This is a genomic window from Vibrio sp. 2033 (assembly GCF_033339735.1).
In genome coordinates this window covers 229,618-287,288 of the sequence record NZ_JAWOVC010000004.1, presented here as the reverse complement: position 1 = coordinate 287,288, position 57,671 = coordinate 229,618, and the positions used below count along the sequence as shown (strand labels likewise).

The following is a 57,671-nucleotide window of genomic DNA, read 5'->3' as shown; positions in this document are numbered from 1 at the left end:
TTCTGTGGCGTTCGAAAATGCCCCTGTCCGGTAATGTGACGATTAGGCATCGGTAAGCGAAGCACGCGACGAGTGAAAGCATAAGGAGTAAAAGAGAGTGGTCGAGACATGTTGGCATCCTTCTTTGCTAATTCAGAGATTGATGTTCAATGACTAAGAAAGAAAGGTGCCAACTTTGTGGTTACGCCATTAACTGGCAATGGCCGCTAAATGGAATTGACGCAATGTGTTGATCTCTTGCTGCCAAATATCTGGATCAATTGTTTCCAAAATCAGAGGGATACCATCAAAACGAGGGTCTTTCGCGATGTACTCAAAGCAATCCCACCCGATCTCTCCTTTACCTAGCGAATGGTGGCGATCTACTTTGCTGGCAAACTCTACTTTTGAATCATTTAGATGCATTGCTCTTAAATAGTGCATACCTACGATACGGTCGAACTCTGCAAAGGTGCGCTCGCAATCTTCTTTTGTACGTAAGTCATAACCAGCCGTAAAGGTATGGCAGGTATCAATACAAACGCCGACACGATCTTTATCTTCCACTTGCTCGATGATTTCAGCAAGGTGCTCAAACTTCCAGCCTAAGTTAGTGCCTTGACCTGCCGTATTCTCGATAACAGCGATCACATTCGGCACCGCTTTATGCGCAAGATTGATCGACTCGGCGATCGTTGCGAGGCACTCCTGTTCAGAGACTTTCTTTAGGTGACTACCCGGGTGGAAGTTAAGCAAAGTCAGCCCTAACTGATTACAACGCTCCATTTCATCAATAAATGCCGCGCGGGATTTATTCAGCTTTTCTTCTTCCGGCGCACCCAAGTTAATCAGATAAGAATCATGGGGAAGAATATGTTCTGCTCCGAAACCCAGCATTTTACAGTTCGCTTTAAACGCACTGATGGTTTTTGCTTCTAAAGGCTTCGCCACCCACTGGCGTTGGTTTTTTGTAAATAGTGCGAATGCATTCGCGCCAATTTCACGAGCTCTCAACGGAGCTTGATCGACCCCACCAGCAGCAGAGACATGTGCACCAATGAGTTTATTCCCAAGCTTGTTTTTCATGTTTGTCATTTAATCACTTTAGACTTTCAGTATTGCTACCTAAATACAGATAGTTGCGTTAACCAGTTTAAACTTTAATCTCAATTTGTAGTAAATTTACAACAAAACTAGTTATTAAATATTTTTTATATTATCAAATAAATTGTAATTAGTTTGTTTTCAAAGGTTTTATTGATTTAACTCAATAAAATTACCTTAATAAAAATAATGTTTTTGGTTGTTTTTTGACTTAAATCAATATTAAAATAGTGGATATTAGCTATATAATACTCAGCTCAACGAAAATTCGAAAATTAACACCAATAATCACCACGTAAGTGGTCTAGGAGATAGTGATGATCCAAGGTATCCAAATTACAAAAGCGGCAAACGACGACCTACTAAACTCTATCTGGCTATTAGATAGCGAAAAAAATGAAGCTCGTTGTGTTGCTGCAACTGCTGGCTACGAAGCAGACCAAGTTATCGCAATCAGCGACCTAGGTGAATACGAAAGCCGTGAAGTTGCAATCGAAACTGCTCCTCGTATCGAAGGCGGCCAACACCTAAACGTGAACGTGCTTAAACGCGAAACACTAGAAGATGCAGTTGCACACCCAGAGAAATACCCACAACTAACTATTCGTGTTTCTGGTTACGCAGTACGTTTTAACTCGCTAACTCCAGAGCAACAACGTGATGTAATCGCTCGTACTTTTACTGAGACTCTATAATCTCTCAGTAAACTAGCTCGCTAGAATTTAAAAAGCTTGGTCAGCAATGACCAAGCTTTTTTTGTTTCAGAATCCTTCTAAACCCTTTCTATAATGGAAAGCAACTCGCCTCTAAGGTGCATTTCTTTGCGAAGGATCTTTCTGAAACGCTTGCGCTAAAGAGGTTGGATCACGCCTATCTCTTTGCAGTGACGCCCCTTCTGCCCACCAAATCAATTGATGCATAGTGCGATTCATATAGTTGTCCCACTGCGTCTGCTCCGACTCATCCTCAGCAACGCCCTGTTCATCAAACACTTCTTGCGCTTTCGGAATGTGGATCATCGCAGAGACAGGTAGACATCCAAGTTCAGATAAGAAGGTACGCATAGAAACGGCAGCTCTAACACCACCCCATTGTCCGGCAGAATAGGTCACGATAGCACTCGGCTTGTAAGAAAACAGCGAACTGCCGAAATGGTTAAGCGTGTTCGCCAGAGCAGGACTCATCGAATGGTTATATTCCGGGCTAACCATCACATACCCATCCGCATGTTTGATTTTGTCTGCCAGCTCACTTAGGTGCTGCGGAACTTTAGAGCGGTGATAAGCAAACTCGGGCTTAAACACATCACCAAAGTCGTAATTCAAAGGGTCGATGATTTCGACCGTATGTTGCGAATGTTGACTCGCGATGAGTTTTTCACACGCTTTACTGACTCGCATTCCTAAACGGGCTGGTCGTGGTGGCGTGCTGTCTCTCACTGAGCCAAGAAAAATCAAAAAATGCATGCTTCTCTTTCCATCTCATTTAGTTAAGTTCGTTTCTCAATCATAAAGAGAGTCAAAACTTACCGACAATAAAAAAGGTGAATGATTACTCATTCACCTCTCGTTATTTCTGTTTTTGATACTTACTATACTTTGAAGCTTACTGCACGCGGCGCAGTACTTGTTTCAATGCGTCAAAGTCTGCGTCGAGCTCTTCCGATAGCAGCTCCATCGCAGCGTGCTTCGCTAGTGGCGCAGGAAGCTCGATATCGGATTCTAGAATATCATCCACGACTTCTTTGAACTTCGCAGGGTGAGCAGTACATAGGAACAGACCGGTTTCACCGTCTTGCAATTGTTCTTCAAGCACTCGGTAAGCAATCGCACCATGCGGTTCGCATAGGTAGCCTAGAGCATGTAAATCTTTCACTGACTGTGCGCTTTGCTCATCAGATACTGCGCCTTTACCTAACGTCTCCAAGCCCCACTCTTTCACGCGGCACAGCTCTTCAATACGAGGCCAGTTGTTTGGTTGGCTCACGTCCATCGCGTTCGATGTTGTTGCGACTGTTGGTTTTGGCTCCCACTTACCTGTTTCTAGGTAGCGAGGAACAGTGTCATTGGCATTCGTTGCAGCGATAAAGCGTTTGATAGGCAAGCCCAGCGCTTTTGCCAGTAGACCAGCAGTTAGGTTACCAAAGTTACCACTTGGTACTGATACCACTAGGTTTTCACGCTCTTGCTTGCTCATTTGCGCAGCGGCTTCAAAGTAGTAACAGATTTGCGCCATCAAACGGCTGATGTTGATTGAGTTTGCAGAGTTCAGACCGATCTCTTCACGCAGTGCAGAATCATCAAAAGCTTGCTTGACCAGTGCCTGACACGCATCGAAGTCTCCATCGATCGCGACAGTATGGATGTTCTTACCAAGCGTACAGAATAGCTTCTCTTGCAGTGGGCTGATCTTACCTTTCGGGTAAAGAATCACAACGTTGATGTCTTCCATACCGTAGAAAGCATGCGCAACGGCTGCGCCAGTATCGCCAGAAGTTGCTGTCAGAATGGTGATCTTGCCACCGTCCGAAACGGCTGCAAGAGATTGCGCCATAAAGCGACCACCAAAGTCTTTAAACGCAAGCGTTGGGCCATGGAACAGCTCCAGTGCGTAAACACCATCTTTTACTTGGTTGATAGGCGCAGGGAATTGGAATGCAGCATCAACAAGAGCATTCACTTGCTCCTCTGTAAGTTCATCTCCAATTAACGCCGATAGAATCTTAGTGCTACGAGAGACAAAGTCTTCTGCAAGCAGCGCATCGATATCTTCAAATTTTGGTAATTCCGATGGGAAAAATAGACCTTGGTTACGGCCTAACCCTTGGCGAACGGCTTGGCCAAAGGAAACTTGTTCATCATTTTCTTTTATATTGTAAAGCTTCATAGCTCACTTCCTGTTACTTTCGAACCCTGCTTATCTAGACGACAAACGTGGACGAATCCTTCTTCGTTTTGTACGTAGTTTTGTTCTAACCAGCGAGCAACTCGCTCAGCGACATCTTTCTCTTTGCAAATACTGAACAGTGTCGGACCACTGCCAGAAATACCGGTTGCCAATGCACCCGCAGACGCTGCGTATTGACGTGCATTCGCAAAACCTGGAAGCAGTTTCTCACGATACGGTTCTGCGATCACGTCTTTGATCATTTTTGCAGCAAGTTCTGGCTGACCAGAATGACACGCATGAATAAAGCCCGCAAGGTGGCGACCATGAGCAATGATATCTTGTCGGCGGTATTGAGATGGTAGGATCTCACGCGCTTCCGCCGTTGATACCTTGATACCCGGATACGCCATCACCCAGTACCAATCATCAAAGCAAGGCACTTCTTGACTGATGATACCCAACTCTTCAAGCATCAGTTGCACACCACCAAGGTAACATGGCGCAACGTTGTCGTAGTGAATACCACCAGAGATCTTGCCTTCCATCTCTCCCATCAGCGCCAATAATTCTGTCTCGTTAAGTGGCTGTCCATGGAATCGGTTCAATGCATCTAATGCAGCGACGATAGAACATGCACTTGAGCCTAAACCAGAGCCAATTGGCATGTTCTTTTCTAGCGTCATCTCAAGTGGTTTTAGCTCAACGCCTTTTTTGTCTAACTCACGAGCAAACACGAGCCAACAGTCGTAGACGATGTTGTCTTTTGGTTCAGTTGGCAATTTCTCAACAAAATCACCCGCCGTTTTAAGGCTGAACGGATCAGCCCCAGATTTCACCAATACACGGTCACCCAATAGTGTGCCATCCACTGGAGACACGGCCGCCCCCAGCACATCAAAGCCAACGCTTACATTACCAATTGATGCTGGGGCATAAACCACTACATCCATATCACTTGAACTCATTATTGTTATACCCCTAGTTTCCAACCTAAAGTACGCATCACGTCAGAAAATACACCCGCAGCCGTTACTTCGGTGCCTGCACCATAGCCACGTAACACTAGTGGGATTGGCTGATAGTAACGGCTGTAAAATGCCAGTGCGTTTTCACCGTCCTTGATTTTATACATTGGATCGTTTTCATCCACCGCTGCGATGCTTACTGTGCACTTGCCCTCATTAATCTCACCAACGTAGCGCAGTACTTTGCCTTCTTCCGCTGCCTTTGCAGATAATTCTTTAAAGTAAGCGTCTGCTTCAGGTAAACGCGCCATAAATTCATCAACGCTACCAGAATCATCAAAACCTGGTGGCAGTGCTTGATCAACCACAACGTCTTCTAGTTCTAGAGACATGCCTGCTTCACGAGCTAGGATCAGAAGCTTACGCGCGACATCCATACCAGAAAGATCATCACGAGGATCCGGTTCAGTAAAACCATTTTCTTTTGCGATATTAGTAGCTTCACTTAGGCTCATACCTTCATCTAACTTACCGAAGATGTATGACAGAGAGCCAGAAAGAATACCGCTAAAGCGCTCTAGCTCATCACCCGCTGAGATTAGGTTTTGCAGGTTTTCGATTACCGGTAGACCCGCCCCCACAGTTGTTTCGTACATCAGCTTGCGACGAGAGCTGCGCGCAACATCGCGAAGCTGATGGTAGTAAGCCATGCTTGCTGTGTTTGCTTTTTTATTTGGTGTAACGACATGGAAACCAGCAGCTAAGAAATCAGCGTATTGGTTCGCGATATCTTCACTTGATGTACAGTCAACCAATACTGGGTTGATGATGTGGTTACGTTGAACCAAAGAAATCAAACGCGCTAGGCTGAACTCTTCTGTCGCTGCCGACATACGATCACGCCAATGCTCGAGTGGCAGACCTTCACTATCAAGTAAAAGACCTTTGCTGTTTGCCAAGCCACACACGCGAATAACGATGCCTTTTTCCGCAAGCTTCGCCTGTTGACGCTCGATCTGATCCACCAGCTCACCACCAACGCCACCAATACCAACCACGAATACGTCTAAGAAGTGCTTAGAGTTGAAGAGGTTTTCGTGACACGCTTTGATTGCTTCAGAGATTTTATCTTCAGGAATCACGGCTGAGATAGCACGCTCAGATGAGCCCTGTGCGATGGCTACAATGTTTACGTTCACTTCAGCAAGAGATGAGAAGAAGCGAGATGCAACACCGCGCGATGTACGCATGCCGTCACCAACCAACGTTATGATTGAAACATTATCAATAAACTCGACCGGCTCTAATAAGCTATCTTTCAGTTCCAACTCAAACGCATCGGCCAGTACTTGTTGCGCTTTTGCTTTATCTTCTGCCTCAATACAGAAGCTAATGCTGTACTCAGAAGAAGACTGAGTAATAAGAACAATAGACACACCAGCGGAAGACATTGCGCCAAATACGCGGCTTGCCATGCCAACCATACCCTTCATACCTGGGCCGGAGACGTTAACCATGGTTAGGTCGTTTAGCGTCGTGATACCTTTGATCGCCAGATTGTCTTCACCAGTGTCTTGCCCAATCAGGGTACCTGCACCTTGTGGGTTAAAGCTGTTTTTGATCAGACATGGGATGTGGAACTGCGCGATAGGAGCAATGGTTTTCGGATGCAAAACGGAAGCACCGAAGTAAGAAAGCTCCATTGCTTCTTGGTAGCTAAGAGATTTAAGCAGGCGAGCATCTTCTACTAAACGAGGGTCACAGTTGTATACACCATCTACGTCTGTCCAGATCTCACAACAATCTGCGCGCAGACACGCTGCAAGAACCGCCGCTGAATAATCAGAGCCATTGCGACCAAGTGTTACCAATTCACCTTTCTCGTTACCTGCGGTAAAGCCTGGCATGATGTTCACATGGCCCAGAGGAAGAGGGTTTTGGCGGAAGTTTTGCGTTGAAACGTCTACATCAACCATGGCTTCAAGGTGATCACCTTTTGCGTATAGGTATTCAACTGGGTCGATAAGATGTGCAGGCTGGCCTTTGGCTTCTAACACTGCTTTCATCAATTGAATCGAAACGCGTTCGCCTTTGCTAATAATACGTGCATTAACATTGTTTGGGCACATGCCAAGAAGATTGATGCCATGAACGAATTGGCGTAATTGAGAGAGAGAAGTTTTCACTTGGTTATCGAAAGCTGAACCATCGATATTGGGTAGTACTGCTTGGACTTGAGTGAAGAGCGTTTTAAACGACTCCTCCAATTCTTTGATTTGTAGTTCTGCTTCACCATTGCGCAATGCGCCTTCAATGACCGAAACCAATTTGTTTGTTGTTTTACCAGGAGCGGAAAGAACAACCGCCACTTCTTCTTGTTGAGCGTTATTGGCAATAATGTCTGCCGCTCTCAAAAAGCGATCTGCATCAGCTAGTGATGATCCGCCAAACTTCAATACTCGCATCCCTTCCTCCGGTATATCTTCTTAAATTTGTCTAAATTCTGGATAAAAAAGCATAAAAAAAGGCCTGTATCTTGTTGGATACAGGCCTTTTTTGTGAATTTCTTTCGCTCAGCAGCCTGCCCCAACATGTGTCGTGTCGGTAATAATAATGGTCGTGGTCATTACTACTAGGCTGTTAGATGGCATAAATAAATATTCAACGTTAATTGTGTTTGCTTAACTCTACGTTTACCGAGTTTCTGATACATAGTCAACAAAAAATTGTTTGTTTTTCCATCTTTCAGAGATTTCTGCTAAGCAATGTCATTGATATTTATAGTTAATTACACATTATTGATCATTTGAAAATCTACAGTTAGTTTTTGTAAAGGACTTAACCATCATCACCAGTTCGGTTTTTTATCTAATAACTAGTCTGATCTTTGCCATAAAACGTACGATCAAATAATTCGAGAGGGTTGTGACACATAACAACAACTTAACTGTGACTTATGTTCATAGGATCGAATTATTTAGAAAATAGGTGAGCTAGCTTTCATATTCTATGCTTTAATAGTGAGAAGCTTTGGGCGCATACTAATAAAAAAGTTGACACAAGGAGTGGTGAACATGAAAAGATGGCTTTTTCTGTTGCTGTTTTTTGTGCCTGGTGTTTGTCTAGCAAACGAGCTTCCGCCGCTTCCAGGTAAAACATCCCCTTCTCCTCATAAACTATTCATTTCCAGCGACAGTTATCAGTCTGACAGTTTTGATGTTTGGAATATCGATACGGGTTACGCTTACGAACTTTTTGATTCGGTAGACGTTTATGTCGGTGCGCGAGTCAATAACTCTCCTACCCAAAATCAAAGTGGTTTTTTGAGTGGGATCAGCTATCACTTTAATGATCGTGTCACGCTGAAAAGTACAGTTCGCTCTTACAAGAACGAAACAGCGGAAGGTATTCGCCAAGACGACAGCAGCCTCGCGGCTGAAGTATCAAGTCGCGTAAAAATTACCGATAAACTGGATCTTCACGCGACTCTTGATTACCAAGATTGGCAACAAGGCTTTGAGGTTGGTTTAGGCTTTCGTTTTTAGAAGTCCAGCTTTTGCTTAGAAATCAATACACCGTTCCAGTCCGCGTAAACGTAGTGCTTAGGTTGAACGATTTGGTTTTGCATCGTTAAGGTTACGTTTACCTCTCCTATCCCGCGTTTCTCTGTTTTAAACGGGTTGGTGCCAAGAGCTTGAACGCCAATGTCCATTTGAGATATTTGTGCTACATCGCGTATTGCACCATAGACAATGATGCCTTCCCACCCATTTTCTATTCCGAGTATCGCTAATTGATCGCCGAGTAATGCTCTCTGACACGATCCATGTCCGTCAACAATCAATACTTTACCCGTTCCATCTTCGCCCAGTACTTCACGCACTTTCGAGTTATCGTGATAGCAGCGCACCGTAACGATTTCACCGTAAAAAGCGCTACGTTGACCAAAGTTCTGCAATGGTAAAGTAAGCAAGCTCACTTGGTCTTCAAATTGGTCACAAATATCGGGTGTAATGTCTCTCATATTTCCTCCGTGAATTTTCTCACCCAAGCGATGCTTCAGTGAGCAGTATCCTTTTCTATACCTTCTATACGAGTCGAGGCTTAATGGAGCCTAACGTATGAAAAACTTTCGGCTGCGAGCACGCAATAAGATAAAGTTGGTCATTAATGACGTAATAAATCGCGTTTTGTTGAAAGTCATTCGCCAATTCAACGGCTACCTCTGGCGACAACTCGACGGCAAAGCTTTCCTCATACCATGTAAAAGCGCTATCACCTACCGTGACAGGCGCGTAATTAACGTGCTGTAGCTGTTTTTCTAACGCGTGATTGTTTATGCTGTTCTCTTCTTTGGACCTCAAGTTACTGTATGGGTTCCAAGCGGTTATCACAGCATAGTTTGAAACACGCCACTCGGCTTCGAATCTGAAAAAAGATTCTGAATAAGCATTCCATAACGATGCGTCTATGTTCGTATTACTTTTTTCTATCATAAGTCTTAAACGATTAATAACAGTTACATTTCATCAATTGATATAAATCAACAAACTGAATGGAATTAACATTTGAGCATTGTTAGCATGCTGTTAACAATATAAAATCCGCTCAATATCTTAGGGTGTTTACGTTTCAGGCCCCACTGAAAGCAGGAAATGAAAGGTAAACAAGCCCTTTAGAATAAACGTCGCCATTGGATACTGGTGAGTTGGCAAAATTCCATGGAGGGCGGATAACTGAAAGAAGTGTTTTTTTGATCAACTTGATTTATTATCAAAATCACATTACCTGTATGTTATATTTTTGCCTAGAATTTATTCTATTAGCACAATTTTGTCACAAATTTAGGTACCGCCAATGCAAACCCCGCAGATTCTTATCGTTGAAGATGAGCAAGTAACTCGTAACACTCTTAAGAGTATTTTTGAAGCAGAGGGATACGCTGTTTTTGAAGCCAGTGACGGTGAAGAGATGCACCAAGTGTTGTCTGATAACTCAGTCAACTTGGTTATTATGGACATTAATCTTCCAGGCAAGAATGGCCTTCTACTAGCGCGTGAATTACGCGAGCAAGCGAACATTGCTTTAATGTTCCTGACAGGCCGTGACAATGAAGTAGACAAGATCCTAGGTCTTGAGATTGGTGCAGATGACTACATCACTAAACCATTCAACCCACGTGAACTAACTATTCGTGCACGTAACCTACTTAGTCGCTCAATGAGCTCTAACGCGGTGCAAGAAGAGAAGCGCTCGGTAGAAAAGTATGAATTCAACGGTTGGGTACTAGACATCAACAGCCGCTCTCTAGTAAGCCCTGCTGGTGATAGCTACAAGCTACCTCGCTCTGAGTTCCGCGCACTACTGCACTTCTGTGAGAACCCGGGTAAGATTCAAACTCGTGCAGATCTTCTTAAGAAGATGACTGGTCGTGAACTTAAGCCACACGACCGTACTGTAGACGTAACGATTCGTCGTATCCGTAAGCACTTTGAGTCTGTTTCAGGTACGCCAGAAATCATCGCCACTATCCACGGCGAAGGTTACCGCTTCTGTGGCGATCTAGAAGACTAGATTTAACCGCTAATATCCGAAGGGCTTGCTCATTGAGCAAGCCCTTTTTGTTTTAGGTCTAACGACTAATGCAACATCATTGCGGTTAATAAACCTTGTTAATCTTCACGTACTTTTCGACTAACCAACGCTGTTTACCCGCATCGTCTAGAAGCACTGCGATATCAACCGATTTTTCTGTGTTCACATCAATGTGAGACGCGAACGCCACCTCCCATCGGCTTTCACTGTGCGTTCGAGTATCTAAAGACGCACTGTCCACCAACCACTCTTTTTGCCCCTGTTTAATAATAAGAGCTTCTGCCGTTAGATTTGCAGGAAGTAACTGATCTCCTTCGAGGTAAAGTGCACCTTGAATACTTTGCTCTTCCACGTCCCCAATATTCGGCATGAGGTTAACCCATAAATTACTTTTGAGCTCAACATTAACCTCATTAATCGTAATCTGACTGTTTTGTTGCCAATTCACATTTGGAACGGAACTACAGCCTGCCATCAATGCCATGACTAACGCCAATGGTGCGATTCTTTTCATGTTATTTCCTTTGTTCCAACCAACTTTTGAGGACTTGAATATCGTTTTGGTATTCATTTTTGATCTCTTCAACCCAGTCTGAAATGTTTTCCCACCATGCAGGCATATCGGGCGATTGTGCTTTTTGCGCCACACTTTGGATACGTTTCAGGCCAATTGAACCTGCAGCACCTTTGATTTTATGCGCTTCAGAAACAATCCCATCTTGATCTTTCGCTGTCATGTTCGAATCTAAGACATCGATATAGTCTGGCATCATATCTTCAAACATTTTTATGCTGTCGTAGACAGGTTTTGCACCAACAATGTCGACGTAAGACTCTAACATATCCATATCGAGCAAATGTGTCTCAATCACAGGAGAAGGCACTGGCTCTTCCACTGTTTCGGGACCGCTCACCACTTCCTTAGGTTGTTCTAACTGGTGAGCGAAGAATTTATCAATCACTGACTGAATAGCATTCACTGCCAGCGGCTTACTGATCGCATCATCCATGCCGTTATCTAAGTATTCACGACGATCTTTCATTACATTAGCAGTTAAGGCGACCAATGGAGGAAGATTGTTATAATGCTTGCGGTAATAATTGGCGACATCAAAGCCCGTCATATCAGGCAGTTGGATATCCAACAACGCTAAGTCGTATTTTTCTGGCACAAAGTTCACTAACGCTTCTTGGCCCGTCATTGCCACGGTGACAGAGTGCCCTAGGCTCTCAAGTAACGATTTAGCCACAGTTACGTTAAGCTCGATGTCTTCGACCATAAATATGTTGAGGCGCACATTGTCGCGTTTCGCATCAATGACTGGCTCAGCTAGTTCAACAATCGGAACGTGGATCGATACAGTAAAAGTGCTACCAAAGCCTTCCTCACTGGTAACCGTAATGTCACCATCCATCATATTGATCAGTTGCTTAGATACCGCCAAACCAATACCTGTACCGACCGCATGCAGGTTGTCCTTGCCTGATTTCACTTGGTAGTACATCGCAAAGATCTTATCTAGCTCTTCGTCTGGAATACCAATACCTGTGTCTTCCACTTCCATAATAATGGTCGCAAAATCGTCTTCGACATCCGCACTCACTGTCATCACAACGCCACCTTCTTTGGTGAACTTCATTGCGTTGCTGACTAGGTTCCAAATCACCTGACGTAGACGGGTTGCATCCACTTCAATTGCTTTTGGCAAGTCGCTTAAACGTTCTAAATCAAAGCGTAACCCTTTTTGTTCCGCCATCAGAGCTGAGATACTCTCAATCTCTGCGACGAAGTCTTCGAAGTTAAGTGGCGCAGGTAATAGTTCTAACTTACGGCGATCAAATTTATCCATATCGATAATATCGTTGAAGATGTTACCTAGCGTAATCGCACTCACATTGATGGTCTGCATGTGTTTACGCTGCTCTTCTGTCAACGGACTATCTAGAAGCATACGACTTAAGCCTACAATGCCATTCAGCGGCGTTCGCAGCTCATGACTGATGGTTGAGATGAAGGTAGTTTTGTCGCGGCTTGCTTTCTCTAACGACTCTTCATGGCGCTTACGTTCAGTGATATCACGACCGAACCCAACGAGACCAAGGTGGCGGCCATCTTTGCTGTAAAATGGCACTTTACGAAGCTCAAAGTAATGCTTGCGACCATCTGGGTATTCGAGCCATTGCTCGTAAGTAATCGCTTGATTATCGGCAAAAACCTTTTGGTCAGTATCAACGATATGCTCGGCGATTTCTTTGCTATACACATCCCAAGGGCTTAATCCGACTAACTGGTGCTCTTTCTTGCCCGTTAGCTCTTCCATCGCGCGGTTACAGCCAGAGAAAACACCATCCGCATTGCGGTAGTAAATTAAGTCTGGTGAGGCATCAATAAATGAACGCAGTAATGCGGTACGTTCTGCCAACTCTAATTGAGTACGTTCGCGTTGGAACACCTCATTTTCGAGGTCTTGCATCGCCTCTTCACGTGCTTCTTCCGCTTTAATACGCTCTTCAATTTCTTGGTTAAGCTTTTCAATGTTTTGTTGAAGTTGGTAATTCAGCTCTTGATCTCGCGAACGCATGTCCTTCAGTTTGGACACCAGCTTAGTTAAACGCTGGCGAGACTCTTCTAGTTGATCGACAACCACAGAGAGGAAGTAAACCGCCCAAGGGGTGATCAATAGACCAAAAAACACCGAACGGACAATGTCGATATCATCTACTCGCCCTTTAAGAGCTAAAGTAATCCCTACCTGCACCACAACAGCTAATGCCACCAGCGCAAGGGCTAGCAAAATAGAGAAGCGAACAATCCCCAGTTTGACTAGCAAGTCGACATAATACTGGGCGAGATTTTTCATGGGTTTCATTAACTACTCCATGGTGGTGGCTAGATAGCGCCATTCGATGATGAAAAACAGGTAAATGCACTCGACCTAACGCAATTTAGGTCTGTTTGATTAGTGAAAAACACACGGTGCGATCTGCGCTTGTGACACGAGATAGAAAGATAAACCAACGAGCGCACAGGCTTCTGTAAGTTTAACGTGTTTAATACGGTGATTTAAACAATCAGCTATCAACTTAGAGCAAGCGGTCACAAAGCGTTAGCAAGAACTGGGGTGAATACAGGTGCGATTACGTCCATCAGCTTTAGCTTGATATAACGCACTGTCAGCCATAGCGATGCCCATTTCGGGTTCATCACCATGCTGAGGAATGTAAGAGACCAGACCGATACTGACGGTAAGGCGTTCAGATGCTTCTGAACTGTCGTGTTCCATATCAAGCTGTAGAATTTTCTCATGAATACGCTGCGCTACGTTGCGCGCACCTTCCGTGGTGGTATTCGGCAATATAAAACCAAACTCCTCGCCACCATAACGCGCAACACAATCCGAAGAACGATTGATGACTTGTGTAAACACGGTAGCGACACTGACTAACGCTTCATCACCTTGTTGGTGACCGTAGCAGTCGTTGTAATCTTTGAAAAAGTCGATGTCACATAACATGATGGTGAGCGGCAGCTTTTCTCTAGCATGGTGGTACCACAATACCTGCAGTTGTTCGTCGAAACGGCGTCGGTTCGATACTTGAGTTAAGCTATCCATAAAGCTCAATTTTTCTAACTCTAGGTTGGCTTTTTCCAACTTTTGTTCTGCAAGATAACGCTCAGAAATATCACGCGCCATGATCAGCACACCATTCGTTCCTGATGCTTTATCTTTAAAAGGCGATTTCACCACATCAAACCACGTACTTTTACCATCACTACTCACGACTTTATCTATGTATCGAACTGGCTCTAACTGGCGTAATGCTTCTAAGTCACTGTCTGCTAAGCGCGCGTACATCTCTTTAGGAATAACGTCTTGGAGGCGCTTACCTATCAAATCAGAAATTTTTGAAATGCCTAACGCCTTAACAAAAGGCTGATTACACGCTTGATAGACCATGTTCTCATTGAAAATACCAATAGAGTCCGGACTGGCATCCAGAATCGTTTGTAAGATAGTATCTCTTTGCGCTAGCGCCACCTCAGTATCTTTGCGACGCTCCATTTCATCTCGCAGATTCTGTTGCATCTTGTGCCATTCAGTCACGTCATGACTAATAGACAGCGTACCGATAAGCTCACCACTCGGCGAAACAAGAGAGTTTTGATTGACTTCCAATAAGCAACTTCGACCTTGTGGATCCGTTGTCCATTTACGTTCGCTTTTTCTGGTCATCTCACCCAAGGCCTTGGATGCGCAAGCTTCTTCCCTTCGCCCTTGCCAGAATTGATCAAATGCTCGATTGGTCGTTAACAGATTGCCTTGGCGGTCTTGGGTACAAATCAGCTCTGAAAGTGAGTCTAATGCCGAACGTGCGATGATTAATTGGGCAAGTTCTTGTTGCTGCTCTTGGTGAGTGGCTTGATATGGCTGAGCATAAAGAATCCAAACTCGATGATTGCGCAATAAACTCTTTCTGCCTGACAGCTCCACTTTAATAGATTCACTATCAGATAGTCGCCAGTCAAAAGCCTGCTGACGAAAATGACGACTAGAGAAGCGTTCGAGAAACTGCTCAAGCTCATGAATATCGAATAAAGCAGGATACAAATACCCCGTTCCCAAAGAGCGAATGCCTAACAACTGCATCGCAGCCTGGTTAGATAGCAAGAGCTGAGCATGGCTAGTGTCCACCACTATGACTGGATAGGGAGAATCCGTTACTAGTTGCTTAAGTGATGTCTGAAAGTGCAAATAGATCAGTGCTAACGCGCACACGCCTGCGATTAACAACAAGACGACATAGCCATAACCGCCTTGACCACCCCAAAGCCAATTGAGTAACTGATCCATCGTTTAAACCTTCAAAGAACACTGGTTAAAATATATCAGTTATTTATTGAGCGATCTGCTATTAATTCCGGTTTAGTATAGATAAAGGTATTCCCCGTAAGACTCCCTTGAGCACCATGAGCACTGAGATCTCGACCAATTTCCGTCATCGCTAGCCAACGGTTTTCACACCACAGAGGCGATAATAACGTGGGCCTCCTGGCTGCTGATGAAACGCGATGATAAATCACATCTGGTGGTGTCATACGAATCATTTCACTGGCGATCGCAACATATTCTTCTAATTCAGGGGCTTCTAGCTTTCCAGCACGCCAAGCTTTCGCCATGGTGCTACCTTCGACAATATGCAAGCCATGTAACTTGATGCCATCCGTTCCCACGGCCAACACTTTTTGCAGCGTTTCAATATTTTCGGCGCGGGTTTCTTTGGGTAAACCCACAATTAAGTGAGTACAAACCTTGATTCCGAGTGTTCGCGCACGCTTAGTGATTTCGGCATAACACTCAAAATCATGACCACGGTTGATACGCTTGAGGGTGTCATTGTTGGCAGTTTGAAGACCTAGCTCTAGCCAAATCTCATAACCTTGCTGTACATAGCCCGACAGTAAATCCAATACCGCATCAGGGACGCAATCAGGACGCGTCCCCACACAAAGACCAACCATGTCTGCAGCCTTTAGTGCTTCCTCATACATGTTTTTGAGAACTTGTACTTCTGCATAGGTACTGGTGTAGGCCTGAAAATAAGCGAGATACTTCTTCGCTCTGTGAATTTCACCTGCGCGATCTTTTAACTGTTCGTGAATGCTTTTTATCTGGACTTCTTCATCTGCAAACGAAGCCACATTGCAAAATGTACATCCTCCCCGCCCAATCGTGCCATCGCGGTTAGGGCAACTAAATCCACCGTGCAATGTTAACTTATGAACCTTTTCACCGTATCGACGCTGAAGATCTTGGCCGATTGTATTGACCAACTCATGTAACTGCATAAATTCTCACCAACAATAAATCGTAATCAATCTCACTACGATCTGTGTAAATAAATTACATCCCTGCAAGAAAAAACACACAATATTAATCAATTCAAACACCCATCATGCGGGTCAAAATCAATAAACTTGCATAATTAAAGGCAAAAATCGTTCATGTTGCGTAAATGTTAAACTAAAAATGCATAATTAAACGAAAAAATTGGGTCACAACGCCGACTTTTTCATTGCATTCTGAAGTGACAAAATTGTAGGATACTTACACAACCCCGTTATTTTTGTGACTTTTATTACAAAGCACACTGCGGGATTTGTCGGTGTTATCCCACTCCTACCTATATAAATCACTAGATAGTGATAATAAATAAAGGGATACCACCAAGGATTGTTTTTCTCGCAAAACTTTTCCTGCGAGATACGGAAAGGAATCAAGACCGGTCAACCTAGATCGGTGGCGATAATAAATATAAAGGACAAGACGTAATCAATAGTCTAGGTAGTATTTGCTGCCCGGTACTTTTGCGTCGACATTGAACTGGAAGGATGTATCTATGGTAGATAGAGAGCAAAATCCACAGGGTCTGTACACTCCGGAACTGGAGCATGACGCTTGCGGTATCGGTTTTGTTGCTCACCTTAAAAACCGTAAATCTCATGAAGTAGTGACTCAAGCATTGGATATGCTGGCTCGCATGGAACACCGTGGTGGTCAAGGTTGTGACCCATGCAGCGGTGACGGTGCGGGTATCTTGCTACAAAAACCTCATGAATTCCTATTAGAAGAAGCCGTTAAGCTAGGCATTAAACTGCCTTCGTTTGAAAAGTATGGTGTTGGTGTCGTTCTTTTCCCGAAAGACGAATACAAACGCGAGCAATGCCGTGACATTCTAGAACGTAATGCACAGCGTCTAGATCTTGAAGTTATCGGCTACCGCGTTTTACCAACCGATAACTCAATGATCGGTGCAGACCCACTAAGCACAGAGCCTCAGTTTGAGCATGTGTTTATCTCTGGTGGCCCTGGCATCACACCTGAAGAACTAGAACGCAAACTGTACGTACTTCGTAACTATACTGTACGTGTTTGCCTAGAAAGCGTTTCGAACATTGGTGACGACTTCTACATTAACTCCATGTCTTACAAGACATTGGTGTACAAAGGTCAGTTAACGACCGAGCAAGTACCTCAGTACTTCCTTGATCTACAAAACCCGACCATGGTGACTGCACTGGCACTGGTACACTCTCGTTTCTCTACCAATACCTTCCCGAAATGGCGTCTTGCACAGCCTTTCCGTTACATTGCCCACAACGGTGAAATCAATACAGTTCGCGGTAACTTGAACTGGATGAAAGCCCGTGAAGCAATCCTAGAATCAGACCTGTTTACTCAGGCTGAAATCGACATGCTTCTTCCAATCTGTCAGGAAGGCAGCTCGGATTCATCTAACTTCGATATGGCACTTGAGCTCCTAGTTCTGTCTGGTCGCAGCCTGCCACACGCATTGATGATGATGATTCCGGAAGCATGGCAAGAAAACAAAAACATGGATCCTAAGCGTCGCGCGTTCTATCAGTACCATGCGAACATCATGGAACCATGGGATGGCCCGGCTTCCGTATGTTTTACTGATGGTGTTCAAGTTGGTGCGACACTAGACCGTAACGGTTTGCGCCCTTCTCGCTACACAGTGACCAAAGATAACTTCCTAGTGATGGCATCTGAATCTGGTGTTGTGGATATAGAACCAGAAAACGTTGAGTTCCGTGGTCGCCTACAACCAGGTCGTATCTTCGTTGCAGACCTAGAGCAAGGTCGCATCATCTCCGATGAAGAAGTGAAAGACACCATTGCAACAGCGCAGCCTTACGAGAAGTGGGTAGAAGAAAACCTACTGAGCTTGAAGAAGCTGCCAGATGCGAGCAACCAGTTCAGCCAACCTAAGCCAGAACACCTTCTACACCGCCAACAAGCGTTTGGCGTAAGCACTGAAGAAGTGAACGAAATCATCGTTCCAATGGCGAATGACGCGAAAGAACCATTATCAGCAATGGGTGCCGACTGGCCTCTTGCGGTTCTATCTCATCAATCTCAGCATCTTTCAAACTACTTCAAGCAGCTGTTTGCACAGGTAACTAACCCACCGATCGACCCGATCCGTGAGCGTATGGTTATGTCGCTGAACACTTACTTGGGTAAAGACCAAAACCTTCTGACTGAAACACCACTTCACTGTCAGAAAGTAGAATTAGAATCACCTGTTCTGGCGAACTCAGAGCTTGAAAAACTGCGTGCGATCGATAACGAGCACCTGCAAGCGAAGACGCTGGATATCGTGTTCCAAGCCAATGAAGATCAAGGCAAGCTTGAGCGAGCACTAAAACGTATCTGCCAATATGCAGAAGACGCGGTTATCGATGGTTACTCAATCATCCTACTAACTGACCGTGCAGTGAACTCAAACCACGCGGCGATCCCAGCAATGCTGGCGGTTGGTGCAGTACACCACCATTTGATCCGTAAAGGTCTGCGTGCGAAGTGTGACATCGTGGTTGAAACCGGTGACGCACGTGAAACGCACCACTTTGCAACGCTACTTGGTTACGGTGCGAATGCAGTTAACCCATACCTAGTGATTGAAACCATCATTGAGCTTCAACGTACTAAGAAGTTGGATCCAGAAGCGAACCCTCGCGATCTGTTCAACAACTATCGTAAAGCGATCAATGGCGGTCTTCTGAAGATCTTCTCGAAGATGGGTATCTCAACGCTACAGTCGTACCATGGTGCGCAAATCTTCGAAGCCTTGGGCATCCACAAATCAGTGGTCGACAAATACTTCACAGGTACAGTTTCTCGTATCCAAGGTCTCACCCTTGATGATATCGCCAAAGAAGTACTGATCCGTCACCGCATCGGTTACCCACAACGCGAAATCCCAATTCAAATGCTGGATGTTGGTGGTGTTTACCAATGGAAACAGCGTGGTGAGAAGCACCTATTCAACCCAGAAACTATTTCTCTACTGCAAGAGTCTACGCGCAACAAGAACTACGATCAGTTCAAGCAATACGCGACTGCTGTAGATAAGCAAGGCGACAACGCGGTAACTCTGCGTAGTCAACTTGAGTTCATTAAGAACCCTGCTGGTTCTATCTCTATCGACGAAGTCGAGCCAATTGAAAGCATCGTGAAACGCTTCGCGACGGGTGCAATGTCATTCGGTTCTATTTCTTACGAAGCACACTCCACACTAGCTGTTGCGATGAACCGTCTTGGCGCGAAATCGAACTCTGGTGAAGGTGGTGAAGACCCAAGGCGTTTCGAGCTCAAAGAGAACGGCGATTGGGAACGCTCTGCAATCAAGCAGGTGGCTTCAGGTCGTTTCGGCGTAACCTCTTACTACCTAACTAACGCTGAAGAGCTGCAAATCAAAATGGCTCAAGGCGCGAAGCCAGGTGAAGGTGGTCAGCTACCAGGCGATAAAGTAGATGACTGGATCGGTGCAACACGTCACTCGACTCCGGGCGTTGGCCTTATCTCTCCACCACCACACCACGATATCTACTCAATCGAAGATTTGGCTCAGCTTATCTACGACTTGAAGAACGCGAACCGCGCAGGCCGTGTAAACGTGAAGCTGGTATCAGAAGCAGGCGTAGGTACGATCGCTTCTGGTGTAGCGAAAGCGAAAGCGGACGTTGTACTAATCGCAGGTTTCGACGGCGGTACAGGTGCATCACCAATGTCTTCAATCCGCCATACCGGTCTTCCTTGGGAACTTGGCTTGGCAGAAACGCACCAAACGCTACTGAAGAACGGTCTACGTAACCGTATCGTGGTTCAAGCGGATGGTCAGATGAAGACACCTCGCGACCTTGCAGTGGCAACACTACTTGGTGCAGAAGAATGGGGCGTAGCAACCGCAGCATTAGTGGTTGAAGGTTGTATCATGATGCGTAAGTGTCACAAGAACACTTGTCCTGTTGGTATCGCGACCCAAAACAAGACACTTCGCGAGCGCTTTGATGGCCGCGTAGAAGACGTCGTAACCTTCTTCCAATACATGGCACAAGGTCTACGTGAAATCATGGCTGAACTTGGCTTCCGCACTATCGATGAAATGGTCGGTCAAGGTCAGAAGCTGAAGATTCGCCAAGACATTTCTCACTGGAAATATAAGAACCTAGATCTGTCTCCTGTTCTCCACGTTGAGCAACCACGTGAAGCTGATGGTGTATTCAACCAAGCTCAGCAGAATCACAACCTGGAAGAAGTGCTAGACCGTAAGCTGATTCAAGCAGCGATTCCTGCACTCGAGAAAGGCGAAGCGGTGAATGCCGAGTTCCCTATCGTTAACACGGACCGCTCTGCAGGTACCATGTTGTCGAACGAAATCTCGAAAGTGTACAAAGATGCCGGTCTACCTCAGCCAATGAACGTGAAGTTCAAAGGTTCTGCGGGTCAGTCATTCGGCGCATTCCTAACTAAGGGCGTGAAGTTCGAAGTAGAAGGCGACGCGAACGACTACTGGGGTAAAGGCTTATCTGGCGGTACCTTAGTACTTTACCCAGATGCAAAATCAAGCATTGTCGCGGAAGACAACATCGTGGTTGGTAACGTGTGTTTCTACGGTGCAACCTCGGGTGAGTCTTTCATTCGCGGTATGGCTGGTGAACGTTTCTGTGTTCGTAACTCAGGCGCGAAAGTAGTAGTAGAAGGCGTCGGTGACCACGGTTGTGAATACATGACTGGCGGTGCAGCCATCATCCTTGGTTCAACAGGTCGTAACTTTGCCGCTGGTATGAGTGGCGGCGTGGCTTACGTATGGGATAGATCAGGTGACTTTGAGTCAAAACTGAACCCAGAGCTAGTAGACCTAGATCCAATCGAGCAAGAAGACAGAGATCTATTACTCGACATGCTAACTAAGCATGTTCAATTCACAGGAAGTGAAGTCGCTCAGTCTTTCCTAGACAACTTTGAAGCAAGCCTAGCCTCTATGGTTAAGGTAATGCCGCGTGACTACAAAGCGGTTCTTCAAAAGCGTAAAGCTGAAGCACAGTCTCAAGGAAACGAAACTCAAGTGGAGGCCGTATAATGGGTAAGCCTACTGGATTTTTAGAGCATGGTCGTGAACTACCACAGAAGATCGACCCAGCTGAACGCATCAAGAACAACAAAGAGTTCGTCCTGAACGAGGAGTTTGGTGACAAAATCAATACTCAAGCTTCTCGTTGTATGGATTGTGGTGTGCCGTTTTGTCATAACGGCTGCCCTATCGGTAACATCATCCCAGAGTTTAACGACGCGGTTTATCGTGATAGCTGGGAAGAAGCATGGAACATTCTAAGCTCAACCAATAACTTCCCAGAGTTCACTGGTCGTGTTTGCCCTGCTCCGTGTGAAAGTGCTTGTGTACTTGGTATCAACCAAGATCCAATCACTATCTGTAATATCGAGAAAACCATCGTGGAAACGGCTTATCGTGAAGGGTACGCCAAACCAAAAACACCACGCTCTCGAACTGGCAAAACCGTTGCGATCATCGGTTCGGGCCCTACTGGCCTTGCGGCGGCTGAGCAGTTAAACAGCGCTGGTCATACTGTGACAGTATTCGAGCGAGACGAGAAAGTAGGCGGTCTGCTACGTTTTGGTATCCCAGATTTCAAACTGGGTATGGATGTGATTGATCGTAAGATCAACCTAATGGCAGAAGCGGGTATTGAATTCAAAGTTAACCAACATGTTGGTGTTGATGTGAATGCTCAGCAGCTGCGTCAAGAGTTCGATGTGGTTCTACTAACGGGTGGTTCAACCGTTCCTCGTGATTTGCCAGTTCCGGGTCGTGAACTAAAAGGCGTTCACTTCGCAATGGAATTCCTAGGTCAAAATAACCGCCGTGCCAACGACATGGATCTTAAGGGTGAAGAACTTCACGCCGCGGGTAAACACGTTGTCGTTATCGGTGGTGGTGATACGGGTTCTGACTGTGTAGGTACATCAAACCGTCACGGCGCAGCAAGCATCACTCAGGTTGAAATCATGCCGATTCCACCAGAGAAACGCCCTGCTAATATGCCATGGCCACAGTACCCGATGATCCTACGTACTTCGACGTCTCATGAAGAAGGTGTTGATCGTCACTGGAACATCTTAACCAAAGAGTTCATCGGCAATGACAAAGGTGAAGTTACCGGTCTTCGTCTAGCTGATATCGTTTGGCAAGATGCAAAACCTGGCGAGCGTCCAAGCTTCAAAGAAGTAGAAGGCAGCGAGCGTGTGATTCCATGTGATATGGCATTTCTAGCGATGGGATTCCTACACCCTGAACCAACAGGCGTACTTGCTCAACTGGATATCGCACTAGACGATCGCGGTAACGTAGCAACTCAAGATTTTGCTACTAACCAAGAAGGCGTATTTGCTGCTGGTGATATGCGAACAGGCCAATCTTTGGTGGTTCGTTGTATCAATGAAGGCCGCGAATGTGCCCGTGCTATCGATGATTATCTAATGGGTGGCACAAACCTAGAAGCAAAAGCAGATTCACTGATGCTTTCTGCTTAACGAAGCAGTCATGCTTCTCTCTTTCAATTGCCTAATAGCCATCAGCAATATCGATGGCTATCGGTGAAGAAAGAAAACAATTCCTTCCAATCTTTCTATTTTGACCAGCATTTTATGCTGGTCTTTTTTATCTCCCACAGAATCAAATGTTACTTTTTTGTAACAATCAATTTTCTATCTATTTGAAATTATTAAACTATTTTAGCTTATTAAATGGTAAATCGTATATTCACGTGATGATCCACTAATAACTTGACCTTTTTTACAATAAGCTATAGCTTGTGAAGTTGATGAAAATAAAACACTCAAAAAATGTTAAATATTTCACAACTTTTACTGAATAATTATACATAAAGCTATAAAGATGACGCATAGTTAGTCATCGATATCAACGTAAGCAGTGTTGATATATCTGTCGGGATGACGGATAAGCAAAGGGAGAATTGCAATGGCTCTTTATGATCCAAGTCTTGAGAAAGACAACTGTGGATTTGGCTTGATCGCGCATATGGAAGGCGAACAAAGCCACAAGCTGGTACGTACAGCAATTTCTGCACTTGACCGCATGACTCACCGTGGTGGTATCGCCGCCGATGGTAAAACTGGTGATGGTTGTGGTCTTCTATTACAAAAGCCCGATTCCTATTTACGTCTTATTGCCGAAGAAAATGGTTTCAACCTTGGCAAGCAATACGCCGTAGGGATGATTTTCTTCAACCAAGATCCAGTCAAAGCTCAACTCGCTAAAGACATCGTCAACAAAGAACTGGCGCAAGAGACGCTAACTGTGGCTGGTTGGCGTGAAGTACCAACTAATTCAGAAGTACTCGGTCCAATTGCGGCCAACTCGCTTCCAAATATTCAGCAAGTCTTTGTCTCTGCACCGGCAGGTTGGCGCGAACGCGACATTGAACGTCGTCTCTACATCGCACGCCGTCGCATCGAGAAACAAATCACCGAAGATCCGGATTTCTACATCTGTAGCTTATCGACTCAAGTTTTGGTGTACAAAGGCCTATGCATGCCTGCGGACTTACCGCGCTTTTATCTTGATCTTGCCGATCTACGTATGGAATCTGCTATCTGTCTGTTCCACCAGCGTTTTTCTACCAACACTCAACCGCGTTGGCCATTAGCTCAACCGTTCCGCTACCTTGCTCATAATGGTGAGATCAATACCATTGAAGGTAACCGACAATGGGCACGCGCTCGTGCTTATAAGTTCTCGTCACCACTGCTGCCTGACCTGCAAACTGCAGCACCGTTTGTGAACGAGACAGGCTCAGACTCGTCTAGCTTAGATAATATGCTAGATCTCTTTTTAGCTGGCGGCATGGATATCTTCCGTGCCATGCGTATGCTCGTACCGCCAGCATGGCAAAACCACCCGGATATGGATCCGGATTTGCGTGCGTTTTACGATTTCAACTCCAAACACATGGAACCATGGGATGGCCCAGCAGGTATCGTACTGTCCGATGGTCGTTATGCTGCTTGTAACCTAGACCGAAACGGTCTACGTCCTGCGCGTTATATAATTACCAAAGACAAGCTGATCACTCTGGCATCTGAGGTAGGGATTTGGAATTACGCCCCAGATGAAGTTGCCAAAAAAGGTCGTGTAGGTCCGGGGGAATTGCTCGTCATCGACACTCGTAAAGGTAAGCTTTGGCAGTCTAGCGAGATCGATAATGACCTGAAATCTCGTCACCCTTATCGCGAATGGATGGAGAACAACGTTCGCAAACTAACACCGTTCTCTCAGCTGCCTGAAGATCAAGTAGGTGAGCGCAGCTTTGATGAAGACTTGCTTAAGACTTATCAAAAGCAGTTTGCCATGAGCAATGAAGAAGTCGATCAAGTATTGCGTGTCCTCGGTGATATGGGGCAAGAAGCCGTCGGTTCGATGGGTGATGACACCCCGATGGCGGTTCTTTCTTCGAAAGAGCGCTTGGTGACTGATTACTTCCGTCAGAAGTTCGCGCAGGTCACCAACCCACCAATCGATCCGCTGCGTGAGAAACACGTCATGTCGCTGGCGACCAGCATCGGCCAAGAGATGAACGTCTTCTGTGAAACCGATGGCCACGCGCATCGTGTAACCTTTGATTCTCCAGTACTGCTCTATTCAGACATGCAGCAACTACTAGAGCTGAGTGACGATCATTACCGTAATACCATTCTCGATATCAACTACGATCCACAACAGAAAGATCTCAAACAAGCCATTGATGATCTGTGTGAGCAAGCAGAGCAAGTCGTTCGTGAAGGCACGGTTTTAGTGGTTCTTTCGGACAGAGCCTTGATCAAAGGTAAGTTACCAATTCCGGCAGCAATGGCAGTCGGCGCCGTTCAAACTCGTCTGATTGACGCGAACTTACGTTGCGATGCCAACATTGTTGTCGAAACCGCAACAGCCCGTGATCCACACCAATTTTCCGTCTTGCTTGGTTTTGGTGCCACTGCGGTTTACCCATACCTTGCTTATGAAGCGTTAGGTAAACTGATTGATGATAAAGCACTAGAGAAAGACTACCGCGATGTGATGCAAAACTACCAATACGGCATCAACAAAGGCCTGTACAAGATCATGTCGAAAATGGGGATCTCAACCATCGCCTCTTACCGCTGCTCACAACTGTTTGAAGCAGTTGGCTTGAGCCAAGATGTGGTCGATCTGTGTTTTAAAGGCGTCACAACTCGAATTGAAGGCGCGAATTTTGACGACTTCCAGCAAGATCTTACAAACTTATCTCGTAAAGCATGGGCGAAACGCAAATCGATTGATCATGGCGGCTTGTTAAAGTACGTCCATGGAGGTGAGTATCATGCTTACAACCCGGATGTCGTCGGCACGCTGCAACAGGCCGTTAAATCTGGCGAAAGTAACGACTATCAGAGCTTTGCTAAGCAGGTAAACCAACGCCCTGTTGCCATGCTGCGTGACTTAATGTCGCTGAAAAAATCAGACTCACCGCTGCCACTTGAGCAAATAGAACCACGCACTGAACTGTTCAAACGCTTTGACTCAGCGGCAATGTCCATTGGCGCACTTAGCCCAGAAGCGCATGAAGCACTTGCAACGGCGATGAACCGTCTTGGTGGTTACTCTAACTCGGGTGAAGGCGGTGAAGATCCTCGCCGTTTCGGTACTGAGCGTAACTCACGTATCAAACAGATTGCTTCTGGCCGATTTGGTGTAACGCCGCATTACCTAACTAATGCGGATGTACTACAAATCAAGGTGGCACAAGGTGCGAAACCGGGTGAAGGTGGACAGCTACCAGGACACAAAGTCACCGCAGAAATCGCAAAACTGCGTTATTCGGTACAAGGCGTGACTCTGATCTCCCCTCCTCCGCACCACGATATCTATTCGATTGAAGATTTGGCCCAGCTGATCTTCGACCTTAAACAAGTCAACCCGAATGCGCTGGTTTCGGTAAAACTCGTCTCCGAGCCAGGTGTCGGCACCATCGCAACGGGCGTAGCCAAGGCTTACGCTGATCTTATTACCATTTCGGGTTACGACGGTGGTACCGCAGCAAGCCCATTAACTTCGGTAAAATACGCTGGTAGCCCTTGGGAGTTGGGGTTGGCAGAAACACAACAAGCACTGGTAGCTAATGGTCTGCGTCATAAGATCCGCCTACAGGTAGACGGTGGTCTAAAGACTGGTTTAGACGTAGTTAAAGCCGCAATTTTAGGTGCAGAAAGCTTCGGTTTTGGTACTGCGCCAATGGTCGCTATGGGTTGTAAGTTCCTACGAATTTGTCACCTCAACAACTGTGCAACTGGGGTTGCGACTCAAGACGAGACACTGCGTAAAGAATACTTCAAAGGTCTACCAGAAATGGTGATGAATTACTTCATCGGCCTGGCAGACGAAGTGCGCGGATTACTCGCAGAACTTGGCGTTGAAAAGCTGACGGACTTGATTGGTCGTACCGATTTACTTGAGGCAGTAGAGGGATTTACAGCGAAACAGACCAAGCTGGATCTATCCAATATTCTAGAAGCTCCAGTATCACCTGAGGGTCATCCGCTATTTTGGACAGAGCCAAACAAACCGTTTGATAAAGCTGAGCTCAACCAAAAGATCATTGATGATGCCATGCATGCGGTCGAAAACGGTCAATCGGCAAGTTTCTTCTACAATGTCATCAACACTGATCGTTCTGTTGGTGCACGCTTATCTGGCGAAATAGCAAAACGCTATGGCAACCAAGGATTGGCGGCTTCCCCTATCAAAATCTATCTTGACGGCACCGCAGGTCAGTCCTTTGGTGTTTGGAACGCAGGTGGTGTAGAGCTTTACCTCACGGGCGATGCGAACGACTACGTGGGCAAAGGCATGGCGGGTGGTAAAGTGGTTATCAAACCTCACCTTGGCACCGCATTTAAATGCAATGAAGCAACTATCATTGGTAACACCTGCCTGTACGGCGCGACCGGCGGTAAACTATTTGCAGCCGGTAAAGCAGGTGAGCGTTTCGGCGTACGAAACTCAGGTACGATAGCCGTCATTGAAGGTGCTGGCGATAACGCTTGTGAGTACATGACTGGCGGTATTGTTGCCATTCTTGGTGCGACAGGTGTGAACTTTGGCGCGGGTATGACTGGAGGCTTTGCCTATGTTCTGGATGAGAACCAAAGCTTTGAAGGTCGAGTTAATACTGAGTCTGTCGAAGCCATCTCATTGTCCGATCTTTACATCCACCAAGAACATTTGCGTGGCCTAATTGCGGAACACCTTGAAGAAACAGGGTCGAGTCATGCAGAAAATATTTTGGCGAACTTTGATGAATGGATTCCAAAGTTCTATTTGGTGAAACCACAAGCGGCAGATCTTCGCACGCTACTTGGTCACCAGAGCCGCAGTGCCGCAGAGCTGCGTGTTCAAGCACAGTAATCATGGAGGATGTTTGAATCATGAGCCAGAACGTTTATCAATTTATCGATGTGCAGCGTGTAGATCCTGCGAAAAAGCCTATAAAAGTTCGTAAGATCGAGTTCGTTGAAATCTATGAACCGTTCACTAAACAACAGGCGACTGCACAAGCGGATCGCTGCTTAGATTGTGGCAACCCATATTGTGAATGGAAATGCCCAGTCCACAACTACATCCCTCAATGGTTAAAACTTGCCAATGAAGGTCGTATTCTTGAAGCGGTTGAACTATCGCATCAAACCAATAGCCTACCGGAAGTATGTGGGCGCGTTTGTCCTCAAGACCGCCTATGTGAAGGTTCATGCACGCTTAATGATGACTTTGGTGCCGTCACCATCGGTAACATAGAAAAGTACATTACCGACAAAGCGTTTGAAATGGGCTGGAAGCCAGATATGTCCAAGGTGGAGTGGACCGATAAAAAGGTTGCAATCATTGGAGCAGGCCCAGCTGGCTTGGCTGCCGCGGATATCCTAGTGCGCAATGGCGTTAAGCCAGTCGTGTTTGACCGCTACCCTGAAATTGGAGGCCTTCTGACCTTCGGTATTCCTTCCTTCAAGCTTGAAAAAGGCGTGATGGAAAACCGCCGCCGTGTGTTCACTGAAATGGGCGTCGAGTTCCGCATGAACATGGAAGTAGGCAAAGATGTCCAAATGCAAGAGCTGCTTGATGAATACGATGCTGTTTTCTTGGGCGTTGGCACCTATAAATACATGCGTGCAGGTCTAGATAATGAAGATGCGCCGGGTGTGTATGACGCGCTGCCATTTTTAGTTTCGAACACCTACAAAGTCATGGATCTTGAGAGTAACCAACCCTTTATCGATATGGCAGGAAAGAAAGTCGTCGTACTGGGTGGTGGTGATACAGCAATGGACTGCGTTCGTACCTCAATTCGCCAAGGTGCCTCCAACGTAGTTTGTGCTTATCGTCGTGATGAGGCCAACATGCCGGGCTCTCGTCGCGAGGTAAAAAACGCAAAGGAAGAAGGCGTGAAGTTCATGTTCAACCTTCAGCCTTTGGGAGTTGAAGTGGATGCGTCAGGCAAAGTCTCGGGGGTCAAAGTGGTGAAAACCGCACTTGGTGAACCTGATGAAGCGGGTCGCCGACGTCCAGAGCCCGTTGAAGGCAGCGAGCACGTTCTACCAGCAGACGTTGTTATCATGGCGTTTGGTTTCCAGCCGCACAAAATGGACTGGTTAGCACCGTTTGATGTCGATTTGGATCAATGGGGTCGTATCAAAGCCCCAGCTAAGCAAGAGTTCCAGTTCCAGACCAGCAACGAAAAGATCTTCGCGGGTGGCGATGCGGTACGAGGTTCTGATCTTGTCGTAACCGCAATTGATGAAGGACGAAAAGCGGCAGAAGGCATTCTCGATTACCTCGAAGTTTAATCACTGTTAACGTCTCAAAAAGGATCCTACTATTGGATCCTTTTTTCTTTTATTACATATAATTAAATTCCTATGATAAGGGATAAAACCAATGAAAAAAGCCGCTCTCCTTTCCATTACTTTGCTCGGCTTAACCGCTTGTAGCCAAGGAGTCACAACCATGACGGATCGTTCTCAATCACCTTGTGGTGACAAACCAAACTGCGTCTCCACCCAAGACACGCGAGAAAAATACAACCTAACGCCATTCATCTTAGTGGATTCAGCGAACATCGACGCTATTGAGCAAGTTGCGCTTGAACTGCCAGGCGCGAAAACCGCGGTGAAAGAAAGCAACTACCTTCGTATCGAGTGCACATCTAAAATCATGCGCTTCGTGGATGACCTCGAACTAAAAATAGCAGGAGACCAACTGATTGTGCGCTCGGAATCTCGTGTGGGCTACTCTGATTTTGGCGTAAACAGAAAGCGCGCCGATCAATTACGAGAAAAGCTCACTCAAGCTAAGCTCATCAAATAGAAAACTGCCAACGGGGAGTGCTATACTCTCGGCCAACTAAAATATTTACCTAAAGAGAGTGTTATGAAAGTTGGTATCATCGGTGCGATGGAACAAGAAGTGACCATCCTGAAGCAAGCAATTACAAACTGCAAAACTGTAAATAAAGCAGGTTGTACGTTTTTCTCTGGTCAAATTAACGATGTTGAAGTCGTCGTACTACAATCGGGCATCGGTAAAGTTGCAGCGGCAGTGGGCACGACAATCCTTCTTGATGAATACCAACCAGACGTTGTGATTAACACAGGCTCTGCTGGCGGTTTCGATTCAAGCTTAAACCTTGGCGATGTAGTTATCTCTACAGAAGTTCGTCATCACGATGCAGACGTAACCGCTTTTGGTTATGAGATTGGCCAAATGGCCGGTCAACCAGCTGCATTCAAAGCGGATGACAAGCTAATGGACTTAGCCGAAAAAGCCCTAGCACAAATGGAAAACACTCATGCGGTTCGCGGCCTAATTTGTACTGGCGATGCGTTTGTTTGTACTGCTGAGCGTCAAGAGTTTATTCGTAAACACTTCCCGTCAGTTATCGCTGTAGAAATGGAAGCATCTGCTATCGCTCAAACTTGTCACCAATTCAACACACCGTTTGTTGTTGTGCGTGCAATCTCTGATGTCGCTGATAAAGAATCACCAATGAGCTTTGATGAGTTCCTGCCTCTAGCAGCAAAAAGCTCTTCCGAAATGGTATTCAAAATGCTGGAACTCATTAAGTAAACGACTCATTCATGGAAGAAGTTTTTCAGTCATTTTATGCCAACGGTGCGCTCCTCATTATGTGGGGTGCACTGATCTTGCACCTTTTAGTGCCAATCCCCCATTCAGCGCACCCCATCACTTTATGGCGAAAGCTAGCAGAGCAGCTAGCTAACAAAGTGAACAATAATCACAATTACTCACAGAGTGTAATCTCAGGCAGTCTTGCATTAGGCTTGATGCTGTTTCCTTGCTTGATATTACTGATTGCAGTAAAGCCATTTGTTTGGCAAATCCCTTTATATGAACTGGTTCTATTGATCCTTGCGCTAGACTGGCGCAACAGCGAAACGTTAACGAAACAGCTCGTCACAAGTATCTCTTCGGAAGACAAAGCCCAATGTCGAGCATTACTGCAACCATATCTTAATCGCGATACTGGTAGCCTCTCGCTCGTTGGCATAGGTAAAGCTGGCTCAGAAACCCTGATTATGGCATACAGCCGCAACGTGATCGGTGTGCTATTTTGGTACGCACTAACAGGTGGTATTGGTGCGTTAATGTATCGACTCACAACAGAATTAGCGCGAGTGTGGTCCCCTAGCCGACGCCAATATTTGCCCTTTGGTAAACCTGTGGTTCAACTGGTTGCTACTCTGGATATTATTCCACTTCGTCTCTTTGCCATACTTTTAGCTGCCGGAAAGAATACAAGTAATGTGCTCTCTGGAATACAACAGCAAGCGAAGTCTTGGCCCTTACCAGGACCTAGTTGGGTGTTATGTACTATCGGACACAAACTACAACTGTCTTTATGCGGCCCTGCTATCTATCAAGGTGTGCGTGCAGAGCGCGCAAAAATCGGTGGGCGCATTGCGCCATCGGCTATTCACCTTTCACAAATACATACGCTGCTCGTTTGGCGCGTCCTGGCTTGGATCGCAATCCAAAGTTTGCTTTTAGGAATAATTTATCAAGGATTATGATGAATAAATTATGCTTCGCATTAACGCTGTTTGTTTCGACAGCGACCGTCGCTCAACCCGCTCAACGCATTATAAGTTTAGCTCCACATGCCACCGAAATTGCCTTTGCTGCAGGGCTAGGAGACCAGCTTGTTGCTGTCAGCGAAATGAGCGATTATCCAGAACAGGCAAAGCAGCTAGAAAGAGTCTCAAATTATCAAGGAATTAAATTAGAGCGCATTATTGCTCTTCAACCGGACTTAGTGATTGCTTGGCCAGCCGGAAACCCCGCTAAAGAGTTGGAGAAAATTAAACAGTTCGGTATTCCTATCTATTACTCCACTACAGGTTCATTAGAAGATATCGCCAATAATATCGAGCAACTCAGCCAATACAGCGAAACTCCACAAGTAGGAAAAAAGGCCGCTGAAGATTTTAGAACGCAGCTGAGTACACTAAAAGAACAGTACAACACGAACGAGAAAGTTCGTTACTTTTATCAGTTGAGTGAAAAGCCTATCATCACTGTCGCTGGAAAGAACTGGCCAAGTGAAGTCTTTACTTTTTGCGGTGGTGAGAACATTTTCGCCGCATCCAGCGCGCCTTATCCTCAAGTTAGCATCGAGCAAGTCATTACTCGCCAGCCAGAGGTTATTTTTACTTCTCGTCACGCAATGAGTAACGATGGTATGTGGGCTGAGTGGAGTAATGAGCTTCTTGCCCTTAAAAACAAACACATCTGGTCCCTAAACTCTGATTGGATTAACCGTCCGACACCACGCACATTGAACGCGATCAAGGAAGTGTGTGAGCACTTTAAAAGCGTTCGTCAAAAACGCTAACGATTTCGTGGCAAATACCGTACAATTTCCGACCATTTTTTCTCACACTATTTAAAGGTACTAAGTAACATGGACTCCATGCTGCTTTATATGATCGATTTGTTCGGTACCGCTGTTTTCGCTATCTCTGGCGTATTACTGGCTGGCCGTTTAAAAATGGATCCATTCGGCGTTATCGTACTCGGCAGTGTGACTGCTATAGGTGGCGGAACAATCCGAGACATGGCGCTTGGTGCCACTCCCGTATTTTGGATAACAGATACGACTTACTTATGGGTGATATTTGTTACGTGTCTACTAACCATGCTTGTTATTCGAAGACCCAAGCGACTCTCATGGTGGGTATTACCCGTTTGTGATGCCATCGGTCTCGCTGTATTTGTAGGAATAGGAGTAGAAAAGGCACTCGCCTACAATGCTTCTGGGATGGTCGCGGTGATAATGGGGGTTATTACTGGCTGTGGCGGTGGCATTATACGAGACGTGCTGGCTCGCGAAGTTCCTATGGTATTAAGAAGTGAAGTCTATGCTACGGCATGTATTATTGGCGGCATCTTCCATACGATGGCGGTAAACATGGGTTATGACCACTCAACGGCTTTGCTCGCTGGTGTAATCTCAACGCTCATTATACGTCTCGGTGCGATTCGTTGGCATCTATCCCTGCCAACTTTCGCCATTAACCGTTAAACACCAACAACATCACTCATCATGGAGTCGACCAAGTGTCGGCTCCTCTCATTTATGCTCATTTGATTCGCCAATTCTTGGGCAATTCGCTAAATTATCTCAACCATTCCTAACTTTCATTAATCATTATGTTGCTTGAAGGTATTGAAACGTTACTTGTCCTCAGTAAAGAAAAAACCATGAGCCGCACGGGCAGTCAACTCTATATTAGTCAGTCTGCCGTGAGTAAACGTATTTCAAATCTAGAGAAGAAGTTAGGAAAAAAATTGATAGAGCCAAATGGTCGGCACATAAAGCTGACCTCCGATGGCCTTGCCCTCATAAACACAATAGAACCCACGTTCAATGAGTTAAGAGGTCAGATCTATGATCAACAACAAATAGAAGATACTTCTTTGATCAAGATAGACTGCTCTGAAACCTTAGTCGCTGGATACCTCAGCATGATCATGGCAGAACACTTTGCCCATGATCAGTACATACGAATATCGACCAATCATACGCCACGCATTATTGAGAATGTGAAATCAGGCAAAGCAACATTGGGATTTTGCGCTGGCTATCTACCACCTCATCATGGATTAATGAGCCTTCACCTCGCCGATGAACCTTTCTCAATTGTCAGCCGACATTCACTTTCACAACTACCTAAAGCTATTTTGACCAATGACCTAACTAACCCTGCCAACACATATCAACAAGCTATTTTATCCAAACACGGAATCGAACCTTTGATGGAAATGGATTCGTATACTGCGGCAGCACAACTGGCTTTGGGAGGTATGGCTCCTGCTTTAATCCCTAAATCTATCCTAACGACACTTAATATCACATCTAAGTTCTGCTATGACTTTGAAGAGCTAGATCAGTTAGTTCGACCAATACATATCTGCTTACGTCACAGCACATATCGTAGCGAACGAGTTAAAGCACTGACAGAATCCATTGCAGATGTTGTTGCCAAAGAAGTTTCGTTGCCATAAGCATCGACATTACTATAACAAGAGGACGAATCCATTTTTGCCCTTTACTTACCACGACCTTCGCCCCTAACTGAGCACCAAGAAAACCGCCAACAGCCATAGTTAAGCCAAGCTTCCACACTGGCAACCCAGCTAAGATAAAAAAGAGTAGTGCCGCTATGTTTGACGTGAAATTGAGGATTTTGGTTCTAGCTGTGGCTTCGACCAAAGAAAAGTGACCTAGTGCAACAAAACAAACAGTAAAAATAGATCCAGTCCCAGGGCCAAAAAAGCCATCATAGAAGCCAATCCCGCCACCAATGCATAGCGCAAACATCGCTTCAGATAACTTTGGTTCTCCATCGATTTTTCTCGTACTTGGCGCGAGTAAAAAATAGAGGGAAATGGCTATCAAAAGAACAGGGATCAAACTGGTGAGTACGCTAGCATCAATAAACTGCACAGCCTCGGCACCGATCGCTGCACCAATAAAAGTACAGAGTATCGCGAAACGCATTTCCTTTAGGCTGACAATACCGTTACGCACGAAATACCAGCTAGCAGAGAAACTGCCAAACGAACTTTGTAACTTATTGGTTGCTAGAGCTTGAGTCGGACTCAACCCCGCAGCCAAAAGCGCAGGGAGCGTAATGAGCCCTCCCCCACCAGCCATCGCATCAATAAAGCCTGCGGCAGTCGCAACCAAAAATAAGGCCAACAAAATCTCAACCGTGATTTCCACTACACTTCCTTTTTGAAGAGGTATCAAAGAGGAAGAAACGGTAGCACTTATTCACAAAACTACCAATGGAAAGTCAAGACACCAATCTATTCCTAATTTTCATAGAATTAATGCTTAAACTTGACTCCAAACTTTTATATAAAATTTAGTTGTCAGAAAGAATTGAATCACTGTCACAAATCTATTCCTGATAATGAGATCAAACGCTTACCTTTAAATATAAAACTAGACGAATATGAAAGTTCTGTTCAGCATGTAGAGTTTACATTGTCAGCTCTCAAGGCCCGATATCTGAGGAAAATACATGACTAGCAACTACCCTTTATCACGACATCAATCCTCAAAAAATAGTGGTAGTATAAGCACCTACCCACTTTATAAATCAAATCATCAACATCGAAATCAAGAAACCATTATCTTATCTATCGAGAGCTTCGATATCGTTGTCAAGAACAATGTAAAAGATAAAGCGAAATTAGAACGTTGGGAAAAGATAAAGGGAATGTTTGAAAATACAGCAAACTATTATGCTACAGGACAGGACTTAGTTTTTATAACCAACTTATCAAACTATTTGTACGGAAATAATAGCTCTGTTATCGTTAAAAATTATTCTGGAGCTCCACATATCATACTCACAGGCTCCCCTGCTATGCACTCAAAGCTTTCTGGATTAGGAAAATTTCTTCCCACTCCAACTGTGGCAAAGTTCGCTGTTGGACCAGAAGGGGCATTACAATCCATTAGAAGTGGGGGCATAATAACAATTATCTTAATATCCACATACAGAGTGATTGACTTTTTCCTCAATGACCGTCAAACCTTAGCCAAACTATTTGGTACTTTAGCTAGTGATATAATCACTATCGGGTTATCGTCAGCTGCAGCAGCTATATTTGTAAACTTTGCCGCAGCAGTGGGTGGCAGTGTTGTAACTTTAAGTGCTGGCCCATTATTAGGGGCTATTTTGATAAGCTCGGCTGTAGGTCTTTTATTGAATAGAGAAAATGATAAACGAGGTTTAACACAGAAGTTAATAGCCTCTATAGATATTTACTTAAAGCAAAGAGATATAGAAGCAAAGAGAAGAGCAAAAGAAGAATATAATGAGATTCAACGTAAAACTCAAAGCATGATTTTCTCGCAAGAAATACAGCGAGGTTTGTTACGATGAAAAAAGGGAGTTACGACCGAACGCAAGTGTTTTTTTATTTAATAATTTTATTAGCATCAGCAATATCACTGTTAATATATGGTTTTGATGGATTGTCAGACTTTTATCTTAACATCTATAATAATGAAAGTTATTCATCTTTTGATCAGGCTGATATTTTGATTATAGGCTCTAGTTTGATCTTATTTGAATGCTCTAGAATGTCCGTAAAAACATTAAAATCAAATAATTTCCTAACTAAAAGTGAGTTTAAAAGCTCTAGTAAGATATTCCTAACTATATCGGTAACTAGTTTTTTTCTTCTTTATCCCTCGCTACTAGCAGCAGATGTTTTTGCAAAAAGTAACGGATACTCTCTTGATACTGAAGAATCAACTTATAACTTAGTCTTAGAAAAAAGAACATATCGAAGCACTCCATAGTTAGTATGTCTTTAAGCTCGACACTGCTTATTTTAACTTTTTCTAATTACCTATCTGCTTAAAGAGTTATGGTCGGCTTAATACCTCAGTCCTACAGCATTAATTTTGTTGCAGCAAGTGGTAGTTCTATTGCTTCATCTTTGGGCACATTGCTTGCCATCATTAGCTTAATGATCTTCAAAAGCGAAGCATACCAATCGTTCCTAGCACACTTTAATGCTCTTCATTTTAGAAAAACCTCGATATAAAAAAGCCCGCTCAAATGAGCGGGCAATGAGGTTGTCATGTAAGCCCTGATTAATGAGCTTACTGATTTTTATCTGTTACGCGTCTAGACTCGCTTTCACTTTAGCGTGTAACTCTTGAACCGAAGTTACTGACGCTTTTGCGTCTGCAGTATGAGACATACATGTAGCGAACGCTGCATTCAGTGTCGTTGTGTAGTTCACTTTTTCTGCCAGTGCACCACGGCGTAGAACTTTCGAATCTTCAATCGCTTGACGACCAGCAGCCGTGTTTACGATATAGGTGTATTCGTTGTTCTTGATGCGGTCAAGAATGTGTGGACGACCTTCGTGTACTTTGTTTACCAAACGTGGGTTAATACCCGCTTCGCCCAGAATTACAGCAGTACCGTGTGTCGCATCCAACTGGTAACCCAGTTTCACTAACTTAGAAGCTAGGTCAACAACACGCTCTTTATCACCTTCACGTACAGACAGTAGCGCACGACCACCTTCAGGATAAACCGCACCACAACCTAGCTCTGCTTTCGCGTAAGCTTCTGCGAACGTTGCACCCACACCCATTACTTCACCTGTTGAGCGCATTTCAGGGCCCAATAGAGGGTCAACACCAGGGAATTTGTTGAACGGCAGAACCACTTCTTTCACTGAGTAGTAAGGAGGGATAATCTCTTTAGTAAAGCCTTGTGACTCTAGAGATTGACCCGCCATTACACGTGCAGCGATTTTCGCTAGAGGAGCGCCTGTCGCTTTCGATACGAATGGTACCGTACGAGCAGCACGAGGGTTCACTTCAATTAGATAAACGTCGTTGTCTTTCACAGCAAACTGCGTGTTCATCAAACCGCGTACACCGAGTTCGAATGCTAACTTCTCAACTTGCTCACGCATCTTGTCTTGAATTTCCTGACTTAGCGTGTATGCAGGCAGTGAACATGCAGAGTCACCAGAGTGAACACCCGCTTGTTCGATGTGCTCCATGATACCGCCGATAACGACGCGTTCACCGTCACAGATAGCATCAATATCAACTTCGGTTGCATCATCCAAGAAACGGTCTAGCAGAACTGGAGACTCGTTCGATACGCTTACTGCTTCGTTGAAGTAGCGACGCAGGTCTTGCTCATCGTATACGATTTCCATCGCACGACCACCGAGTACATAAGATGGACGAACAACTAATGGGAAGCCAATTTCTTTCGATTTCTCAACCGCTTGCTCCATCGTTGTTACTGTCGCGTTTTCTGGCTGAAGTAGACCTAAACGGTCAACAGCGGCTTGGAAGCGTTCACGGTCTTCCGCACGGTCGATAGCATCTGGGCTAGTACCAATGATTGGCACACCAGCCGCTTCTAGAGCACGAGCCAGTTTAAGTGGCGTTTGACCACCGTACTGAACAATCACACCTTTTGGTTTTTCAACGCGAGCGATAGACAGTACATCTTCCAGAGTTACTGGTTCGAAGTACAGACGATCAGACGTATCGTAGTCAGTAGATACCGTTTCTGGGTTACAGTTAACCATAATGGTTTCGTAACCGTCTTCACGCAGCGCAAGTGATGCATGGACACAACAGTAATCGAATTCGATACCTTGGCCGATACGGTTTGGACCGCCACCAAGAACCATGATCTTATCTTTGTCTGTTGGGTTTGCTTCACATTCTTCATCGTAAGATGAGTACATGTAAGCCGTGTCAGAAGAAAACTCTGCTGCACATGTATCCACACGTTTGTAAACCGGATGAATATCAAACTGCTCACGAGCACGGCGAATTTCACTTTCAGCGACACCAAGCAATTTAGACAAGCGAGCATCAGAGAAGCCTTTGCGTTTCATCTGACGAAGCACTTCTTTGGTCAAACCTGCGTAGCCGCCCGCCTTGACTTGTTCTTCGAGTTTTACAATTTCTTCGATTTGAACCAAGAACCAGCGGTCGATTTGAGTCAAGTTGAACACTCCGTCGACTGACATACCCGCTCGGAATGCATCGGCGATGTACCAGATACGCTCTGCACCTGCTTCTTTAAGTTCGTGACGAATCTTAGTCAGTGCATCTGGTGCTTCCAGATCGACCATCTCATCAAAACCAGTTGCGCCAACTTCTAGGCCACGCAGTGCTTTGTGAAGAGATTCTTGTTGGTTACGACCAATCGCCATTACCTCACCAACCGATTTCATCTGAGTTGTCAGACGATCGTTTGCACCAGCAAATTTCTCGAAGTTAAAGCGAGGGATCTTAGTTACGACGTAGTCGATAGTTGGTTCAAATGACGCAGGTGTTGCACCACCTGTGATGTCGTTTTGTAGTTCGTCTAGCGTAAAGCCAACAGCCAGTTTCGCGGCAATTTTCGCAATTGGGAAGCCTGTTGCTTTTGATGCTAGCGCAGAAGAGCGAGATACACGCGGGTTCATCTCGATGATGACCATACGACCATCTTTCGGGTTGATACCAAACTGTACGTTTGAACCACCTGTTTCAACACCAATCTCACGTAGAACGGCTAGCGATGCATTACGCATAAGCTGGTATTCTTTGTCAGTCAGTGTTTGTGCTGGAGCCACTGTGATTGAGTCGCCCGTATGGATGCCCATTGGGTCAAAGTTCTCGATTGAACATACGATGATACAGTTGTCCGCTTTGTCACGAACGACTTCCATTTCGTACTCTTTCCAACCGATTAGCGACTCATCGATAAGAAGTTCGTTGGTCGGAGATAAGTCCAGACCACGACGACAGATTTCTTCGAACTCTTCTTTGTTGTACGCGATACCACCACCAGTGCCACCCATGGTGAACGATGGACGGATGATACAAGGGAAGCCAACCATATCTAAAACTTTGTAAGCTTCTTCCATGCTCTTCGCTGTATCTGCGCGAGGACACTCAAGGCCGATAGACTTCATCGCTTTATCAAAACGAGAACGGTCTTCCGCTTTGTCGATTGCATCAGCCGTTGCACCAATCATCTCTACGCCAAACTCTGCGAGAACGCCGTGCTTCTCTAAATCTAACGCACAGTTAAGTGCTGTCTGACCACCCATAGTTGGCAGAACTGCATCAGGACGTTCTTTCTCGATGATCTTGCGTACAACTTCCCACTGAATCGGCTCGATGTAAGTCGCATCTGCCATCTCTGGGTCAGTCATAATCGTTGCTGGATTAGAGTTAACTAGGATAACTCGGTAGCCTTCTTCGCGAAGAGCTTTACACGCTTGTGCGCCAGAGTAGTCAAACTCACATGCCTGACCGATAACAATCGGACCAGCACCAAGAATTAGAATACTTTGAATGTCAGTACGTTTTGGCATTATCTACTACTCCGAATTAAGCGCTGTGTTTTTTGATTAGTTCGATAAAGTGGTCAAATAGCGGTGCCGCGTCGTGTGGACCAGGGCTCGCTTCTGGGTGACCTTGGAAGCTAAATGCTGGCTTGTCTGTGCGGTGGATACCTTGCAAAGAGCCATCAAATAGCGATACGTGAGTAGCACGTAAGTTTTCCGGTAATGTTGCTTCATCTGCCGCAAAGCCGTGGTTTTGCGAGGTAATCATCACAACGTTACGCTCTAAATCTTTTACTGGGTGGTTTGCACCGTGGTGACCAAACTTCATTTTCACCGTTTGCGCACCTGATGCTAGCGCCAGAATTTGGTGACCTAGACAAATACCAAAAATTGGCAAGCCTTTTTCTAGGAACACTTTGGTTGCTTCAATCGCGTAAGTACATGGTTCTGGGTCACCAGGGCCGTTCGATAAGAATACGCCATCTGGATTTAGTGCCAGAACTTCTTCCGCTGACGTTTCTGCAGGTACAACCGTTAAGCGGCAGCCGCGGTCAACCAACATTCGTAAGATGTTGCGTTTTGCGCCGAAGTCGTAAGCGACAACGTGGTATGGCAGCTCGCTGTCATCTTTCGCCTCTGGAAGTCCACCTTCAAGCGTCCACGAACCTTGCTTCCATTGATACGCTTCTTTTGTTGTAACTTCTTTCGCAAGGTCCATTCCTTTTAAGCCTGGGAATTCTTTTGCTTTCGCTAGTGCCAAAGCTTCGTCTAGGCTGTTGCCCGCAACAATACAGCCGTTTTGAGCACCTTTTTCACGCAGGATACGAGTGAGCTTACGAGTATCGATATCAGCGATGCCAACGATATTTTGCGACTTAAGATAATCAGAGAGGGATTGTTCGTTACGGAAGTTAGAAGCGATTAGAGGAAGATCGCGAATCACAAGGCCTTGTGCATGAATGGAAGAGGATTCTTCATCTTCGGAAGTGGTTCCGGTATTGCCAATGTGAGGATAAGTGAGAGTGACGATTTGCTGAGAATAGGAAGGATCAGTGAGGATTTCTTGATACCCCGTCATCGAGGTATTAAAAACGACTTCACCAACGGAAAGACCATCTGCCCCTATGGACACTCCGCGGAACACTGTCCCATCTTCTAGGACCAACAGTGCTAATTTACCCAAGACAACCTCCAGAATAAAAATGCAAAAAAAATAAATCAAACTGCAAACATGCCTTCCTTTACCTATAAAATCTACATAAATAGGTATTTCAGACAAATTGGCGGTATTCTAAAGTTGGACTCGAAACCTGTCAACCTACAATCAAAAATAAATGATTAATTTCTAGCGAGTAAGGTCATTTTGAATCAGTAAGGCCCAAAAAGATAACTTTTACATGCTATTACATAGAGAGGCATAGAGGTTTAATGAATTTTACAAATTTGAACTTTTTAGAGATCACAAAAAAGTATGAGTTTTTCACGCAAACGTTCACCCAACAGAAAAGACATTAGTTTTTAGACATCAAAACTAAAAATACCCACAAAACAACCAAAACAACAACAAAAGTAAGCACCAAAATACTTTCTGTTAGAATCATTTCATTTACAAATAATTCTATAGATATAAAAAAGCCGGCTACCGCCGGCGAATAATTATGTATTTAGAGTTCATTCAATCCCAAAACATCTGTCATGGTATAAAAGCCCGCTGGTTTGGCACTCAACCAAACAGCGGCCTTGACGGCGCCATTAGCAAACGTCATACGATCGGTCGCTTTGTGCGTTATCTCCACTCGTTCCCCGATATCAGCAAACATGGCTGTGTGCTCACCGACAATATCGCCAGCGCGAATTGTAGCAAAGCCGATCTCATCTTTAGTACGTTCACCTGTGATACCTTCTCGCGCATAGACAGCTACATCATTCAGCTTGTTGCCCATCGCACCAGCAATGGCTTCGCCCATCCCGATAGCGGTACCAGAAGGAGCATCAACTTTATGACGATGATGTGCTTCGACAATCTCAACATCACAGTAGTCGCCCATCACTTTGGCTGCTTTCTCAAGAAGCTTAAATACTAGGTTCACACCAACAGAGTAGTTAGGAGCCATGACAACAGGCACTTGCTTAGCGGCTTCGTCAATCAGTTCACGCTCTGCATCACTGAAACCAGTCGTCCCAATCACAATACTCTTTCCATGCTTCTTACACAGTTCAAGATTCGCCAACGTACTTACTGGGGCAGTAAAATCGATGATTACATCAAAATTATCGACGTCTTTAGCAAGATCATCCGTTAAGAACACATCGAATTTGCCTTCACCACAAAGTTCACCGATATCGACACCGACAAGTGAGGACTCAGGTCGTTCTGATCCCGCGCTCACTGTCGCCTCTGGGTTAAGGTGTGAAGCTTTAACCAAATTACGGCCCATTCGGCCTGCTGCTCCTGCGATTGCAATACGAACCATTGCGCTTTCTCTCCTTCTCTGGATAACGAGGTTTGCTCTCGTTCTCTCGTTTCGCTTAATCTGTTTAAACTAACAACATACCGTGGTTACCACAAGCAAGTTCATCAGGCTTAAGCGAACTCTTTTACGACACGCTCCAAGATAGGCACGTTCGCTTCAGGAAAGGCATAGTTACCCAATTCTCTTATCTCAACCCAGCGACCTTCTTGACCTTCTCGGCCGTAAGGCTCATTACTGAACTTAGATACCGTAATAAAATCAAACTTAAGTGATTTGTCTGGATAGTCATATTCCAAATGCTCGAAAAGGGCTTGCTCAGTAACTTCAATTCCTACTTCTTCTTCAAGTTCTCTTGCTAGAGCATGTTCAATACTTTCTCCTGACTCGACTTTCCCGCCGGGAAACTCCCAAAACCCGCCTTTATGCTTGTCGTCTGGACGCTTTGTAATAAAAATTTTTGATTTGTCTTGGTTAAAAATAATAGCCGCGACTATGTGAATTCTTTTCATAGGGGTTCCTAACTCTCAAGCCGTTACACTTCAACGGTCTTTGAATCTCTAAAACTATCCGATGCTATCAAAACTTATGAAATTCGACAGCCACAGAATTTGCTTAAAAAAAGAGCCGCCTAGGCGACTCTTTAAAAAATTATCTGACTAATACGTTAGTCGATTTTGCCGTGGCACTGTTTATACTTCTTACCACTACCACAAGGGCAAGGCTCATTGCGACCTACTTTACGTTCATCACGTACCATTGGCTGACTTGAACCTTCTTCAGATTCTTCACCTTCAGAAAGAGGGTTTTGTGCTGCTGCGTGTTGCGCTTGAGCACGACGAGCGGCCTCTTCAGCTTGCGCACGACGTTGCTCTTCCATACGTTCAACTTCTTCTTGTTGCTGAACTCGAACGCGAGATAGAACAGTAATCACATCAGTTTTCAGCGCTTCTAGTAGACCTTCAAACAGTTCAAACGATTCACGCTTGTATTCCTGTTTCGGGTTCTTCTGCGCATAGCCGCGTAAGTGAATACCCTGACGCAAGTGATCCATTGCTGCCAAGTGCTCTTTCCAAAGCGTATCCAGAGTTTGAAGCATAACCGATTTCTCGAAGTTACGAAGCACTTGCGCACCCACCACTTCCTCTTTCTCTTTGTACACTTCAACGGCTAGATTGATGATCTTCTCGCGTAGCGCCTCTTCGTAAAGCTTATCGTCTTCTTCAAGCCATTGCTTCACTGGCGCATCAAGATCGAAGTCTGCTTTCAAGCGCTCTTGCAGACCTTCAACGTCCCACATATCTTCTAGTGATTGTGGCGGGATGTACTCATCAATAACCGCGGTTAGCACATCTTCACGGTTTTGCTCGATCATACCGCTGATGTCTTCAACGTTCATCAATTCGTCGCGCAGCTCGTAGACAACCTTACGCTGATCGTTCGCCACATCATCGTATTCTAGTAGCTGCTTACGGATATCAAAGTTACGGCCTTCCACTTTGCGCTGTGCTTTTTCAATTGAGCGAGAAAGCATTTTCGATTCAATAGCTTCACCTTCTTCCATACCACTTTGAATAAGGCTCGCCATACGATCAGAAGTGAAAATACGTAACAAAGAGTCTTCCATAGATAGGTAGAAGCGCGATGAACCCGCATCACCTTGACGACCAGAACGACCACGTAGCTGGTTATCAATACGGCGAGATTCGTGGCGCTCAGTACCAATGATGTGTAGACCACCAGCATCTAGTACTTGATCATGTACCACTTTCCACTCTGCTTTAATCGCATCGATTTGTTCTTGAGTTGGGTTCTCCAAAGCTTCCACTTTTGATTGCCAACTACCGCCAAGCACAATATCCGTACCACGACCGGCCATGTTGGTCGCGATAGTTACCGCACCCGGCATACCCGCTTCAGCAACAATTTCCGCTTCCTTTTCATGGAATTTCGCATTCAATACGTTGTGTTTGATCTTCGCTTTCTTCAAGGCGTTGGAGAGTAGTTCTGATTTTTCAATCGATACGGTACCAACCAATGTTGGCTGACCTTTCGCAACGCGCTCTTTGATATCTTCAATGATTGCAGCAAACTTCTCAGCTTCGGTGCGGTACACCACATCCGGCATATCGTTACGAATCATAGGTTTGTTGGTTGGGATAACCACCGTTTCCAAGCCATAAATAGATTGGAACTCAAACGCCTCAGTATCCGCAGTACCTGTCATACCAGACAGTTTTTCGTATAAGCGGAAGTAGTTCTGGAAGGTAATCGAAGCCAAAGTTTGGTTTTCGTTTTGAATCTTAACGCCTTCTTTCGCTTCTACTGCTTGGTGAAGACCTTCAGACCAACGACGACCTGGCATTGTACGACCAGTATGTTCATCAACAATTACTACTTCACCTTCGTCAGTAACGATGTAATCAACGTTGCGCTCAAACAACACATGAGCACGCAAAGCGGCATTCACGTGATGTAACATGCTGATGTTAGTCGGAGAGTAAAGTGTGTCACCCTCTTCCATAAGACCATTTTTCACCAACAGTTCTTCAACGTACTCTTGGCCCGTTTCTGTGAGGTATACTTGCTTTGATTTCTCATCAACAGTGTAGTGACCATCACCACGATATTCTTCAGAGTCTTCTTTGTCTTGCTTTTTAAGATGCGGGATCAAAAGGTTGATTCGGGTGTATAGCTCAGAGCTATCTTCAGCAGGACCAGAAATGATTAAAGGGGTACGAGCTTCATCAATTAGGATTGAGTCCACCTCATCGACAACTGCAAAGAAGCGTTCACGTTGTACGCGATCTTCGCTACGGAAAGCCATATTGTCACGAAGGTAGTCAAAACCAAATTCATTGTTCGTTCCGTACAAGATGTCAGCTTGGTACGCTTCTTTTTTCTCTTGAGGAGGCATGTTTGGCACGTTTACGCCAACAGTCATACCTAAAAATTCAAATAGAGGGCGGTTTGTCTCTGCATCACGTTTAGCTAGATAATCGTTCACTGTTACAATGTGAACGCCTTTACCAGCCAGGGCATTTAGGTAAGCAGGAAGCGTTGCCGTCAGCGTTTTACCTTCACCCGTACGCATTTCAGCGATTTGACCCGCATTTAGAACCATACCGCCGATAAGCTGGACGTCGAAGTGGCGCATACCGTAGACACGCTTAGATGCTTCACGAACCGTAGCAAAAGCTTCTGGAAGTAGTTTATCAAGAGTTTCACCTTTCTCTAGGCGCTCACGGAATTCAACCGTCTTTGCTTTTAACTCTTCATCACTTAGAGCCTCGAATGTTGGCTCATAGTTATTAATTTCTTTTACAATTTTTCTAAGGCGGCGCAGTGTTCGGTCGTTGCGACTGCCAATCACTTTTGTCAGTAGCTTAGTTATCATTTTTCGTGAATCTCTCTTTATTCAGACCGTTCCCGATCTACTCATAATGCCTTCAGTCTCTGCCAGTTTGGAACTAAGAATACTGAGATAAATCATTTATCAAAGATATTGAGTTCAAACATCCATATTTCAAGGCTAAGTTTTGAAACAATGTGGCTTAGTGTAAGGATTTTTAATCGATACAACCATAAATAGACGTATTTGTTTGAAGCACTCTGAAGTTTTTACTTAAAGTGGTGACTGATTAGCCGATATTGCATACCGCAATATGTTTAATCCATCCAGAGCAAACTTTGCTTTTTACCTTGCTACATTGTAAAACTGAAGCTAAAGACGTTAATGTAAACTATACCTTGATAGAAAGCTGCTCTAGAATAGCTATATCTCAACAAAATTAGATTTTACCTATGCGTGATCACCGTCCAACCTCGACTGAAGATGTTATTGCTGAGTCACAGTTCAAGCAGATTCAAGAACATGCTGGAGAAATCTTACAGCTTAACCAAGCTTTGCAAGAGGTCTTACCCATGGGGACGGCCGATCATTGCCGAGTAGCGAATGTTCGTAACGGCCATCTATTGATCGATGTCTCTAGTGCCGCAATCAAAATGAAGATCGATTACGATCGCCTCATGATCCTAAATAAACTTCGTACTCAAGGCTTTGCCAAGCTGATGAGCGTTGAAGTGAGGATCAATCCTTCACTATATAGAAACCGCTTTCAACAAGACGACAGACCTAAGCGTCCACCACTAACAGAATCTGCAGCAAAGTCATTAATGACGATTGCCGACATGGCGCCACCTAAAATTCAAGAGCGTTTAAAACGATTAGCCGATATGGCAGAAAAGGAAGATCGTAAGTGAACGTTATTTCAATATGCTGAAAGCTTGAATGTTATTGATAAGTAGAAGATTAAAGCCAAATAGCAAAAAACCAGGCATAAGCCTGGTTTTTTATTAATTCTAATGCCAAGTATTTACGCAAGCACCATATTTGGTTCTGCGAATGCTACTGGTGAGCCGACTTCTTCTTCGAATGTAGTCCACTCCCACGCTTCCTGATCTGCAAGAACAGCACGTAACAGTTGGTTATTTAAACCGTGGCCAGATTTAAAGGCACGGAATTCACCAATGATTGGGTGGCCACACATGTAAAGGTCACCAATCGCATCCAACACTTTGTGAGTCACAAACTCATTTTCAAAGCGTAGACCTTCTTCATTAAGAATACGGTAATCATCCAAAACGATAGCATTGTCAAAACTACCACCCAAAACTAGGTTTTGAGATTGTAGATATTCGATATCACGCATAAAGCCAAACGTACGTGCTCGAGAAATCTCACGAACAAAGCCTTTTGACGAGAAATCAAACAGCAAACGTTGCTCGTCTGATTCAATCGCTGGGTGATTAAACTCAATTTCGAAGTCCATACGGAAGCCGTTAAATGGTACAAATTCTGCCCATTTATCACCATCTTCAAAACGAACTGGCTTTTTGATGCGGATGAAGCGTTTTGGCGCATTTTGCGTTTCGATACCTGCTTGTTGTAGCAAGTATACAAATGGGCTTGCACTACCATCCATGATCGGAATTTCAGGTGCGTCTACTTCGACAACAATGTTATCGATGCCCATACCAGCAAGTGCCGCATTCAAGTGCTCAACAGTTGAAATACGCACACCTTCATCGTTTACCAATGCAGTACAAAGCATGGTGTCACGAACCGAAGCTGGATCAGCTGGAAAATCTACAGGTGGATTTACATCTGTACGACGGTAAATGATACCTGTATTTGCAGCAGCCGGGCGCAGAGTAAGTGTGACTTTACGACCAGAGTGGAGACCCACACCAGTTGTTTTCACTATTTCTTTCAGAGTACGTTGTCTGATCATCTGCTTGCCTCTCAAAAATTTGCTACAAAACACGGCCGTCTGTAACGTCGACCGTGAATGCTACCATAATTTTGAGCCATGTCAAATTTATGGGTTAAAGATTAATCAGCCTGGCGACGCAAAAATGCCGGTATATCTAAATAACCACTTTCCTTTTCTTGCTTTGGAGCCGCAGAACTTTGGCTCGACGAAGCTGGAGAAGAAGGAGCAGTGTTTGTCGGCTGAGGAGTTACCTGTGGCTTCTCTTGCACTTGATTATTTTGCAAGGTCTGTGCCGGTTTTTCTTCAGCTTGCGTTGCCGCTGCTTGTTGCTGTGGTTGAGCTTGCGGCGTCGGTGCCACTTTAGCTTTACCACCCGCAACTAGCGTGATATCTGGCTTTTTCTCATTACCAATACCTGTCGCTACAACTGTTACGCGGATTTCGTCAGTCATATCAGGGTCTAGAGAAGTACCGATAACAACAGTCGCATTGTCAGAAGCGAATGCCTTCACTGTATTACCAACCGTCTCAAACTCGTCAAGACGCATATCCAGACCAGCAGTAATATTGACAAGAACACCTCGAGCGCCCGCTAGATCGATGTCTTCCAGAAGTGGGCTAGAAATTGCCATTTCAGCCGCTTCTTCAGCACGGTCTTCACCTTTGGCGATGCCGCTACCCATCATTGCGTGACCCATTTCAGACATTACAGTTCTTACGTCCGCAAAGTCGACGTTGATCATGCCAGGGCGAGTAATTAGCTCAGCAATACCTTGAACGGCATTCTTAAGAACATCGTTAGCGCTTGCAAAAGCTTCTAGTAGTGTTACACCACGACCAAGTACTTTAAGTAGCTTTTCGTTTGGAATCGTGATCAAAGAGTCAACATGCTTAGACAGCTCATCGATACCTTGCTCAGCAAATGCCAAACGCTTTTTACCTTCAAAACTAAACGGTTTAGTTACTACCGCTACTGTTAGAATGCCAAGCTCTTTAGCCACTTCAGCAATAACAGGCGCTGCACCAGTACCGGTACCGCCCCCCATACCAGCTGCGATAAAAACCATATCGGCGCCAGTCAGGGAATCTTTAATTCGATCTCTGTCTTCGAGAGCTGCGTCACGGCCAACCTGTGGATTAGCACCTGCACCCAGACCTTTAGTGATATCACCACCGATCTGAATAACATTGCCAACGCTTGTCTTACGAAGTGCTTGCGCATCAGTGTTGACGCTGATGAATTCCACACCTTCGATGGATTCACGCACCATGTGTTCAACGGCGTTACCACCGCCGCCACCAACCCCAACGACCTTGATTACTGCATCGTCAGACATTTCCATCATCGGTTCAAACATGTGTTGTCTCCGTTTATCCTGCAACTCAGGTTAAAACTCTTTTTGTATCCAGTTACGCAATTTATCGAAAAAGCCAGTTACAGATGAGCGTTTAGGTTCATTATAATCGCTATCGTCGCTAGACTGCATGTCTCTTGCGTAATGAAGTAATCCAACTGCCGTAGAATGGTACGGCTCTTTTACATAGTCAGTTAATCCGCTGACTTCGAGCGGTTTGCCGACCCTTACTTGATTGCGGAATACGCGTTCCGCACATTCTACCACTCCGTCCATTTGCGCAGCACCGCCGGTGAGTACAACTCCCGCAGCCAGATGGTGCTTGATACCCTCTTCGCGCAATTTTGCTTGTACAGAGTCGATAGTTTGGTTAACCAGTCCCATAAGCTCAGAGTAGCGTGGCTCAATCACTTCTGACAACGTTTGACGTTGCAGGCTACGTGATGGTCGTCCACCTACGCTTGGTACATTAACCGTGTCATCCTTACTGACCAGTTCACTCAAAGCACAGCCATATTTGACTTTTATTTCTTCAGCATCGCTCACTGGCGTACCAAAAGCAAAAGCAATATCACTGGTTACAGCATTTCCTGCGTACGAAAATACTTCTGTGTGACGTAACGCACCGCCAGTCCAGATGGCCACATCCATCGTGCCGGCGCCAATATCAACCACACAAACTCCAAGCTCTCTTTCATCCTCGGTGATTACTGCATTGCTAGCAGCAAGCCCAGAAAATACGAGTTGTTCTACTTTAAGGCCGCAGCGTTCTACCGCCTTAATAATGTTGCGTGCCATGTCATTATGGCATGAGATAAGGTGGACACTCACTTCCATTCTTACCCCAGATAAACCAAGCGGATTTTTGATTCCTTCTTGGTAATCAATGGTGAACTCTTGCGGGATCACATGAAGAATTCGCTGTTCATCACCGATTTTAATCGATTTTGCGGTATGGATAGCGCGATCCATGTCTTCTTGAGACACCTCTTCATCAGAAATCGTGCCCATACCTTTTTCAATTCGGCTTGCGATATGCTTACCAGACAACGAAATGAAGACTCGGCTGATCTGGCACTCTGCCATTAATTCAGCTTGATCAATTGCACGTTGTACTGATTTTACAACCGACTCCAAATCATTCACGCCACCTTTATCCATGCCGCGTGAGGGGCTACTACCTGCGCCAATAATATTAATTTGACCGTCTGGTAAAACCTCACCCACTAGAGCCGATACGGTTGCAGTGCCTATATCAAGACCAACAATAATGTTGTCATCAGCGGCCTTAGTCATCTGTACTCTCTTCTAACTCTTGTTCAGGGAACCAACCAACTGCGGCTCCTGTATCGTACCTAAGATCGATATAACTGATTCTTTGCGTGTCACTGCCAAGCTTGTTATAGAGCTTAAAAAAGCGCTCTATACGCTCAAGAAGAGACTCTTTACCGAGCTCTAATCGAATACCGTTATCAAGGATGATTTGCCAAGCTCGTCGCTCGTTTAATACCAGAGACGATATCGCTAAACCCAATTGCTGAAACTTAGGACTCAAATCACGGTAAGTCTGTAAGACTTCCGGTCCGCTATCTTTGGGTCCGTACAGCTTCACTTTTTCTTCTTGCAACAGAGCAACATCTCCATCAAAAACGAACCCGTTTTTATCTAACAGTTCGTTGCCATTCCAAATGGCTTCTGGTTGATGCTCCGTCAAAAAAACTTTTACTGTATCCGGCCACTGCTTTCGGATTGCGGCATGCGCTACCCATGGCAGAGCTTCGACACTTTGCTGTAATACATCAATATCCTGAGACATAAATGTACCGATGTGATCAATTCGACTAAATGCAGCCTGCACATCGTCAGCTTGGACATACTCCAGTTTCCCCTGAAGTACTATTTTGGAGAGAGGTAACCTTTGGTCATCCCACATCCAACTGATCGCCGCGTACAAAACAGAACTAATTAAAGTCACAACCACAACGAAAAATAACGCACCCAAGATTTTTTCTTGGCGACCACGGTTGTTGCCCGTGTTTGGTCGCTCGTCATTCAGTGCAATATTCAACAACGTCTTCGTTTCCTGACTTTTGTCGTGTACTTTTTACCCATATAATTACGCAGAGGTAAAAGTCTTGACTTTAACCTTGGGATTATACTGAGCTCTTGTAAACTATCAAACACTGATAGCAATAAATCACAATGATATTGACGCAAAATCGAGATCTGAGTCTTTATCTGTCCTTCGCTTCAACAATATGTGTCAGCCAAGCATCTTGTTTATATTCAATTTAAGACCTGCTAGCTGTTTCGCCACTTTACCAATATCACCCGCACCTTGCGTTAAGATTAGGTCGCCGTCTTGTATAACGTTAGCTAAAACTGAAGGCAATTGCTCTATTTCAGGAACAAAAATTGGATCCACCTTCCCACGACTGCGGATAGTTCGGCATAAAGCACGACCATCAGCACCTGCAATTGGCTTTTCACCAGCCGCGTAAACGTCCAACATGATGAGAACGTCTACCTGCTCAAGTACATTCGCAAAATCATCGTATAAATCACGAGTTCGGCTATAACGGTGCGGTTGGAAAATCATCACCAAACGCTTGTCTTGCCATCCGCTACGCGCAGCATTAATGGTTACGTCCACTTCTGTTGGGTGGTGACCGTAGTCATCAACAAGCATTGCATTGCCGTTACCAGTATCAAACTCGCCTAAATGATCAAAACGACGACCTGTACCTTGAGTACCAGCCATTGCTTTTAAGATTGCTTCATCACTGATGTCGTCTTCTGTCGCTACGGCAATCGCTGCTGATGCATTGAGTGCATTGTGACGACCAGGGATGTTTAATGTGATATCCAGATTCGCACGGCCTTCGCGTACCACAGTGAATTTGCCTTGCTGGCCTTCTTGATGGTAATTCTCGATACGTACGTCGGCATCCTCAGAGAAACCGTAAGTAATCACTTGGCGGCTAATACGCGGAATCAGCTCACGAATCACAGGGTCGTCGATGCACACAATCGCTTGACCATAAAACGGTAGGTTGTGAAGGAAATCGATGAAGGTTTGCTTCAAGGTTTCAAAGTCACCACCGTAAGTATCCATGTGGTCAGCTTCGATGTTTGTTACGATGCTCACCATAGGTTGCAGGTGCAAGAATGAAGCATCACTTTCGTCTGCTTCAGCAATCAAAATTCGGCTAGAACCTAGGCGCGCATTTGTACCCGCGCTCTTTACCAAACCACCGTTTACAAACGTTGGATCAAGGCCTGCTTCAGAATAAATTTGAGTGACAAGAGCGGTCGTCGTGGTTTTGCCGTGTGTACCTGCGACAGCAATACCGTGACGGAATCGCATCAATTCAGCCAACATCTCTGCACGGCGTACGATTGGGATACGTAACTCACGTGCCGCCATTACTTCTGGGTTTTCTTCGTTGATCGCCGTTGACACAACAACCACACTGGCTTTTTCTACATTGCTCGCTTGATGGCCGATAAATACGGTTGCACCTTTTGATACCAAACGCTCTGTCACTGGGTTCTCTGATAGATCAGAGCCTGTGATTTGGTAGCCTTCGTTCAACAGCACTTCTGCAATGCCGCTCATGCCCGCACCACCAATACCGATGAAGTGGATGGATTTCACGCGGCGCATCTCTGGCACCATTGCGCGAATCTGAGCTAAGTCTTGTGTATGTTGGATTGTCATCAATTCTATTCTCAATAATTCGTTAACGCTTTTCGGTCAAAGCGACAATGGCTTGTGCGACAACTCGGTCAGCATTCAATTTTGCAGCGCCACGCGCTTGCTCAGCCATTGTAAGTAAAGCTTGTCGATCCAATTGTTGGATCTGCTGAGTCAGTGACTCAACGGTTAAATCTGGTTGTTCAATCATTTTCGCCGCGCCGCAATCCACCAAGTGGTCAGCATTCAGTGCCTGCTGGCGGTCTTTATGCATAAACGGAACAAAAATAGCGCCTACACCTGCCGCTGATACTTCAGAAACGGTTAACGCTCCAGAGCGACAAACTAAAAGGTCAGCCCATGCGTAAGCTTCTGCCACGTCATCAATGAACTCCGTTACTTCTGCATTTACCACACCATTAGCTTGGTATGCTGCGTTCACCTCTTCAGCGGCGCCTTTGCCCGCTTGATGACGAATACAGTAATCATCGCCCAATTTCGCCATCACTTCTGGCAGAGTTTGGTTAAGAATGCGTGCGCCTTGGCTGCCGCCCATCACCAAAATACGAATTGGACCTTGGCGTTCTTGCATGCGCTCGATTGGCGCAGCTAATTGAGTCACGTCTTCACGAACTGGGTTACCTACCACTTCAGCATTTGGAAAAGCGCCCGGGAAAGCCTGAAAAACCTTCTTAGCGATTTTTGATAGCCATTGGTTCGTTAAACCTGCTACTGCATTTTGCTCATGCAGCACAACAGGAATGCCACTCATCCAAGCGGCAATACCGCCCGGGCCGCTAACATAACCGCCCATACCAAGCACTGCGTCTGGCTGCCAGCGTTTCATGTGAGCACGAGCCTGCATAATGGCATTGATAATTTGAAATGGTGCTGCAAGAAGACGTTTAACGCCTTGACCTCGTAACCCTTTCACTTTGATAAAGTCGATTTCAATGCCATGTTTTGGCACCAAATCCGCTTCCATTCGATCCGCCGTACCTAACCAACGGATCTCCCAACCTTGCTCTTGAAGCTGTTTTGCTACCGCCAAACCTGGGAATACGTGACCGCCAGTACCACCAGCCATCACCATCAAACGTTTATTTTGTTTCATTAGCTTGTTGTTCTGATTGTTGTTGCTCGCGTTTCAAGCGGCATTCGTAATCGATACGCAGTAATATGGACACTGCGACGGACATAATTATTAGACTAGAACCACCATAACTGATGAGTGGAAGTGTTAAACCTTTAGTTGGAACAATACCGGCGGCGGCTCCAACATTAACCAAGGTTTGAAACGCAAACCAAATACCAATTCCGAAAGCCAGATAACCTCCGAACATTTCGCCTTCTTCAAATGCACGCTTGCCGATGTAAACCGCTTTTAGCACCAAGCTAAAAATCAGCATTAAGACCAGCACTACGCCTACGAAACCAAGCTCTTCAGCAAGTACGGCAAACACAAAGTCGGTATGCGCTTCCGGTAGATATTCCAGTTTTTGAATTGAGTTACCGAGACCTTGACCGAACCATTCACCACGACCAAACGCCATCAAAGACTGAGTCAACTGATAGCCACTGCCAAATGGATCTTCCCACGGGTCAAGGAAGGAGGTTACACGTCGCATACGGTATGGCTCGACGAGAATTAAACCTACCACAGCGCCGATACCTGCCACCATCAAGGCGAGAAACTGGGTTAGTTTTGCACCTGCGATAAAAAGCATGCCAAACAGCGTGACCAGCATCACGACCACCGTCCCCAAGTCTGGCTGACCAAGTAGTAATACTGCGAAGAAGGCAAACACCATGATTGGCTTCATAAAGCCACCAAAGAACGTTTGTCGTACTTCGTCTTGCTTTCGAACTAAGTAACCAGACATGAAGATAAACAGCGATAGCTTCGCGACCTCCGCTGGCTGAAGGTTAAACAGCCCGAGGGGAATCCAACGAGACGCACCATTAACCGACTTACCCGCCAAGAGCACGATGATCAACAGTGCGAAAGAAGCCCAAAGTAAGTAATGGCTCTTCTTAAACCACTCTTGCAAAGGCACTTGCAAAATAACAGCGGAGGTCCCTAACGCCAGCACGAGAAACGTCGCATGACGAAACATAAAGTGGAACGGCTGTTCCGTTAATCGAGAGCTGATTGGAAATGATGCAGAGGTTACCATGACCAAACCAGTCAACATCAAACCCAGTGCAATCCACACTAACTGACGATCAAACATCGCCTCTGGGGCTGGATGCTTGAGCCAATTGCCAATACTGCGTTTAACGTTACCTAAACCCACGAAGTGTGTAACCTTTAATTATGCATATTTCTGAGCAAGAGCAGCGAAAGCATCACCTCTTGCCATAAAGTTGTCGAATTGATCAAAGCTAGCACATGCAGGAGACAGCATCACCATATCACCTGGTTTTAACTGCGAAGATACTTGTTGAATCACATCTTCCATAGTGTTGAAACGTATTGCAGATTCATGCAGTGGCATAAATTCATCGCCATCAGCGCCAAAGCAACACAGTTGCAAGTTAAGCGTCGCGAAGATCGGTTTTAATGGCGAGAAGTCAGCACCTTTGCCAACACCACCAACGAGTAAGTAGAGCTTGCCTGTCGATTCCAAACCAGATAGCGCAGCCATAGTGCTGGCAATATTAGTTGCTTTAGAGTCATTCACCCATTTGACGCCTTGATTATCCGCAACCACCTGGCATCGGTGTGTCAGTCCCGTGTAATTTTTAAGTGCATTCAATGCTTTGTGATAGTTTACGTCCGCAGCTTTTAATAGCGCTAAAGCAACCAGAGCGTTAGATAAGTTGTGCTTACCAACCAACTTAAGCTCATCACTTGCGACAACTCGTTGACCGTGATCGAGCAGCCAAGTACGGTTGCCATCCACCTCGAGACCAAAGTCCTGATTGTCGCTGCCAAATGTCACCAATGGCATCTCTGCGTCTGGGAAGGTTTCTTGATCATCACGGTTCACGACTGCAAGAGCAGCATGGTTAAAAATACGCAACTTAGCTTGTCGATAGTCAGACATGCCTTGATAACGATCCATATGATCTTCAGAAAGATTCAGAAACGCAGCGGCTTTGAGCTTTAAGCTTGACGTCGTTTCTAACTGGAAGCTCGAGAGTTCGAGTACATATAGGTCTGCGTCTTGTTCTAACAAATCCAGAGCAGGCACACCGATGTTACCACCAACGCCAACATCCAAACCTGCAGCCTTAGCCATCACACCTGTGAGGTCGGTTACTGTGCTCTTACCGTTTGAGCCCGTAATCGCAATCACCGGTTTCTGCACCGCCCAAGCGAATAACTCGATATCACCTACTACTGCCGTACCTTTTGCTAATACGGCTTGGATCTCTGGTGTCGCTAGCGCAATACCAGGGTTGGTCACGATAAGATCCGCGTCAGAAAGCCAGTCTGTATTCCAACCACCACTATGCAGTTGAACATCTTCCGGCAAGCGCTCTGCACCCGGAGGGTTTACGCGAGTATCAATGACTTTGACCACAAGCTGTGGCTGATTTTTTCTTAGGTGTTTAACGACAGAGAGCCCGGTAATACCGAGCCCTACGACGACAACACTATGTATGTTTTGCCAACGTTCCATATTTGATCACACTGTAAATCTTGTTCTTGGAAAGTGCGATTAACGCACTTTCAATGTCGCAAGACCAATCAGAACAAGAACCATAGAAATAATCCAGAAACGCACGATTACGCGAGGTTCTGGCCAACCTTTCAATTCGTAGTGGTGGTGAATCGGTGCCATACGAAAAATGCGCTGACCACGCAGTTTGTATGAACCCACCTGTAGAATTACCGACAGCGTTTCCATCACAAACACACCGCCCATGATCACCAACACCAACTCTTGACGAACGAGAACAGCAATAGTGCCTAACGCGCCGCCAAGCGCTAGTGAGCCGACATCACCCATGAACACTTGTGCTGGGTACGTGTTAAACCACAAGAAACCAAGGCCTGCACCGACGATTGCTGTACATACGACAACCAACTCAGAAGCATGTGGTAAGTATGGTATATGAAGGTATTCAGAGAAGTTAACGTTACCGGTCGCCCATGCAATAACCGCGAAGCCTGCTGCAACAAGAACCGTTGGCATGATTGCCAAACCGTCTAGACCATCAGTCAGGTTAACCGCGTTACTTGTACCTACAATGACAAAGTAAGTCAGAATGATATACATCAAACCAAGCTGCGGCATGATGTCTTTAAAGAATGGCACCACTAGCTGAGTTGCTGCTGTGTCTTTACCGTAAGCATACAATGCGAAAGCGACGACAAACGCGATCAACGACTGCCAGAAGTACTTCCAACGCGCAATCAAGCCATCGGTATTTTTACGTACCACTTTACGATAATCATCAACAAATCCGACCGCACCGTAGCCAAGTAAGACCGTAAGTACCGCCCATACGTAAGGGTTGGATAAGTCTGTCCATAGCAAAATCGTGATTGAGATGGCCGCTAAGATCATGATACCGCCCATTGTTGGGGTACCACGCTTACTAAAGTGAGATTCAGGACCTTCGTTACGCACTACCTGACCAATTTGCAGCATTTGCAAACGCTTGATCATGATTGGTCCCATCCATAATGACAGACCTAGAGCGGTTAATACGCTTAGGATTGCTCGAAAAGACAAGTATTCAAACAATCGGAAAAAAGACAGGTATGGCTGTAGCAGCTCGGCAAGCCAAATAATCATTAATAATACTCCTTCAAAGCAGCAGCGACTTCAAACATACGTGCACCGTTCGCTCCTTTCACCAATATCGTATGGTTTTCAGGAACGGCTTGGTCTAGATGCTGCTTGATGTATTCAATCATCTCTTGGTGCGTCTCAAAATGAATGCCTTGGCAAAGATCACTGATCACCTTGGCGTCTGCACCATATGTGAGAACATGTTCAAATTTTTGTGGGGCAGCATGTTCCCCGACTTGACGA

44 protein-coding genes and 1 other annotated feature (1 of these 45 running past the window's edge) are annotated in these 57,671 nt (G+C 45.3%); of the genes, 16 read left to right on the top strand and 28 right to left on the bottom strand.

Translation table 11 applies throughout. The annotated features are described in order from the left end of the window. Positions 1-189 precede the first annotated feature (189 nt). Positions 190-1,074: a deoxyribonuclease IV gene (nfo, locus tag R7P74_RS08810; RefSeq protein ID WP_005382844.1), complete on the bottom strand. Its 885-nt coding sequence runs from the start codon at positions 1,072-1,074 to the stop codon at positions 190-192. A 326-nt stretch (positions 1,075-1,400) separates the two neighbouring features. Between nfo and grcA the strand changes: the two genes are divergently transcribed. Next, on the top strand, positions 1,401-1,778 hold the full coding sequence (gene grcA / locus R7P74_RS08805; RefSeq protein ID WP_005381814.1) for an autonomous glycyl radical cofactor GrcA: 378 nt from the start codon (positions 1,401-1,403) through the stop codon (positions 1,776-1,778). Between the two features lie 111 nt (positions 1,779-1,889). Here grcA and R7P74_RS08800 read toward each other — a convergent pair whose 3' ends face one another. The 5 genes from R7P74_RS08800 to thrL all read right to left on the bottom strand — a co-directional run bounded on the left by R7P74_RS08800 (position 1,890) and on the right by thrL (position 7,588). Further along, the gene (locus tag R7P74_RS08800; protein WP_158159563.1) at positions 1,890-2,549 is read right to left on the bottom strand and encodes an NADPH-dependent FMN reductase; all 660 of its coding nucleotides are present in this window, start codon (positions 2,547-2,549) and stop codon (positions 1,890-1,892) included. Positions 2,550-2,688: 139 nt separating this feature from the next. Further along, entirely contained in the window at positions 2,689-3,969 is a 1,281-nt protein-coding gene (thrC, locus tag R7P74_RS08795; protein WP_005381818.1) for a threonine synthase, read from the bottom strand. Further along, positions 3,966-4,922 carry a homoserine kinase gene (gene thrB / locus R7P74_RS08790; protein WP_033906103.1) on the bottom strand — a complete coding sequence of 319 codons (957 nt, stop codon included), beginning with the start codon at positions 4,920-4,922 and terminating at the stop codon, positions 3,966-3,968. Before thrB ends, thrC begins: the two co-directional genes overlap by 4 nt. A 20-nt stretch (positions 4,923-4,942) precedes the next feature. Further along, positions 4,943-7,402 carry a bifunctional aspartate kinase/homoserine dehydrogenase I gene (thrA, locus tag R7P74_RS08785; protein ID WP_104978801.1) on the bottom strand — a complete coding sequence of 820 codons (2,460 nt, stop codon included), beginning with the start codon at positions 7,400-7,402 and terminating at the stop codon, positions 4,943-4,945. Between the two features lie 53 nt (positions 7,403-7,455). Then, positions 7,456-7,575, bottom strand: a sequence feature (Thr leader region). Next, positions 7,511-7,588, bottom strand: coding sequence for a thr operon leader peptide (gene thrL / locus R7P74_RS08780; protein WP_074192076.1), 78 nt, complete (start codon positions 7,586-7,588; stop codon positions 7,511-7,513). Its footprint overlaps the feature before it by 65 nt. A 423-nt stretch (positions 7,589-8,011) precedes the next feature. On the opposite strand from thrL, the gene R7P74_RS08775 reads away from it, so the two are divergent. After that, on the top strand, positions 8,012-8,482 hold the full coding sequence (locus tag R7P74_RS08775) for a hypothetical protein (protein WP_047102035.1): 471 nt from the start codon (positions 8,012-8,014) through the stop codon (positions 8,480-8,482). On the opposite strand, the gene R7P74_RS08770 is transcribed toward R7P74_RS08775, so the two are convergent. Together R7P74_RS08770 and R7P74_RS08765 are read right to left on the bottom strand one after the other, a co-directional pair. Next, positions 8,479-8,961, bottom strand: coding sequence for a putative 4-hydroxy-4-methyl-2-oxoglutarate aldolase (locus R7P74_RS08770; protein WP_005381822.1), 483 nt, complete (start codon positions 8,959-8,961; stop codon positions 8,479-8,481). The genes R7P74_RS08775 and R7P74_RS08770 overlap by 4 nt on opposite strands. Before the next feature lie 64 nt (positions 8,962-9,025). Then, positions 9,026-9,433 carry a DUF3293 domain-containing protein gene (locus R7P74_RS08765; protein ID WP_053306886.1) on the bottom strand — a complete coding sequence of 136 codons (408 nt, stop codon included), beginning with the start codon at positions 9,431-9,433 and terminating at the stop codon, positions 9,026-9,028. 361 nt (positions 9,434-9,794) lie between these two features. Here R7P74_RS08765 and arcA point away from each other — a divergent pair, with 361 nt between their 5' ends. After that, positions 9,795-10,511, top strand: a complete 717-nt coding sequence (arcA, locus tag R7P74_RS08760; RefSeq protein WP_005381824.1) for a two-component system response regulator ArcA — start codon at positions 9,795-9,797, stop codon at positions 10,509-10,511. Between the two features lie 85 nt (positions 10,512-10,596). Here arcA and R7P74_RS08755 read toward each other — a convergent pair whose 3' ends face one another. The 4 genes from R7P74_RS08755 to R7P74_RS08740 all read right to left on the bottom strand — a co-directional run bounded on the left by R7P74_RS08755 (position 10,597) and on the right by R7P74_RS08740 (position 16,380). Further along, the gene (locus R7P74_RS08755) at positions 10,597-11,046 is read right to left on the bottom strand and encodes a hypothetical protein (RefSeq protein WP_158159562.1); all 450 of its coding nucleotides are present in this window, start codon (positions 11,044-11,046) and stop codon (positions 10,597-10,599) included. A gap of 1 nt (position 11,047) precedes the next feature. Then, positions 11,048-13,402 (bottom strand): aerobic respiration two-component sensor histidine kinase ArcB, encoded by a 2,355-nt coding sequence (arcB, locus tag R7P74_RS08750; RefSeq protein WP_005381826.1) that lies wholly within the window; start codon positions 13,400-13,402, stop codon positions 11,048-11,050. 237 nt (positions 13,403-13,639) lie between these two features. Then, complete coding sequence (locus R7P74_RS08745; protein ID WP_025768422.1) at positions 13,640-15,385, bottom strand: sensor domain-containing diguanylate cyclase; 1,746 nt, start codon at positions 15,383-15,385, stop codon at positions 13,640-13,642. Positions 15,386-15,420: 35 nt separating this feature from the next. Continuing rightward, the gene (locus R7P74_RS08740) at positions 15,421-16,380 is read right to left on the bottom strand and encodes a TIGR01212 family radical SAM protein (protein WP_017633631.1); all 960 of its coding nucleotides are present in this window, start codon (positions 16,378-16,380) and stop codon (positions 15,421-15,423) included. Between the two features lie 551 nt (positions 16,381-16,931). On the opposite strand from R7P74_RS08740, the gene gltB (R7P74_RS08735) reads away from it, so the two are divergent. From gltB (R7P74_RS08735) to R7P74_RS08690, 10 genes are all read left to right on the top strand, one after another. Continuing rightward, the gene (gene gltB, locus R7P74_RS08735) at positions 16,932-21,482 is read left to right on the top strand and encodes a glutamate synthase large subunit (protein ID WP_318122810.1); all 4,551 of its coding nucleotides are present in this window, start codon (positions 16,932-16,934) and stop codon (positions 21,480-21,482) included. Beyond that, positions 21,482-22,951 carry a glutamate synthase subunit beta gene (locus R7P74_RS08730; RefSeq protein ID WP_225473427.1) on the top strand — a complete coding sequence of 490 codons (1,470 nt, stop codon included), beginning with the start codon at positions 21,482-21,484 and terminating at the stop codon, positions 22,949-22,951. The genes gltB (R7P74_RS08735) and R7P74_RS08730 overlap by 1 nt, the downstream gene beginning before the upstream one ends. A gap of 448 nt (positions 22,952-23,399) precedes the next feature. After that, positions 23,400-27,863 carry a glutamate synthase large subunit gene (gene gltB, locus R7P74_RS08725; RefSeq protein ID WP_318122809.1) on the top strand — a complete coding sequence of 1,488 codons (4,464 nt, stop codon included), beginning with the start codon at positions 23,400-23,402 and terminating at the stop codon, positions 27,861-27,863. Positions 27,864-27,883: 20 nt separating this feature from the next. After that, entirely contained in the window at positions 27,884-29,296 is a 1,413-nt protein-coding gene (locus tag R7P74_RS08720) for an FAD-dependent oxidoreductase (RefSeq protein ID WP_005381833.1), read from the top strand. A 91-nt stretch (positions 29,297-29,387) separates the two neighbouring features. Continuing rightward, positions 29,388-29,816 carry a DUF1499 domain-containing protein gene (locus R7P74_RS08715; RefSeq protein ID WP_025768418.1) on the top strand — a complete coding sequence of 143 codons (429 nt, stop codon included), beginning with the start codon at positions 29,388-29,390 and terminating at the stop codon, positions 29,814-29,816. Positions 29,817-29,879: 63 nt separating this feature from the next. Next, positions 29,880-30,575: a 5'-methylthioadenosine/S-adenosylhomocysteine nucleosidase gene (gene mtnN / locus R7P74_RS08710; protein WP_005381837.1), complete on the top strand. Its 696-nt coding sequence runs from the start codon at positions 29,880-29,882 to the stop codon at positions 30,573-30,575. A gap of 11 nt (positions 30,576-30,586) precedes the next feature. After that, on the top strand, positions 30,587-31,540 hold the full coding sequence (locus R7P74_RS08705; RefSeq protein WP_025768417.1) for a cobalamin biosynthesis family protein: 954 nt from the start codon (positions 30,587-30,589) through the stop codon (positions 31,538-31,540). Next, a complete protein-coding gene (gene btuF, locus R7P74_RS08700; protein WP_025768416.1) occupies positions 31,540-32,361 on the top strand; it encodes a vitamin B12 ABC transporter substrate-binding protein BtuF in 822 nt (273 codons plus the stop codon). The genes R7P74_RS08705 and btuF overlap by 1 nt, the downstream gene beginning before the upstream one ends. A 69-nt stretch (positions 32,362-32,430) precedes the next feature. Next, the gene (locus R7P74_RS08695) at positions 32,431-33,051 is read left to right on the top strand and encodes a TRIC cation channel family protein (RefSeq protein ID WP_005387377.1); all 621 of its coding nucleotides are present in this window, start codon (positions 32,431-32,433) and stop codon (positions 33,049-33,051) included. 128 nt (positions 33,052-33,179) lie between these two features. Next, complete coding sequence (locus R7P74_RS08690) at positions 33,180-34,034, top strand: LysR family transcriptional regulator (protein WP_017821479.1); 855 nt, start codon at positions 33,180-33,182, stop codon at positions 34,032-34,034. Here R7P74_RS08690 and R7P74_RS08685 read toward each other — a convergent pair. Continuing rightward, positions 33,976-34,755, bottom strand: coding sequence for a TSUP family transporter (locus tag R7P74_RS08685; RefSeq protein WP_318122808.1), 780 nt, complete (start codon positions 34,753-34,755; stop codon positions 33,976-33,978). The genes R7P74_RS08690 and R7P74_RS08685 overlap by 59 nt on opposite strands. A gap of 304 nt (positions 34,756-35,059) precedes the next feature. On the opposite strand from R7P74_RS08685, the gene R7P74_RS08680 reads away from it, so the two are divergent. Both R7P74_RS08680 and R7P74_RS08675 read left to right on the top strand, forming a co-directional pair. Beyond that, complete coding sequence (locus R7P74_RS08680; RefSeq protein ID WP_017633622.1) at positions 35,060-35,929, top strand: hypothetical protein; 870 nt, start codon at positions 35,060-35,062, stop codon at positions 35,927-35,929. Further along, positions 35,926-36,351 (top strand): hypothetical protein, encoded by a 426-nt coding sequence (locus tag R7P74_RS08675; RefSeq protein ID WP_017633621.1) that lies wholly within the window; start codon positions 35,926-35,928, stop codon positions 36,349-36,351. Before R7P74_RS08680 ends, R7P74_RS08675 begins: the two co-directional genes overlap by 4 nt. A 323-nt stretch (positions 36,352-36,674) precedes the next feature. Here the strand turns inward: R7P74_RS08675 and carB are convergent, their stop codons facing one another. From carB to secA, 5 genes are all read right to left on the bottom strand, one after another. Beyond that, on the bottom strand, positions 36,675-39,908 hold the full coding sequence (carB, locus tag R7P74_RS08670; RefSeq protein WP_005381854.1) for a carbamoyl-phosphate synthase large subunit: 3,234 nt from the start codon (positions 39,906-39,908) through the stop codon (positions 36,675-36,677). Positions 39,909-39,924: 16 nt separating this feature from the next. Continuing rightward, positions 39,925-41,064, bottom strand: a complete 1,140-nt coding sequence (carA, locus tag R7P74_RS08665; RefSeq protein WP_318122807.1) for a glutamine-hydrolyzing carbamoyl-phosphate synthase small subunit — start codon at positions 41,062-41,064, stop codon at positions 39,925-39,927. Between the two features lie 481 nt (positions 41,065-41,545). Further along, positions 41,546-42,355: a 4-hydroxy-tetrahydrodipicolinate reductase gene (dapB, locus tag R7P74_RS08660; RefSeq protein ID WP_005381860.1), complete on the bottom strand. Its 810-nt coding sequence runs from the start codon at positions 42,353-42,355 to the stop codon at positions 41,546-41,548. Between the two features lie 110 nt (positions 42,356-42,465). Continuing rightward, positions 42,466-42,864, bottom strand: coding sequence for an 8-oxo-dGTP diphosphatase MutT (gene mutT, locus R7P74_RS08655; protein ID WP_005387387.1), 399 nt, complete (start codon positions 42,862-42,864; stop codon positions 42,466-42,468). A gap of 155 nt (positions 42,865-43,019) precedes the next feature. Next, positions 43,020-45,749 carry a preprotein translocase subunit SecA gene (gene secA, locus R7P74_RS08650; protein WP_005387389.1) on the bottom strand — a complete coding sequence of 910 codons (2,730 nt, stop codon included), beginning with the start codon at positions 45,747-45,749 and terminating at the stop codon, positions 43,020-43,022. 407 nt (positions 45,750-46,156) lie between these two features. Between secA and R7P74_RS08645 the strand changes: the two genes are divergently transcribed. Then, positions 46,157-46,615 carry a DUF721 domain-containing protein gene (locus R7P74_RS08645; RefSeq protein ID WP_005381869.1) on the top strand — a complete coding sequence of 153 codons (459 nt, stop codon included), beginning with the start codon at positions 46,157-46,159 and terminating at the stop codon, positions 46,613-46,615. Positions 46,616-46,728: 113 nt separating this feature from the next. On the opposite strand, the gene lpxC is transcribed toward R7P74_RS08645, so the two are convergent. From lpxC to R7P74_RS08595, 10 genes are all read right to left on the bottom strand, one after another. Next, entirely contained in the window at positions 46,729-47,646 is a 918-nt protein-coding gene (gene lpxC, locus R7P74_RS08640; protein WP_005381871.1) for a UDP-3-O-acyl-N-acetylglucosamine deacetylase, read from the bottom strand. A gap of 101 nt (positions 47,647-47,747) precedes the next feature. Further along, positions 47,748-48,986 carry a cell division protein FtsZ gene (gene ftsZ / locus R7P74_RS08635; RefSeq protein ID WP_017633617.1) on the bottom strand — a complete coding sequence of 413 codons (1,239 nt, stop codon included), beginning with the start codon at positions 48,984-48,986 and terminating at the stop codon, positions 47,748-47,750. A gap of 30 nt (positions 48,987-49,016) precedes the next feature. Further along, positions 49,017-50,279, bottom strand: coding sequence for a cell division protein FtsA (gene ftsA, locus R7P74_RS08630; protein ID WP_005372946.1), 1,263 nt, complete (start codon positions 50,277-50,279; stop codon positions 49,017-49,019). Then, on the bottom strand, positions 50,272-51,054 hold the full coding sequence (locus R7P74_RS08625; protein WP_005387393.1) for a cell division protein FtsQ/DivIB: 783 nt from the start codon (positions 51,052-51,054) through the stop codon (positions 50,272-50,274). The genes ftsA and R7P74_RS08625 overlap by 8 nt, the downstream gene beginning before the upstream one ends. 192 nt (positions 51,055-51,246) lie before the next feature. Continuing rightward, positions 51,247-52,704, bottom strand: coding sequence for a UDP-N-acetylmuramate--L-alanine ligase (murC, locus tag R7P74_RS08620; RefSeq protein WP_318122806.1), 1,458 nt, complete (start codon positions 52,702-52,704; stop codon positions 51,247-51,249). A 22-nt stretch (positions 52,705-52,726) separates the two neighbouring features. Further along, a complete protein-coding gene (gene murG / locus R7P74_RS08615; RefSeq protein ID WP_318122805.1) occupies positions 52,727-53,794 on the bottom strand; it encodes an undecaprenyldiphospho-muramoylpentapeptide beta-N-acetylglucosaminyltransferase in 1,068 nt (355 codons plus the stop codon). Then, positions 53,781-54,977, bottom strand: a complete 1,197-nt coding sequence (ftsW, locus tag R7P74_RS08610; RefSeq protein WP_005372933.1) for a cell division protein FtsW — start codon at positions 54,975-54,977, stop codon at positions 53,781-53,783. Before ftsW ends, murG begins: the two co-directional genes overlap by 14 nt. Positions 54,978-54,995: 18 nt before the next feature. Continuing rightward, a complete protein-coding gene (gene murD / locus R7P74_RS08605; protein ID WP_262635632.1) occupies positions 54,996-56,309 on the bottom strand; it encodes a UDP-N-acetylmuramoyl-L-alanine--D-glutamate ligase in 1,314 nt (437 codons plus the stop codon). 39 nt (positions 56,310-56,348) lie between these two features. Beyond that, positions 56,349-57,431: a phospho-N-acetylmuramoyl-pentapeptide-transferase gene (gene mraY / locus R7P74_RS08600; RefSeq protein WP_005372931.1), complete on the bottom strand. Its 1,083-nt coding sequence runs from the start codon at positions 57,429-57,431 to the stop codon at positions 56,349-56,351. Next, positions 57,431-57,671: the 3' portion of a UDP-N-acetylmuramoyl-tripeptide--D-alanyl-D-alanine ligase gene (locus tag R7P74_RS08595; RefSeq protein WP_262635633.1), read on the bottom strand. The gene runs 1,124 nt beyond the window's last position; the window shows 241 of its 1,365 coding nt (coding positions 1,125-1,365); its start codon lies beyond the right edge, outside the window — the gene reads right to left on this strand; its stop codon occupies positions 57,431-57,433. The genes mraY and R7P74_RS08595 overlap by 1 nt, the downstream gene beginning before the upstream one ends.

Coding starts and splice junctions, on each gene's coding strand:
- nfo (WP_005382844.1), bottom strand. CDS start 1,074: ATGACAAACATGAAAAACAAGCTTGGGAATAAACTCATTGGTGCACAT.
- grcA (WP_005381814.1), top strand. CDS start 1,401: ATGATCCAAGGTATCCAAATTACAAAAGCGGCAAACGACGACCTACTA.
- R7P74_RS08800 (WP_158159563.1), bottom strand. CDS start 2,549: ATGCATTTTTTGATTTTTCTTGGCTCAGTGAGAGACAGCACGCCACCA.
- thrC (WP_005381818.1), bottom strand. CDS start 3,969: ATGAAGCTTTACAATATAAAAGAAAATGATGAACAAGTTTCCTTTGGC.
- thrB (WP_033906103.1), bottom strand. CDS start 4,922: ATGGATGTAGTGGTTTATGCCCCAGCATCAATTGGTAATGTAAGCGTT.
- thrA (WP_104978801.1), bottom strand. CDS start 7,402: ATGCGAGTATTGAAGTTTGGCGGATCATCACTAGCTGATGCAGATCGC.
- thrL (WP_074192076.1), bottom strand. CDS start 7,588: ATGCCATCTAACAGCCTAGTAGTAATGACCACGACCATTATTATTACC.
- R7P74_RS08775 (WP_047102035.1), top strand. CDS start 8,012: ATGAAAAGATGGCTTTTTCTGTTGCTGTTTTTTGTGCCTGGTGTTTGT.
- R7P74_RS08770 (WP_005381822.1), bottom strand. CDS start 8,961: ATGAGAGACATTACACCCGATATTTGTGACCAATTTGAAGACCAAGTG.
- R7P74_RS08765 (WP_053306886.1), bottom strand. CDS start 9,433: ATGATAGAAAAAAGTAATACGAACATAGACGCATCGTTATGGAATGCT.
- arcA (WP_005381824.1), top strand. CDS start 9,795: ATGCAAACCCCGCAGATTCTTATCGTTGAAGATGAGCAAGTAACTCGT.
- R7P74_RS08755 (WP_158159562.1), bottom strand. CDS start 11,046: ATGAAAAGAATCGCACCATTGGCGTTAGTCATGGCATTGATGGCAGGC.
- arcB (WP_005381826.1), bottom strand. CDS start 13,402: ATGAAACCCATGAAAAATCTCGCCCAGTATTATGTCGACTTGCTAGTC.
- R7P74_RS08745 (WP_025768422.1), bottom strand. CDS start 15,385: ATGGATCAGTTACTCAATTGGCTTTGGGGTGGTCAAGGCGGTTATGGC.
- R7P74_RS08740 (WP_017633631.1), bottom strand. CDS start 16,380: ATGCAGTTACATGAGTTGGTCAATACAATCGGCCAAGATCTTCAGCGT.
- gltB (WP_318122810.1), top strand. CDS start 16,932: ATGGTAGATAGAGAGCAAAATCCACAGGGTCTGTACACTCCGGAACTG.
- R7P74_RS08730 (WP_225473427.1), top strand. CDS start 21,482: ATGGGTAAGCCTACTGGATTTTTAGAGCATGGTCGTGAACTACCACAG.
- gltB (WP_318122809.1), top strand. CDS start 23,400: ATGGCTCTTTATGATCCAAGTCTTGAGAAAGACAACTGTGGATTTGGC.
- R7P74_RS08720 (WP_005381833.1), top strand. CDS start 27,884: ATGAGCCAGAACGTTTATCAATTTATCGATGTGCAGCGTGTAGATCCT.
- R7P74_RS08715 (WP_025768418.1), top strand. CDS start 29,388: ATGAAAAAAGCCGCTCTCCTTTCCATTACTTTGCTCGGCTTAACCGCT.
- mtnN (WP_005381837.1), top strand. CDS start 29,880: ATGAAAGTTGGTATCATCGGTGCGATGGAACAAGAAGTGACCATCCTG.
- R7P74_RS08705 (WP_025768417.1), top strand. CDS start 30,587: ATGGAAGAAGTTTTTCAGTCATTTTATGCCAACGGTGCGCTCCTCATT.
- btuF (WP_025768416.1), top strand. CDS start 31,540: ATGAATAAATTATGCTTCGCATTAACGCTGTTTGTTTCGACAGCGACC.
- R7P74_RS08695 (WP_005387377.1), top strand. CDS start 32,431: ATGGACTCCATGCTGCTTTATATGATCGATTTGTTCGGTACCGCTGTT.
- R7P74_RS08690 (WP_017821479.1), top strand. CDS start 33,180: ATGTTGCTTGAAGGTATTGAAACGTTACTTGTCCTCAGTAAAGAAAAA.
- R7P74_RS08680 (WP_017633622.1), top strand. CDS start 35,060: ATGACTAGCAACTACCCTTTATCACGACATCAATCCTCAAAAAATAGT.
- R7P74_RS08675 (WP_017633621.1), top strand. CDS start 35,926: ATGAAAAAAGGGAGTTACGACCGAACGCAAGTGTTTTTTTATTTAATA.
- carB (WP_005381854.1), bottom strand. CDS start 39,908: ATGCCAAAACGTACTGACATTCAAAGTATTCTAATTCTTGGTGCTGGT.
- dapB (WP_005381860.1), bottom strand. CDS start 42,355: ATGGTTCGTATTGCAATCGCAGGAGCAGCAGGCCGAATGGGCCGTAAT.
- mutT (WP_005387387.1), bottom strand. CDS start 42,864: ATGAAAAGAATTCACATAGTCGCGGCTATTATTTTTAACCAAGACAAA.
- secA (WP_005387389.1), bottom strand. CDS start 45,749: ATGATAACTAAGCTACTGACAAAAGTGATTGGCAGTCGCAACGACCGA.
- R7P74_RS08645 (WP_005381869.1), top strand. CDS start 46,157: ATGCGTGATCACCGTCCAACCTCGACTGAAGATGTTATTGCTGAGTCA.
- lpxC (WP_005381871.1), bottom strand. CDS start 47,646: ATGATCAGACAACGTACTCTGAAAGAAATAGTGAAAACAACTGGTGTG.
- ftsZ (WP_017633617.1), bottom strand. CDS start 48,986: ATGTTTGAACCGATGATGGAAATGTCTGACGATGCAGTAATCAAGGTC.
- ftsA (WP_005372946.1), bottom strand. CDS start 50,279: ATGACTAAGGCCGCTGATGACAACATTATTGTTGGTCTTGATATAGGC.
- murC (WP_318122806.1), bottom strand. CDS start 52,704: ATGACAATCCAACATACACAAGACTTAGCTCAGATTCGCGCAATGGTG.
- murG (WP_318122805.1), bottom strand. CDS start 53,794: ATGAAACAAAATAAACGTTTGATGGTGATGGCTGGTGGTACTGGCGGT.
- murD (WP_262635632.1), bottom strand. CDS start 56,309: ATGGAACGTTGGCAAAACATACATAGTGTTGTCGTCGTAGGGCTCGGT.
- mraY (WP_005372931.1), bottom strand. CDS start 57,431: ATGATTATTTGGCTTGCCGAGCTGCTACAGCCATACCTGTCTTTTTTC.